The organism is Rathayibacter sp. AY1F9 (assembly GCF_002932155.1).
In the GTDB taxonomy this organism is placed as follows: Bacteria; Actinomycetota; Actinomycetes; order Actinomycetales; family Microbacteriaceae; genus Rathayibacter.
In genome coordinates this window covers 112,038-159,897 of the sequence record NZ_PSVA01000005.1, presented here as the reverse complement: position 1 = coordinate 159,897, position 47,860 = coordinate 112,038, and the positions used below count along the sequence as shown (strand labels likewise).

Below are 47,860 nucleotides of genomic sequence, written 5' to 3'. Positions count from 1 at the left end.
GGTTGAGTCTGAGTGCGCGGTCAGGGATGGAGTGATCCGGGCTGCGGGCGCCCGCAGCCCGGATCACTCCATCCCTGACCGCGCACTCAGACTCAACCGACACCTGTGGCGTATCGTGGAGTCAATTGCATGCAGACGCATGGATACGGACTCGCCGACCGCACGGCCTCCGAGCCCATCCCTCTTCGAGCAGGAGTCGTCATGACCACCACCAGCACCCGCTTCACCGACCGCGTCGTCCTCATCACCGGAGGTGGATCCGGCCTGGGCCGCGCCGCAGCCGTCCGCCTCGCCCAGGAGGGCGCGAAGCTCGCCCTCGTCGACATCTCCGAGCAGGGCCTCGCCGCCACGGTCGACGTCCTGCCCGAGGGCACCGAGTCGATCACCGTCCTCGCCGACGTGTCGAAGGAGGCGGACGTGGACGCCTATGTCGCGCGCACCCTCGAGGCCTTCGGCCGGATCGACGGCTTCTTCAACAACGCCGGCATCGAGGGCCGCCAGAACCTCACCGAGAACTTCACGGCCGACGAGTTCGACAAGGTCGTCGCGATCAACCTCCGCGGCGTGTTCCTCGGCCTCGAGAAGGTGCTGAAGGTGATGCGCGAGCAGGGCTCGGGCATGGTCGTCAACACCGCGAGCGTCGGCGGCATCACCGCGATCGGCAACCAGTCCGGCTACGCGGCCGCCAAGCACGGCGTCGTCGGCCTCACCCGCAACTCCGCGATCGAGTACGGCGACTTCGGCATCCGCATCAACGCGATCGCGCCCGGGGCCATCTGGACCCCGATGGTCGAGAACTCGATGAAGCAGCTCGACCCGCAGAACCCGCGCAAGGCGGCCGAGGAGTTCATCCAGGTCAACCCGACCAAGCGCTACGGCGAGGCCGACGAGATCGCCTCGGTCGTCGCCTTCCTCCTCTCGGACGACGCCTCGTACGTGAACGCGACCGTCCTCCCGATCGACGGCGGTCAGTCCATCAAGTACTGAGGTCCCGCGGAGGGAGCGGAGGGAGCGGAGGGAGCGGAGGGAGCGCCTGCTGCGGCGGGCGAGCCCTCCGCTCTCCCGCTGACGCCGCGTCCTTCGTGAAACGGACTCGGCCGCTCCTCCACAGGTGCTCCCTCCGACGGACATCCCCACCGGGCCTCCCCCACGCAGCACCCGGCACCGCAGCGGGAGCAGAATGGGGGTCGGTCCCGCCAGCGGCCGGACCTCGACCGCTACGGAGACATGCATGAACCCCACCGGGAGCTTCCGCGCCGCCCGCGACACCCTCCTGCAGCACCGCACCGATGCGGTCGCCGCGAACGAGGCCTTCCAGTGGCCGGACGTCGGGCCCCGCTTCAACTGGGCGGTGGACTGGTTCGACGCGATCGCCATCGGCAACGAGCGCCCCGCCCTCTGGATCGTGGAGGAGGACGGCTCCGAGGAGAAGTACTCCTTCGACCGGATGCGCTGGCGCTCCGACGAGGTCGCCGCCTGGCTCCACTCGGTCGGCGTCGAGCAGGGCGATCACGTGATGCTCATGCTCGGCAACCGCCTCGAGCTGTGGGAGTCGATGCTCGCGATCATGAAGCTCGGCGCGGTCATCCTCCCCACGACGACCCTGCTCTCACCCGCCGACCTGGCCGACCGCCTCGAGCGCGGCGAGGTCGCGCACGTCATCGCGGACGCCTCCGAGACCGCCAAGTTCGACGAGATGGAGGGCGGCTTCGGCCGCATCGCGGTCGGCGGCGCCGTCGAGGGCTGGCTCGACTACGCCGACTCGCTCGAGCCCTTCGGCATCAGCCCGACCGTGGTCGTCCAGAGCTCCGATCCGTGCCTGATCTACTTCACCTCCGGCACCACCTCGAAGCCCAAGATGGTCGTGCACACGCACGAGTCGTACCCCGTGGGGCACCTCAGCACGATGTACTGGCTCGGCGTCCAGCCGGGCGATGTGCACATGGCGATCAGCTCGCCGGGCTGGGGCAAGCACGCGTGGAGCTGCTTCTTCGCGCCGTGGAACGCCGAGGCGACGGTGTTCGTCTACAACTACAGCCGCTTCTCCCCCACCGCACTGCACGAGCAGCTCGACCGGGCCGAGGTCACCACGTTCTGCGCGCCGCCGACCGTGTGGCGGATGCTGATCCAGTCGGCGCTCGGAGCGAAGCCGCGCGCGCTGACCGAGATCCTCTCGGCGGGCGAGCCGCTCAACCCCGAGGTCATCGCGACCGTCGAGCGGGAGTGGGGACTCACCATCCGCGACGGCTACGGCCAGACCGAGACCACCGCGATCATCGCGAACCCGCCCGGCGCCCCCGTGGTCCCCGGAGCGATGGGCCGCGCGCTGCCCGGCGTCGCCATCGCCCTCGTCGATCCGCTGACCGGCGAGCCCGCCTCCACCGGTGAGATCTGCCTCGACCTCTCCGTCGAGCCCGTCAACCTGATGTCCGGCTACCTCGGCGACGAGGACCGCACCGAGCGCGCCCGCGCCGACGGCTACTTCCACACCGGCGACGTGGCGGTCCGCGCAGTCGACGGCACGATCACCTTCGTCGGCCGCACCGACGACATCTTCAAGTCCTCCGACTTCAAGATCTCGCCGTTCGAGGTCGAGAGCGTGCTGCTGCAGCACCCCGCCGTCGCCGAGTCCGCAGTGGTCCCGGCTCCGGACGAGGTGCGCCACAGCGTGGTGAAGGCCTACGTCACCCTCGCCGACGGCTGGGAGCCGACCGCCGAGACGGCGAGCGCGATCTTCGCCCACACCCGCGAGCTGCTGTCCTCCTTCGAGCGGGTGCGGCGCCTCGAGTTCCACCCCCTGCCCAAGACGATCTCGGGCAAGATCCGCCGCGTCGAGCTGCGCGAGCGCGAGGAGGAGGCGTTCCGCCGCGGCGAGGAGATCCCCACGGAGTGGCGCGCCGACCGCCTCTAGGCGCGGCGGCCCTCGTCCGCCGAGACACCGCCGGGACCGCCGCAGCACTGCTGAGACGGCGGCGCCTCGGCGGGGCGGTGGTGTCTCGAGGGGATGCGGTGGGCCGGGACGCCGGCCGCCGGTGACCAGCGGGAGCGGGAGCCGTCAGCGCGGAACCAGCGCGGCGTCGGCGGCGTCCGGATCAGAGGCCGGCGATCAGCTCGGCGTCAGCGCGGGAGTACAGCGATCAGCTCGCCGTGGTCGCGGACGCCGGGGGCGCTGCGGCGGAGCGAGTGGGTCACCTCGAGGCAGGCCTGCTCGGCGAGGGCGCGCATCTCGGCGAGCGGATGGAACCACGCCGGTGCGACGGCGTGCGCGAACGCCTCCGTGCGCGGCCCTTCGAAGAAGCCGATCAGCAGGCTTCCGCCCGGTCGGAGGTGCGCGGCGAGCGCCGCGACCGCGCCGGGCAGCTCCGCCGGCGGCAGGTGGATGAGCGAGTACCACGCGAGAACGCCCCCGAGGCCGTCGACGTCGAGCTCGAGCGCCGAGCCGAGCCGGAACGGGACGTCCGGGAACCGCGCTCGAGCCAGCGCGACGAACTCCGGCACCGGGTCGACGCCGATAGCGGCGGCTCCGCGGCGCTGGAGGAACTCCGTCCAGTGCCCGGGCCCGCAGCCCACATCGGCGACCGTGCCCTCCAGCCCGTCGGCCCACGACCCGATCAGCTCGCGATCGGCCGCGGGCCCCGCGTCGACCGATCCGAGCAGCGCCGCGTACTCCTCCGCCCGCGCGCCGTACGCGTCCCGCACCTCGTCCATCCGGTGAGCGTAGGCCGTCTCGAAACGGCGCGCAGCGGGCACGCGGAGGCGCGTGGCACGTTCCGCGGTGCCGTTGGCACGGCTCGACGGCACGGTCCTCTGGCGCGTTCTGACGTTCTGGCGCGCCTGCCTCGTGAGCGTTCGCGCCCGGCCTCCCGAGGCGCTCCGCGAGGACGGATCATCGAGGTGCCGCGCCCCGTCCCCGCCCCGAAGGAGACCCGATGACCCCTGCCGACGCCGCCCCCGTCCTGCCCGCCGCCGCCCTCGTCTTCCCCCTGCTCGTCGGCGTCGCGCTGCTCGCCTCGGGCGCGACCGCCCTGCTCCGCGCCGCTGGTCCTCATGGCGTCCGGAGGCGCCTCGAGGAGTCCCGCGCCCTCACCGCGGCCCTCGGCGGAGGCCCGGGCGCGCGCGGATGCAGCGCTCCCGGCGTCCTCCCGGCCTGCCTGCGGGTCGTCGTCGGCGCCCTCCTCCTGCTGGCCGCCGGCCCGGCCTACACCGCGGCCGCCCTCGTCGCCGCAGCCCTCTGCGCACTCGCCCTCGCGCACGCCGTCCGCCGCTTCGCCCAGGACTCGGAGGGCGACCCGCCCGCCCCGGCCGCGGTCGCCGCCACGGCCGCGCTGCTCGCCTTCGCCACCGTCGCCGCGGCCCAGGGGATCCTCGGATTCACGGGCGTCCTGGCGCACCTCCGGGAGTTCGACCAGCAGGACCTGAGCTGGGCGGCCGCCCTCGTCGGAGTGGTCGCCGCGTGCGGCCTCCTGCAGCTGGCGGGACGCGCAGCGGAACCGGTGGCCGCACCGGCGGCGGGCGTCAGGCGGCGCGGCTGATGCTCGGAGCTCCGACGCTCGATGCGCCTCCGCACCTCGTCCTCGACGGCAGCGCGGTGCGGCTCGCGCCCGCGTGCGGCTCCGTCGCCGTGATCACCTTCTGGATGCAGTTCCACAACTCCGGCACCTCCGCCCTGCAGGACCTCGCCCTGTTCTGCGGCTCCTTCACCGACGGCTCGGGCGCCGAGCTCGACTACGACGAGGCCCCGGTCACCGTGGTCGGCCGGCCCGAGCGGGTCGCCCCGGGAGCGGGATTCGTGGCCGTCGCGCACTACACGATCGCGCCGCTGAGGGCGCCCCGGACGCTCCGCCACTCCATCGTGCTGCGGGGCCGCACGAGCGACGACCGGCCGTTCACCGACGTCGCCGCGCTCGAGATCCACGTCGATCCGAGGCGCACCCCGGAGGTCAGGTTCCGCCCCCCGATGGCGGGATCCGACACCTTGCGGTGGAGGTGAGCGACGACGCGATCGCATGAAGACTTCTCACCACCGGCCCGGATCGGCCAGGGTAGAGGGATCGCGTCGTACGGAGGACGCGCCAGAGGAAAGGACTCCGCCGTGAGGGGAATCGCAGAAGGCAGCCGACCGATCGTCGATCGCGGGGTGTCCCGCCGGGACACCGCGGCGGCCGCGTGGCTGGCACAGAGCGGCGTCGACGTCCGCGCGAACGGTGCGTTCCGCATCGTGGCCGACACCCTCTGCAGCGACGGCGTCGACGTGCTCCGGATCTGGCACTCGCCGGCCCGCCTGCACCGCACCTCCGCCATCGGCCCGGGCGTCCGCCTGATCATCCCGCTCGAGGGCGCGATCGTGATCCAGCCGGACGATCCGGCGGCACTCGAGGTCCGCGTCGCGCCGGGCGACATCGCCTTCCTCCACTGCGACTCCCCGTTCACGATCGTGACCGACACCCCGAGCGCCCGCACCGAGATCGCCCTCGACCGCCCGCTGCTGGGCCTGGTCGACTCGGCCGACCGTGGCGCCGTCGTCACCGAGGCCGACGCGGCCAGCCGCGGAATCCTGCTCTCGACCGTCAACGCGACCTTCGGCTCCACCCTCGACGCCGACTCCCCCGCCTTCCCCCTGGTGCGGGCCGCCGTCGAGCAGCTGGCGGGCGCTGTGCTGGCGACCTCGCTGCCGCGCGAGAGCAGCGAGGACGTCTACACGCGCGCCCTCGCCCTGATCGCCGCGATGTCCACCGACCCCCGCCTCTCGGTCCAGGAGATCTGCGAGCGCCTCGGCGTCCCGAAGCGGACGCTGCAGCGCACCTTCGCGCGGAACGGCACCACCGTGTTCGACGAGATCCGCCGCGCACGCCTCACGACCGCGCGCGCCCTCCTCGGCGGGAGCGACTCCCCGCCCTCGCCCGAGCACGTGCTGAGCAGCTACGTCCGCTCGCAGCGCCTGCGCCGCGACCTGCTCCACCTCGAGACGGTGCCCGCCTCGAAGCTGGGCTGACGCCGGGGGCGCAGCGCTCGCAGGGTCGGTGGGCACGGTCGGCGACGGAGGTCACCTCGTTTGCGCGCCTCCGGTCCGGACGCTCCGGCTCGGAGGCACCGTCTCCGCAGCCGCGGTCAACCCGGGTACGGCACCGACGCCGCCGGCCACCCCGAGGCCGCGAGCTCCGCGCGCAGACGATGGTGGTGCTGCACCGCGCCGAGGGAGTCGGTGCGGAAGGCGATGGCGAGGGCCGCGTCGGCCCAGTAGGCGTCCCAGCCGGAGTAGCGCTCGAAGACGCGGTCGCCGACCGCGGCCAGCAGCTCCCAGGCGCGCGCCGCCGGGAGGTAGCCGGCGACGTAGGCGTAGCGGATCGCGCCGATCGTGCGCTCGGCGTCGCCCGCGAGCAGGAGCAGCGGCGGACGCCCGTCGACCGCCTGGGCGAGCTCGAGGAGGTGGAACTCGCTGCCGCCCGTGAGCGCGGCGACCCGGGAGCGCATCCGCTCGGCGTCGGCGGAGGCCGAGACCTCGGCGAAGCGGGTCGAGAGCGGCCCGCGGGTGAGCACGTCGGCGACCAGCAGCTCCACGTCGTCGGCCGAGGCGATGCGGAAGTCGCGGTCGAGCGCGACCCGGTGCTCGACGAGCGGATGCAGCGGCAGCTGCTGCCAGGGCGCTCCTTTCGCTCCGTCGGCGTAGCGGCGCCGCAGCTCCTCCGGGAGCTCGGCCCAGGAGGGCTGGAACGCGAGGGAGGAGTTCCAGCCGGCGAACGAGAAGTCGCTGACCGCGTCGAGCGCGAGCAGCTGCTGCTGGCGGAGGGACGGGGTCGGCGAGTCGGCCGCGCCGAGGTAGGCGAGCTGCTCGCGGCGCGGCGCGCGCGCATCCCACTGCTGGAAGCCGACCGTGGCGGCGAGCAGCCCGAAGGCCAGAGCGAACGCGAACGCCGTGAACGCGACGACGCTCTCGCCGCCGCCGAGCGCGAGCCCCCATGCGAAGCCGACCAGGCCCACCGGAGCCGCGAAGGCCGTCACCAGGAGGGCGCGGCGTCCGGCGCCCTGCCCGCGCCGGTGCGCATCGGCCGCCCGCGCGTAGCGCAGCCGGGGTCGGACGGGGAACTCGACGTCTCCGGGATGGTTCTGCAGCGGCACGGTCGCAGCCTAGGGGCGCGGGTCCCGTCGATGTGTGCTTGCCTGGTCGCATGACTCTCGCCGAAGCACTCCTCGAGCGGGCCGACCTGCAGAAGCGGATCGAGGCCCTCCAGTCGCGGATCGTCGCGAACGCCTCCTACCAGGAGGGAGAGGAGCCGACCGAGGACCCGGCCGAGCTGCTCGCCGACTGCACGCGCGCACTGGGCGAGCTCGAGCGGCTGGTCACGGCGATCAACCTCACCAACGCGACGGCCACCACTCCCACCGGAGAGGTGCTGACCGCGGCGCTCGCCCGGCGCGAGGCCCTGCGCGCCCGGCACAGCCTCCTGACCCGCGCGGCCGACGCGGCCGCCGGCGAGCGCGGCTACCGCCAGCTCCGGAGCGAGCTGCGCCGCCTGCCCGCGCTGCCGGTGCGGGAGCTGCGCGAGCAGGCCGACGCCGTGGCGCGCGAGCTGCGCGGGCTCGACGCCGACGTCCAGAGGACGAACTGGGGGGTCGAGCTGCAGAGCTGACACGAGACGCGGTGAGTCGGTAGGCGCACCGGAGCGAGCACGCACCGTCGGGCCGGCGGTTCATCCGGCCCTCTGTCACGCGGTGGGCAGCGTCCCGGCTCCGGCCGTCACTCACAGCCCAGCACCGAGGACCGGTGACCGCGCAGACAGGACACCTCATCACCATGTGCTGGCCGGTGCGCCGAGGGCGGGTTCGGGGACCTCACCGCGTCTCGGGCGTGCGCGGACGCACGTAGGGTCGGGGCGGGATCTGCTCGAACGCGCACGTGGACGCACGCCGCGCTCGGGGCAGCGGCTCCTCGAACGGGCACGTGGACGCCTGCCGGGTCCGGGCCGGTGTCCGGCCGGTCGCGCCCGCCCTCCCCGCCGCTCAGTACTCGATGCGCCCGCGCCGGTCGTGGAACTCGCCCGTCGGCCCGTCGGAGCCGAGCAGGGCGAGCGCGACGGTCGCGTCCGTGCCCTCGGTGACGGTCTGGTGCCCGCCGTGTCCGTTGAAGTCGGTCGCGGTGTAGCCGGGGTCGCTCGCGTTGATCCGCATCGCCGGCAGGTTCTTCGCGTACTGCACGGTGAGCGCGACGACCGCCGCCTTCGATGCCGCGTAGGGGATCGCGGTGACGGGGAACTCGTCGTGGCCCTCGGTGCTCAGCCAGCGCGGCCAGCCGACTCCGGACGCCACGTTCACGACGACCGGGGCCGCGGAGGCCTGCAGCAGCGGGAGCGCGGCCTGTGTGACGCGGACGATGCCGACGACGTTCGTCTCGAGGACGCCCGCCATCGCCTCCGGGGTGAGGTCGTCGACGCCGAACGAGGTGCCCAGCACTCCGGCGTTGTTGACGAGCACGTCGAGCCCGGGCAGGGAGGCGATCGCGGAGTCGACGCTCGCCTGATCGGTGACGTCGAGGCGGACGGGGTGGGCGCCGAGCGCGCGGGCGGCGTCGCCGTCGGCGGTGTCGCGCGTGCCGGCGTAGACGGTGTGGCCCGCCTCGAGGAGTCGGCGGGCGGTCTCGAGGCCGAGGGAGCGGTTCGCTCCGGTGATGAGTGTCGTGGTCATGCGCCCATCCTGCGCGGGTGGTCGGGCCTCGACCAGGCCGCGCTCGACGGGGGGACCGGCAGTACCTGGCTCGGCGACGGCGGGCGGAGGAGGATGGGCGGCATGGAGGAGTTCGCCACGGTGCTGCGCTCGTGGCGCGACCGCATCCGTCCCGCCGACGTCGGCCTGCCCGCGGGCTCGGGCCGCCGCGCCACGGGCCTGCGCCGCGAGGAGCTGGCGGCGCTCTCGGGCGTGAGCGTCGACTACCTCGTGCGGCTCGAGCAGGGACGCGCACGGAACCCGTCGCCGTCGATGCTCCGCTCTCTCGCGGTGGCGCTCCGGCTCACGGACAGCGAGCGCGACCACCTCTACCGGGTCGCCGGCGCCGCCGTCCCCTCGCCGGGCGTCGTGCCGCAGCACGTGAGCCCGGGCGTGCAGCGGATCGTCGACCGCCTGGGCGACGTGCCGCTCGCGGTGTTCACGGCGGCCCACGACATCCTGCTGTGGAACCCGCTCTGGGCCGCCCTCAACGGCGACCCCTCGGTGTTCACCGGGCTGGAGCGGAACCTCGTCTGGCGGCACTTCACCTCGGGCCACGCGGGCACCGAGTTCGACGCGCAGCACGAGGAGGACTTCGCGAGCGACCTCGCGGCCGACCTGCGCGCAGCGACCGGGCGCTACCCGCGCGATCCGGCGCTCGCCGCCCTCGTCGCCCGGCTGCGCGAGGAGTCGCCCGAGTTCGAGCGGCGCTGGGCGGAGGCGCGCATCGCCGAGCACCGCGCGAGCCGGAAGACGGTGACGCGGACGCCCGTCGGACCGGTCACGATCGACTGCGACGTGCTCACGGCTCCGGGCACCGACCTGCGGATCGTCGTCTACACGGTGGCGCCGGGCAGCGAGGACGAGGCGCGGCTCGACCTGCTGCGGGTGACGGGGCTGCAGGCGCTGAGCACGGCGCCGGCGTGAAGCGGGCAGGCGCGGCTGGGGCGCGCACAGCGGAGCGGGGCGCTGGCTGAACCGGGCTGAGCTGAGTCGAGCGGGCCGGGCTGAGCCGAGCCGCCGGGCGGGGTAGGCCGGGCTCGTCCCACGACGGGCGGGACTCGGCGCGGCCGACGGCGCAACCTGCCGATGCGAGCGAGCGGCGGCGAGCGACGGCCGAGGTGCACGGCGAGGCGCGTCTGCGGGGACGTCCGCACCCCCGGCCCCCCGCCACCCCTGCTCAGGACGAGCAGTACGCGGTGATGAACGCGTAGAGCTCGCCCTTCTGCTCGGGGGTCGCGGCGACGACGACGGTGCCCTGCCGGCCCGCGGTCTCGACGGTCATCGGCAGGCGGGTGCCGACCTTGTCCTCGGCGAGCGCGTGGGTGTCGCAGCGGGTGGGGACGGCGTCCAGGACCACGGAGTCGAGGGTCCCGGCGGGCACGGAGCGGTCGAGGGTCCAGGCGTCGGCGGCGTCGGGCGGCTGCAGGAGGATCGTGGCGTCGACGCTGCGGAGCACGATCGGGGCGCCGCGGACGTCGGCGGTGATGGTGAGGCGCGCCGGCTCGTGCGCGGCGCCTCCGGACGTGTCGATCCGCAGGGCGAGGTCGGCGTCGACGGTGCGGGCGAAGCATCCGGACCGGGCGAGAGCGTCGACGAACGAGAACGGGTCGTCGGCGGGGTACGCGTGCTCGCCGTGGCCGTCGATGGCGAGGACGACCTCGAGCGCAGTGGGCGCCTCCGCGACCGGGCAGGCGGGCTCGGGCACGTCGACGCGGAGGTCGCGCGAGGTCCCGTCGGGGACGCCCGTGCCGCCGGTCCAGGTGAGCGGGACGGCGAGGCGCGGGTCCACGAGGCGGGCCGCGGTGACCTCGATCGGGGCGCCGCTGCCGTTGTGGACCTCGAAGGCCATGGTGCCGCCGGCGATGTCGGAGCGTTTCTGCTGGACGGAGACGGTGACCCCGGGAGCCGGGGCGGCCGCGGCGGAGGAGCGGGCCGGGTCGGGGGTGGCCTGAGCCGGGGTGGCGGTGGTCGGAGCCACGGCGGCCTCGGTGCCGCTCGGGGCGCCTGTCGCGCCTCCCGGCGCGCAGGCCGCGAGGGCGGGCAGGAGGAGCAGCGCGGCGGCGAGGGCGCGGAGGCGTCGCATCGTGCCTCCCTCCGCTCGCCGTCAGTCTGGCGCCCCGGCCCCCTCTCCGCGAGCGGGCGCTCCGCCTCCCCAGCTCGATCGATGCGTCACGAACGGTCGCCACGGCGGGCGGATGACGACCGTTCGTGACGCATCGCCGGAGCGACAGGGGTGAGGACGCGGGGACGCGCACCCATCCGGGTGTGCGCCCGCTCCGAAGAGAGGCGGGGATTTCAGGAGGAGACAGATGGCACGCGGCAGATGGCACGTCGGCACGATCGTCGCGCGAGTGCGCGCATCCGCAGCGATCGGGGCCTCCGGGCTCGACGCGGTGGAGCGGGCGGAGCGCCGGGCCGAGGTCCTGCGCATCGCCGGAGGAGTCGACTCCGGCCGTCTCGGCGACGACCAGGCGATCGCGGCGTTCGGCCGGATCGTCGACGGCCTGCAGAGCGACCTGCCCGGCTCGGCGCTCGGCGTCTAGCCCGCGAGGCCGGCGTCCCGGTACCCGCCCGGAGCGGACACCCGCCGGGCCGACATCCCGAGCCTCCGCGGCGCTGAGACCCGCCGGGCGAGCGTGCCGACGGCCCACTGGGCGCGGGGACCCGCGAGCCCGGCACCCCGAGCGCCAGCCCGGCACCCCGAGCGCCCGCGCGCCGCAGAGCCCCGCTACCCCAGCGTCCCGAGCGCGATCCGCGGCAGCAGCCGCTGGATCGCGACGGCCGCCGCGCCGCGCGCCCACTCCACGAGCCCGCCGTCGTCGACGAGCAGCGCCAGGGGCGGAGCGTCCGGGTCGCGCGTGGCCGCGATCGCGGCGTCCACCACCGCGGCCTGCTCCGTGTAGAGGGCGACACCCTCCCCGGCCAGGATCACCGTGCCGGACATCGAGAGGTTGCCGATCGCGGCGATCATCGTCCCGAGCGCGCGGGCGGAGTCGGCGAGGATGCGCTCGGCACCGGGGTCGCCCGCGCGAGCGGCGGCGAAGCCCTCGGCCAGGGTCAGCTCGCGGCCGGTGGCGACGAAGAGCTGGCGGAGGAGCGAGGGCAGGCTGAGCATCGCGGTCGAGCAGCCGCGGTGGCCGGCCTCGCAGACGGGCCCGGTGGGATCCAGCGGGTAGTGGCCGCCCAGGCCGAGCCCCGCCTCCGGGGGCGCGACCACCCGGTCGTGCACCACCAGTCCGTAGCCCACGCCCGCGCCGACGGTGAGCACCGCGAAGTGCGGGATGCCGCGGCCTCGCCCGAACCAGTGCTCGGCTCCCGTGAGCGCGACCACGTCGTTCTCGAGGGCGACCGGCAGCCCGAGGGCAGCGGAGAGCGGAGCGGCGAGGTCGACGTCGCGCCAGCCGAGGAACGGCGCGCGGCTCACCCGGCCGTCGGCGGCGATGCTCCCGCCGAGCGTCACGCCCAGACCGGCGAAGGCGGAGGGGCCGCCGAGCTCGTCGACGACCGAGACGATCGCGGCGATCACGTCGGCGGGCTCCGTGCCCGGCAGCGGGCGGACCAGCTCCCGCTCGGTGCGCGCGCGCAGGTCGGTGCGGACGGCGAGGACCTCGGTGCCGGTGATCTTCACGCCCGCGAAGCTCAGCGCGTCGGCGCGGATGTCGAGCGGCCGGGCGGGGCGGCCGACTCCGGTGCTCTGCTCGGGGCCCTCGACGACCAGGCCGCCGTCGAGGAACGGGCGCGCGAGCCGGGTCAGGCTGGCGGGCGAGAGGCCGAGGCGGCGGCCGAGCTCGGCCCGCGAGACGGGACCGTGGATCAGGACCTCGCGCGCCAGGAGCTCGGAGGAGCTCCCGGAGGCGTCCTCGGCGACGATGGTGTCGGTCACGGGGCTCCTTCTTTCCGGCCTGGTAGAAAGCTACCGGCACTGCGCCGCACCAGGAACGGATCCGGCCACTCGCGCCGCTCTTGACACCCCTATTACTTCTGCTCTAGAAATAAGCCATGCACCGCAGCATCGCCCCCACGAACGACTCCGTGACCCTCTCCGGCCGGGAATCGCGCCTCTTCCACCTGCAGGACGGGGGCACCAGCGTCATCGTCGACGCCCGCCTCGTCACCTTCCCCACGATCGTGCACTGGGGCGCCGCACTCGGAGATCTTTCCGCCGCCGAACTATCCGCCCTCGCCGACGCCGCCCTCCCCCAGCGCGTCTCGGGCGGACTCGACGCCTTCGCACCGTTCGGCCTGGTCGCCGTCGAGGCCGACGGCTGGCAGCACGCCCCCACCTTCGAGGGCACCCACGAGCGCGCGGCCGCGTCGGAGCGGTTCGAGGTCGAGAGCATCGAGGCGCTCGGCTCCGCCCTCCGGACCGTCGCCACCGGCGCGGGCGTGCGCCTGACCGTGGACCTCGAGGTCGACGCGGCCGGCCTGCTCACCCAGCGCGCCCGGGTCGAGAACCTCGACGCCCGCCCGTTCCGCCTCGAGCGCTTCGAGCTCGGCTTCCCGCTCCCCGCGACCGCGCGCGAGATCCTCGACACCACCGGGCACCACCTCCGCGAGCGCCACCCCCAGCGCCGCCCGCTGACCATCGGCGAGCACACCCGCCGCACCCGCCGCGGCCGCCCCGGCGCTGACGCGACCCTCCTCCTCGCCGTGGGCACGCCCGGCTTCGGCTGGGAGCGCGGGCTCGTGCACGGCGTCCACCTCGGCTGGAGCGGCGACAGCTCGCTCCGCGCCGAGCGCACCGTCGAGGGCGTCTCGCTCCTCGCGGCCGGCGAGCTGCTGCGGCCCGCCGAGATCGAGCTCGCGCAGGGCGAGAGCTACGAGACCCCGGTCGCCTACGGCTCCTGGGGCGACGGGCTCAGCGCTCTGCAGGCCCGGTTCCACGCGTCGCTCCGCGCCCGCCCGCAGCACCCCGTCGCTCCGCGGCCCGTCACCCTCAACACCTGGGAGGCCGTCTACTTCGACCACGACCTCGCTCGCCTCACCGCCCTCGCCGAGCGGGCCGCGCGGATCGGGGTCGAGCGCTTCGTGCTCGACGACGGCTGGTTCCTCGGCCGCCGCGACGACACCGCCGCGCTCGGCGACTGGACCGTCGATCCCGCGGTCTGGCCGGAGGGCCTCACCCCGCTGACGGACGTCGTCACCGGCCTGGGCATGCAGTTCGGACTCTGGGTGGAGCCCGAGATGATCAGCCCCGACTCCGACCTGGCCCGCGCGCACCCGGAGTGGATCCTCGGCCCGGCCGGCCACCTCCCGGCCTCGGGGCGGCAGCAGCAGGTGCTCGACCTCTCGCAGCGCGGCGCGTTCGAGCACGTGCTCGGCGCCCTCGACGTGCTGCTGACCGAGTACCCGATCGCGTACCTCAAGTGGGACCACAACCGCGACGTGATCGAGGCGGTCTCGCCCGCCACCGGCCGCTCCGCCGTCCACGAGAACGTGCTCGCGCTCTACCGCCTGCTCGACGAGCTGCGCTCCCGGCATCCCGGCGTCGAGATCGAGTCGTGCGCCTCCGGGGGCGCCCGCGTCGACCTCGGGATCCTCGCCCGCACCGATCGCATCTGGACGAGCGACTGCATCGACCCGCTCGAGCGGCAGACCATCCAGCCCTTCACCCAGCTGGTGGTGCCGCCCGAGCTGATGGGGCAGCACATCGGAGGGCCGCGGTCGCACTCGACGCAGCGCACCCACTCGCTCGCCTTCCGCGCCGGCACCGCGCTGCCCGGCCACCTCGGCATCGAGTGGGACGTCTCGGATCTCGCCCCCGCCGTCGAGGAGGAGCTGACCGCCTGGGTCGCCTTCCACCGCGAGCACCGGGCGCTGCTGCACACCGGGACGGTCGTGCGCGCCGACCTCGCCGACGACGCCGCCTCGCTCTCCGGAGTCGTCGCCGCCGACCGCTCCGCCGCCCTCTTCACCTTCGCCCAGCTCCGCACCGGCGAGACCTACCCGCCCGGCCGGATCACGCTCCCGGGCCTGGACCCGGAGCGCACCTACTCCGTGGCGCTCGCCCCGGTCACGTCGCCGCTCGGCGGCCCCGGGCAGTCGCCGCTCGGCTGGGCCGAGCACGGGACCGCGCTCCGCGGCCGCGTGCTGGGCACCGTCGGGCTCCAGGCCCCCGTCCTCGATCCGGAGCAGCTCGTCGTGCTCGTGCTCACCGCCCTCTGACCCGCCCTCCCGGCTCCGGAGCCGACCCGCTCCCCCGCCGCCGCACCTGCTCTCGCACCGCCCTCCGCGGTCGAGCGCGCCCTGAGACCTGTCCCCACGCGCAAGGAGGCGCCGCATGTCCGCTCATCCGCATCCCCCCGGGTTCTCCCGGCGGCTGTTCCTCTCGGTGCCGCTCGCCGCGGCGTCCGCCGCCGCCCTCGCCTCCTGCGCCTCCTCCGGCGCCGGCGACGGAGTGACCACGCTCGACTTCTTCCAGTTCAAGGCGGAGGCGGTGGAGGACTTCGCGCGGATCATCCGCGAGTTCGAGGCGGCCAACCCGGACATCCGGGTCATCGCCAACAACGTGCCCGACCCCGACACGGCCATCCGCACTCTGCTCGTCAAGGACAAGGTGCCGGACGTGCTGACCCTGAACGGCAGCGGCTACTACGCCGACCTCGCGAAGGCCGGCGTGTTCCACGACTTCACCGGCGACGAGCTGGTCGAGCGGGTGAACCCGGCGGCCCTCGACATCCTCGCCGCCCTCGGCAGCTTCGAGGGGAAGGAGGTGAACGCGCTCGCCTTCGCGAACAACGCGGACGGGATCCTCTACAACCGCACGATCTTCGCCGAGAACGGGATCGAGGTGCCGACCACCTGGGACGAGCTGATCGCCGTCTGCGAGACGCTCACCGCCGCCGGGATCACTCCCTTCTACGGCGCCCTGCTCGACAACTGGACCGGCGCCCCCGCCTTCAACGCGCTCGGTGGGCAGCTGCAGCCGGACGGCTTCTTCGACGCGATGCGCGAGGAGGGAGCGGCGCTCGGCCCCGACTCCCCCGTCTCGTTCTCGAAGGACTACGCGACGACGATGGAGCGGCTCGGGCAGCTCTTCTCGTACACGCAGGAGGGCTCGTTCGGCCGCGGCTACGACGACGGCAACCAGGCCTTCGCCGCGGGTGAGGCGGCCATGTACCCGCAGGGCATCTGGGCGATCAACCCGGTGCGCACGAACAACCCGGACATCGACCTCGGCGTCTTCCCCTACCCGGTGCTCGACGACCCGGCGGACACGCGGGTCACCTCGGGCGTCGACGTGGCCGTCGCCATCGGCCGCGGCACTCCGAAGCTCGACGCGGCCCGCCGCTTCGTCGACTTCCTGCTGACCCCCGGAGTCGTCGAGCCCTACGTCGCGAGCCAGGCCGCCTTCTCACCGCTGGTCGGCGCCGCACCCAACTCGGACCCCACGCTGGCCGAGCTGCAGCCCTACTTCGAGCAGGGACGGCTGATCGGCTTCGTCGACCACCAGATCCCCGCGAGCATCCCGCTCAACCCCACGCTCCAGGCGTTCCTCGCCAGCGGGGACGCCGACGCGGCGCTCCGGACCCTCGACAGTGAGTGGCGCAAAGTCGCGGCACGCACGACCAGGAAGTGACCCCATGACCACGACCACGACGGCCGCCGCGCAGGCGGTGGCGACCACTCCTCCGCCGCCCGCGCGCCGCAAGCGCACCATCGGCCGCACCTCGAAGACCTTCTACTGGATGACGGTCCCCGCCGTCCTGCTCTTCTTCGTGCTCCACACGGTCCCGGTCCTCACCGGAATCTTCTTCAGCTTCACGGACTACGCGGGCTACGGCTCGTGGGACCTGATCGGCGCCTCGAACTACCTCGCGCTCCTCCAGGACGACCGTGTCTGGAAGGCCTACGGGTTCACCTTCGGCTTCGCGATCGTGGCGACCGTGCTGGTGAACGTGATCTCGCTCGCCATCGCCGTCGCCCTCAACGCGCGGATCAAGTTCCAGACGGCGTTCCGCGGGATCTACTTCATCCCCTACGTGCTCTCGACCCTGGTCATCGGCTACGTGTTCCAGTACCTCTTCGCGAACTCGCTGCCGCAGATCCTCGGCGCGATCCCGGTGATCGGCGAGAACATCCTCGCGAACGCCGACTGGGCGTGGGTGGCGATCGTGGTGCTGGCGGTCTGGCAGGCCTCGGCCTTCTCGATCATCATCTACCTCGCCGGACTCCAGACGATCCCGGGCGAGCTCTACGAGGCGACCTCGCTCGACGGAGCGGGGAGGTGGCGGCAGTTCACCTCGATCACGTTCCCGCTGATCGCCTCCTTCTTCACGATCAACATGGTCATCTCGATGAAGAACTTCCTCCAGGTGTTCGACCACATCATCGCCCTCACCAACGGCGGTCCCGGCACCTCGACGGAGTCGATCACGCTGCTGATCTACCGCGGCGGCTTCCAGGGCGGCGAGTACGCCTATCAGACGGCCAACGCCGTCCTCTACTTCCTCATCATCATCGTGGTCTCGCTGATCCAGTTCCGAGTCCTCAGCCGCAGAGAGGCGTCGTTCTGATGACATCGACCATCACCCCCACGACCGCCATCGCCCTCGGCGAGCCCGAGGGGCGGCGCCGGCCCTCCCGCGACACCTACCGGATCAACTGGTGGGCGACCGCGCTCATCGCGGTCTGCTCGCTGACGATCCTCCTGCCGCTCTACTTCGCCGTCGTGACCGCGCTGAAGACGCCCGACCAGCTCGGCGGCACCGGGTTCGAGCTGCCGACCTCGATCTCGTGGGGCAACTTCGCCGAGGCGTGGACGGCGACCCGCTTCCCGCAGGCCTTCGTGAACACCGCGCTGATCACGGTCGGAGCCGTCGTGCTGACGCTGTTCTCGAACTCGATGGTCGCCTACGCGGTCGCCCGGAACATGCACAGGCCGTTCTTCAAGGGCGTCTACTTCTACCTGCTCGCCGCGGTCTTCGTGCCGTTCCCGATCATCATGCTGCCGGTGGTGAAGGAGACGGCCCTGCTGGGCCTGGACAACCAGGCCGGGCTGATCCTGCTCTACGCCGTGTTCGGGCTCTCGATCAACACGTTCATCTACACGGCCTTCATCCGCTCGATCCCCATCGAGCTCGAGGAGGCGGCGCGCACCGACGGCGCCTCGACCTGGCGGACCTACTGGCAGGTGATCTTCCCGCTGCTCGGCCCGATGAACGCGACCGTCGGGATCCTGACCTGCGTGTGGGCGTGGAACGACTTCATCCTGCCGCTCGTGGTGCTCTCGGACCCGTCCGCCCGCACCCTGCCGCTGGCCGAGTACGTCTTCCAGGGGCAGTTCAACACGAACTACACCGTCGCCTTCGCGTCCTACCTGATGGCGATGGCGCCGCTGCTGATCGTGTACCTCTTCGCGCAGCGCTGGGTGGTCAGCGGAGTGATGCGCGGGTCGATCAAGTAGCGGTCGCGGCGAGCGCCGCCTCGAGCAGGTCCGTGAGCACGGTGCCTCGCGAGCCCGCGTCCTCCGGGTGCCACTGCACGCACCAGAGCGGCGCGGACTCGTGCTCGAGGGCCTCGACGGTGCCGTCGTCGGCGCGGCCGACCACGACGAGGCCCTCGCCGGGACGGTCGACGGCCTGGTGGTGGGAGCTGCGGACGTCGAGCTCCGCGGCGCCGAGGATGCCGGCGAGGGCGCTGCCCGGCTCGAGCGCCACGCGGTGGTCGACCATCCCCGACAGGTGCTCGCCGGGGACCGACCGGCCCACGTGGCCGGCGCCGGGCAGGTGCTGCACGAGGTCGCCGCCGAGGGCGACGTTGACCAGCTGCATCCCGCGGCAGATCCCGACCAGCGGGGTCCGCGTCTCGACGGCCCGGCGGACGAGCGCGATCTGCGCGCGGTCGGCGGCGGGGAAGGACTGGCCGCGGTGCGGGTCGTCGGGTCGGCCGCCGTAGAGGGACGGGTCGACGTCCTCCCCTCCGGTGACCACGACGGCGTCGGCGGCGGCGAGCCGGCGCTCGAGCTCGGCGGCGCCGGCCTGCTCGGCAGGGACGCGGTCGACCACGAAGCCCGCGGCGGTGGCGGCCGAGACGACGCTCGCGGTCAGCAGCTGGAGCTCGATCTCGAACTCGGGGTCCTCGCGGCCGCCGTCGGCGACGTCGACGACGAGCAGGACGGGGCGGTCGGAGGCCATGCGGACATCGTGCCACCCGGCCGGCTCCGGCAGAACGTCGGCGGAGAGGAGGGCCTCTGCGTCGGCGGGCGAGGGACCGCGCTCTCGGCGTGCGTTCTGCAGGAGCCCGCAGACCTCTCCCGGGGACTGGTCAGGATCCGGCACCGCGATTTAGGATGTTCACGTTCACATACCGTGCGAAGACGCACACCTCCGCGGCCCTGCGGATCGTGCCTCGACGCCGCATCCGATCACGAGGGCCTATCTGCATGAGACGATCACGATCGGCGGTGAGGACCGCTCTGGCGGTCGCGACCGTCGCCGCCACGGCGCTGCTCGGCGCCACGGTCCCCAGCTCCGCCTTCGGAGCCACCGAGACCCCGCTCCTCCACTACACGTTCGACACCGCCCCCACCGGCACCACGGTCGCCGACACCAGCGGCAACGGCTACAGCGCGACGCTGCGCGGCTCCGGGGCCCAGTTCCGCAACGGGCTCATCAGCCTCCCCGGCGGATCCGCCGCGGCCGCCCCCTACCTCGAGATCCCCACCGCCGGCCTCGTCGGCAAGAAGGACCTGACCTTCTCGACCTGGCTCGCCCACAAGGGCGGGACCGGCAACGTCGCCGCCGCGTTCGTCGGAGCGCCCGTCGCCTCCGGCGCCTCGTTCTCCTCCGGCTACTGGCTGCTCAACCCGAGCAACCTCTCCGGCTACACGAAGTCGGTCGTCACCAACTCGGTCAACGCGGGCGCTCCCTACAACACCGAGGTCGGAGCCGGAGCGACGGGCACCCCGACCGTCGGCGCGCGCACCCCCTCGGGCCTCTCGCTCTACACGACCGTCATCGACGGCTCGACCGGCAAGCTCACCGTGTACGTCAACGGCGCGCAGATCTCGCAGAGCACGATCGCCCGCGACGTCTCCTCGTTCGGCCCGTCGCTCGTCGCGTACATCGCGCGCTCGACCTACAACGACCCGGGCTGGAACGGCGAGATGGACGACTTCGCCGTCTACGACAGCGCCCTCAGCAGCAGCTCCGTGCAGGCGCTCTACTCCTCGCAGGCCCTCGACCGCGCCGTCGCGTCGGTCACGGTGCCCACGGAGGCGACCGCCGGCTTCACGGTGCCCACCACCGCCAGCGGCGTCGGCATCACCTGGACGTCGAACAGCGCGGCCGTGGCCATCACCGGCGGCACCGCGACCGTCACGCGCCCCGCCGCGGGGCAGCCGGACGCCACCGCCACCCTCACCGCCACCTACAGGGTCGGCACCGAGACCCGCTCGGTCGACTACGCGGTGCGCGTCGCCGCGCAGCTGGACGACGCGACGAAGGTCCAGCGCGACCTCGCCGCGATCGCCATCCCGAACGTCGGCGACATCCGGACGAACGTCTCGGTGCCCACCACCGGCACGCTCGGCTCGAGCATCGCCTGGAGCGTCGTCAGCCCGAGCGGAGCGACCGTCCGCGACGGCAGCGCCGCCGGCACCCGCACCATCGACGTCGACCGCCCCGCGACCGGGAGCCCCGCGATCGACGTGGTCGTCCGCGCGACCGCGACCAGCGGATCCACCACCCGGACCCGCGACTTCACCCTCCGGGTGCAGCCGCTCCCCGCCGGCACCGACGACACCGAGGCGTACGTCTGGGCGTTCTTCACCGGAGAGGGCGACGGCGCCGAGCGCATCAGCCTCGCCGCCTCGAAGGGCAACGACGCGCTGAGCTGGAACACGCTGAACGGCGGCAAGCCGGTCTTCACCTCGAACCTGGGGACGATGGGCCTGCGCGACCCGTTCATCATCCGCTCGCACGAGGGCGACAAGTTCTTCATGCTCGCCACCGACCTGAAGATCGACGGGCTCCCCGGCGGCTTCGACACCGCGCAGAAGTCGGGCTCGAAGTACATCGAGGTCTGGGAGTCGACCGACCTGGTGAACTGGTCCGCCCAGCGCCACGTCAAGGTCTCCACCGACTTCGCCGGCAACACCTGGGCCCCCGAGGCGTACTGGGACGACGAGCTCCAGACCTACGTCGTCTTCTGGGCCTCGAACATGTACCCGACCACGAACACGGCCGATCGCGCCTCCGTCACCTACAACCAGATGATGTACGCGACGACCGAGGACTTCACCTCCTTCTCGGAGGCGAAGCCGTGGATCGACGTCAAGCGCGGCGCCGGCAAGGGCACCATCGACTCGACGGTCGCGAAGGACGGCGACACCTACTACCGCTTCACCAAGGACGAGGCGTCGATGACCCTCCGCGAGGAGAAGAGCACCGACCTGCTGGCCACCGTCTCGGGCTCGCTGCCCGGCACCGGCGGACCGGCGGACGAGTGGTCGCTGGTCAAGGAGAAGGTGGCCTCGGGCCTGCCCAACGGCGAGCCCGGCAAGACCTTCACCAGCGGTGAGGGCCCCAACGTCTTCCCCGCCAACGAGGGCGACGTGAACGGCCTCGACTGGTTCCTCTTCATCGACCAGCCGAACTACCACGACGGGCCGAACCACTACATCCCGTTCGGCACCGACGACCTCGCGAACGGCGACTCCTGGCAGCCGCTCGGAGCGAAGCTCCGCACGGGCCTGCCGCAGAACGCCGACGGCGGCAAGCCGCGCCACGGCACGGTCATCCCGGTGACGCGCTCCGAGTACCAGAAGGTGCTCGAGGGCTACGCCCCCGGCCTGGCCGTCGCCTCGGTCGCTCCGCTGACCGCGACGACCACGGTCGGCGCCGCGCCGGTCCTGCCCCGCGCCACGATCACGACCGCCGCCGGCACCACCAGCACGGTCGACGTGGCCTGGGACGCCGTCGCGCCCGCCGCCTACGCCACGGCCGGGACCTTCACGGTCTCGGGCGTCGCGCAGGACGCGTCGCGCATGCCGGTGCAGGTCACGGTCACCGTGCAGTCCTCGCTGAAGGTGAGCGCGACCGCCACGTCGCGCTGCGTCGCCGGCAAGGTCGTGCTGACGGTCGTCGGCAAGAACGGAGACACGGTGCCGATGGACGTCTCGATCAGCACCCCGGAGGGCGTGAAGACGATCGCCGGCGTGAAGCCGGGCGCCTCCGGCTCCGCCGCGTTCACGGTGCGCTCGACGCAGCTCGCCGCGGGCGAGGCGACGGTCACCGGCACGGCCACGGTCGGCGGCAAGACCGTCACGGCCACGGCCACCGCGCCCTACAGCGCGCGCAGCTGCGGCTGACGCACGGCACTCCTCGGGAGCCCGTCGCACCTCACCGGTGCGGCGGGCTCCCGTCGTCGTGCGGGGGGAGCCGGGAAACCGCCCTGACGCCGAGACGCCGCCGCCTCGGCCGCGCTTCGACGGACGGCGCGGCGCCTCGTCACGCGGGCGGGCCCGGGGCGGCCCGCCCGGCGTCATCCGGTGACGGCTGCCGGTCCGGCTTCGAGCAGGTCGCGGACGCTGCGCGGCTCGCGTCCGAGGAGGCGCCCGAGCTCGGGGCCGGTGCCCGCGAAGAAGCCGCGCTCGGCCGCCCGGTGCATCCCGAGGGTGAAGCGCACGAGGAACTCGGGCTGACCCGCCGCGACGCGCGCGGCGACCCACTCGTCATCGCCGAGGACGCGCAGCTCGACGGGCCGCCCGCCGACCTCGGCCGCGATCCCGGCGATCTCCTCGAACGTCGGAGCCTCGGCCGCGGTCAGCATGATCGGCCCGTCCTGCGGGCTCCCCGAGAGGAGAAGCCGGGCGGCCGCCTCCGACTCGTCCTCGCGGGCCGTCCACGAGACGCGACCGTCCGAGGGGACCTCGATCACGCCGGTCTCCCGCCACGGTCCGAGGAACAGACCCAGGCTGTGCGCGTAGAAGCCGTTGCGGAGCGACGTCCAGGCGAGTCCGGACTCGGCGAGCAGGCGCTCGGTCGCCGCGTGGTCCCGGCCCGGGCCGAAGGGGGTGTCGGCGGCGGCGCCCTGGTGGCTCGTGTAGAGGACCCGTCCGACTCCGGCCGCGACGGCCGCCTCGACGGCGGTGCGGTGCAGGGCGACGGCGTCGGCCCGCGGGTCGCTCGAGGAGACGAGGAGCAGCTGATCCGCTCCGTCGAAGGCGGCCGGGAGGGAGGCGGGGTCGGCGTAGTCGCCGACGCGCACCTCCACTCCGCGCTCCGCGAAGCGGGCGGCCTTCGAGGCGTCGCGGGCGACGACGGCGATCCCGGAGGCGGGGACGGAGTCGAGGAGGTGGTCGACGGTGGCGCCGTTCAGAGCGCCGGTGGCACCGGTCACGATGATCATGGGGAGAGCCTTCCGATGAGGGGTATCAGCGATACCACGAGGAAGATAACCACGGAATTCCCTTGATAGCAACAGTGCGCTACCGTCGATACGTGACCAGCCCCACTCCTCCGACCGACACGCGCCTGCGCATCGTCGAGGCGGCCGCCGGCCTCCTCCGCGATGAGGGCCCCGCCGCCGTCACCACGCGAGCGGTCGCCCAGGCGGCCGGGCTGCAGGCCCCGGCGATCTACCGCCTCTTCGGCGACAAGGACGGCCTGCTCGAGGCGGTCGCGGAGCACGTGCTGGCCACCTGGGTCGACTCCAAGGCGCGGACGGTCGAAGCGGCCGTCGCCGGGGGCGTCGACCCGGTCGAGGACCTGCGCTCGGGCTGGGCCGCGCAGGTGGAGTTCGGCCTGGCCAACCCCGCGCTCTTCCGCCTCCTCAGCGATCCGGGCCGCGCCTCCGGATCGCCGGCCGCCCTCTCCGGGCGGCGGGTCCTCGCCGCGCGCGTGCAGCGAGTGGCCGCCGAGGGCCGCCTCCGCGTGCCGGAGGAGCGCGCCGTCGGCCTCATCCAGGCGGCGGGCACCGGCGTGGTCACCACCCTGCTCTCCACCCCCGCCGCCGACCGCGACCCCGGTCTCGCCGACGCCGCGCTCGACAGCGTGCTCGCGGGGATCCTCACCGACCCGCCCTCCCCCGGCGACGGCGGGCGGCTCACCGCCCTCGTCGGCGTCCGGGCCCTCGCACCGGAGCTCGCCGGCCTCACGCCCGCGGAGCGCCTGCTGCTCGCGGACTGGCTCGACCGTGCCCTCGCGGCGGCCGCGCAGGAGTGACGGGCGCGCAGGAGTGACGGGCACGCAGGAGTGACGGGCACGCAGGAGTGACGGCCGCGCTTCCACCACAGGAGTGACGGGCGCCGTCCCGCCGCGGGGACGACTGCGCCTCCGTCCCGCAGAGGCGCGGGCTTCGCGGCTAGGCGCGCCTGCCGTCGGGCGGGAGGATCGACGCCTGGATGAGCGGCACGGGGAAAGGAGGGCATGTTGAAGCTGTGGAGCGCATCGAACGCGTTCCTCTACCTCGGCAGCGTCAAGGAGAACGACTTCCTCCAGAACGTCTCCGAGCTCGTCGGTGACTACGACCGCGAAACGACCTCCGCCAGCTATAACAAGGGCGTCCGCTCGACCTCGACCGCCTTGAAGCGCGAACGGATCCTGACCGTGGACGAGCTCGGAGCGATGCCCCGCGGCCGCGCCGTGATGCTCTCTACTGGCTCCCGCGCCGCGCTGCTGCGCACCGTGCCCTGGTACGAGGGCACGAAGGAGAAGGTCGCAGCGATCAAAGCCAGACGTGTTCTCGGGCGCGGACCGGCTCGTCGCTGACGAATGTGCTTGTGCTACGCGCTGCGGCGGGAGATGAGCGAGTGCTCGACGACGATCTCGCTCGGGTGCGCCGGAGGGCCGTTCCGGATGCGCTGAGCGAGGAGGTCGACGGCCGTCTTGGCGATCTGGCGGCTGCCGGGATCGATCGTGGTGAGGGCGGGTATCGCGTAGGCGGCGGCGGTGACGTTGTCGAAGCCGACGACGGCGATGTCCTCCGGTACGCGGATGCCGCGAACGTGCAGTGCGTGCAGTGCCCCGAAGGCCAGGGTGTCGTTGAAGCAGAAGACGGCGTCCAGAGGGACGCGGGAGTCGAGCAGCTGCGTCATCGCGACGGCGCCGTCGGCGTGGTGCCACTCGGTGGCGACCGCGACGAGGGCGGGGTCGAACGGGATCGCGTTCGCCTCGAGGGCACCGCGGTATCCGTCCAAGCGGAGTGCTGCGGCGCTGACGGATCCGCCGGCGGGGTTGCTGCCGATCGCGGCGATGCGCCGGTGTTGGCGGTCGATCAGGTACTGCGTGGCGGTGGCCGCGGCGGCTGTGTTCGCCATGGTCACGTGATCGACCGGGCCGTCGAAGATCCTGTCGCCCAGGAGAACGAGTGGGCGGTCCCCGACGAGTACTTTCTCGTCTCCGGGGCCGAGTGCGTGAGGCTGGAAGATCAGTCCGTCCGACAGCTGGCGGCTGGAGCCGGAGAGGACGGCGATCTCGGCGTCTCGGCGCGCTCCGGTCTGCTGGATGATCACGGTCCAGCCATGCCGCTCGGCCTCCGACATGATGACCGTCGCGAGCTGGCCGAAGTACTCGATCGCGAGATCCGGGATCGCGAGGGTGATGAGCCCGGTCTGGCCGGTGCGCAGTCCGCGCGCGGAGACGTTGAGTTGGTATCCGAGATCGCGGACTGCCTTGAGGACGAGATCGCGGGTCTCGGGTCTGACGTTGGCGTTGCCGCTGAGCACGTTGGAGACCGTGCGAGCGGTGACGCCTGCAGCAGCGCCGACATCGGCCATGGTCACCGGGCGGGTTCGCGATCGCGGCATCGGCATCATCCCTCCCATGAGCGTTCCCCGATCATCCCAGGTCGACGGTCGGCGAGAGGCGCACGGTCACCCAGGCGATGGCGGGGATCCGGAGTGAGAGGACGCCGTCGGTCAGCGCTACGGCGAGGGGCCGCGGAGTGACGGTGTCGGGGAGCTCCGCCGAGTTCGTCGCGAAGGGGTCCTCGTGTCGGAGGATCAGTGCCTCCGTCACGGTGAGGGCGGGGAACGCGGTGAGGTCGACCGTGGTCTCCGTGACGCCGTCGGTCGCGCGGTTGACGATCATCAGGTCGAGGGAGCCGTCGGCGTGTGCCGCTGCGGCGAAGGCGAGGACGGGAGCGGAGTCCTCGCCCCCTCCCGTGCTGTCCGCCTCGACGACGGCCCGGAGCGCGGTCGCGCCGGCGGAGCGCCGCGCCTGGGCGAACGGCCAGAAGGTGCTCTGCCGCCAGGCGGGGCCGTCCGGTTCGGTCATGATCGGACCGATGACGTTCACCAGCTGAGCCATGCTCGCTGCACGGACGATGTCGGCTCTGTTGATCATGCTGATGAGCATGTCGCCTACGACGACGGCGTCCGCTGCCGTGTAGCGGTCCTCGAGGAGTCGGGGCGCCTCCTCCCATTCGAGCCCTCCGGCGACTCGTTCATCGTGTGCGACGAAGTCCCACACGTTCCACTCGTCGAAGGAGATGGCGATCGGACGCTCTGATCGCCTCTGTGCTCGGACCTGTCCGATCGTGTCGGCGATGGCGGTGATGAAGCGGTCCATGGCGACGCCGGAGGCGAGGAACGCGGAGAGGTCGCCGTCGTAGCGGAAGTACTGGTGGCACGAGACGAAGTCGACGTGCTCGACCGTGTGCAGCAGCACCTCCTGCTCCCAGGCTCCGAAGGTGGCCATCCGGTCGTTCGAGCTGCCGCAGACGATCAGTTCGAGGTCGGGGTCGAGTGCGCGCATGGCGGCGGCGGTGCGGGCGGCGAGGCGCCCGTACTCGCCGGCGCTGAGATGGCCGATCTGCCACGGCCCGTCCATCTCGTTGCCGATGCACCAGAGCCGGATGTCGTGCGCCTCGTCGGCGCCGTTCGCGCGCCGCTCGTCCGAGAGAGTGGTGCCGCCGGGGTGGTTCGCGTACTCCAGCAGGTGCAGGGCCGAGCGGATTCCGTCGGTCCCGAGATTCAGCGCCATCATCGGCTCGACGCGCGCCGCCCGGCACCAGCGGACGAACTCGTCGATCCCGAAGCGATTCGGCTCGACGGTGTGCCAGGCCGGATCGAGCCGGACGGGACGATTCTCGACCGGACCGATGCCGTCGCGCCAGTCGTACGCCGAGACGAAGTTGCCGCCCGGGTAGCGGACGGTCGTGACTCCGAGCTCCTCGACGAGCGCGAGGACGTCGGTGCGGAATCCGTCGGCGTCGGCACTCTCGTGCGAAGGATCGAGCAGGCCGCCGTACACGCCTCGGCCCAGGTGCTCCACGAACGATCCGAAGAGCCGCGGATCGATCGTCCCGACCGTGAAGGCGGGGTGCACGATGCCGTGCGCTCGGTGGACGGGGTGCGAGGTCATGGCCATTCCGTTTCATCGATGAACTGGTGCGCACAGTATGCACGCCTCGACCAGCACACCGCGATCCGAAAGGGATGGTGTCGAATGTTGACGGGGTCGGCCCGGCGGCTCTACTATCGCCGACAGCGGTCCTCGATTTCATCGATGAAATGCCTGCACCAGGTGGCCGAGTCAATGAAGACAGTGAAAGCGAGGCACGTCGTGAGGCGTCACAGCACCCGGATCAGCATCGTCGCAGCGGTCACAGCCGCGACTGCGGCCCTTCTTCTCAGCGGCTGCACGCCGTCGTCCGCGGGAGGCGCCTCGGCCGGGAACGGCGGCGACACCTTGACCGTCTGGCACTACTACTCCGTCGACGGACAGACGGCCGGCCTCGACGACCTCGCGTCGGACTTCGAGTCGACTCACGACGGCGTGCAGGTCGAGAACGTCTACGTCCCGTTCGATCAGCTGACGAACAAGCTCGTGCAGGCTGCCGGAACCGGGACGGGTCCGGACGTGGTCGTCTACAACGCGGCCGACACCTACACGCTCACCGAGGCGAAGGCGATCGAGCCGATGAACGACTGGTGGAACGAGTACGCCGACGCCGGCCAGTTCCCCGACGCCGTCGTCCAGAAGGTCGGCGACGACGTCATGGGCGTGCAGGGCTTCGTGAACCTGATCGGCCTCTGGTACAACCAGGACATCCTCACTGAGCTCGGCGTGCAGCCCCCGACCACCTTCGACGAGCTCGAGGCCGACCTGGCCCTCGCGAAGGCAGCCGGCAAGGACGGGATCACCCTGACCGGCAAGGCGAACTCCGAGGGCGAGTGGCAGGCGTTCCCGTGGCTCTCGCGGGCAGGCTGGGACTACACGACCCCCGAGCAGGAGCCCCTCGAGGACGCCTTCGGGATGGTCCAGGACTGGACCGCGAAGGGGTACCTCACCAAGGAAGCGGCGACCTGGGACCAGACGGTCCCCTTCCAGCAGTTCGAGGCCGGCAACACGGCCTTCGCGGTGAACGGCAACTGGCAGATCGCCTCCGCGAAGAAGGACGCATCCTTCGAGTACGGCGTCGTCCCGATCCCGGTCGGCGACAAGGGCTCCGTGTATCTCGGCGGCGAGGTGCAGAACGTCGGCGCGTTCTCCAAGAACAAGGAGCTCGCGCAGGAGTACCTCGAGCAGGAGTTCTTCTCGAAGAAGGGCCAGCTGACGCTGCTCGACGCATTCGGATCCATTCCGTCGCGAGCGGACGCCGCCGCGGACGAGAAGGTCGGGAGCGATCCGGTCCTCTCGCAGTTCGCGACGATCCTGCAGGACAACGGTCACACCTCCCCCGACCCCGCGATCCCCTCGGAGAACGTCGCGAAGGTCCTGCAGACGGTCGGTGAATCGTGGAGTGCCGCCGTGGCGGGCAACGGGTCACCCGAACAGCTCTCGAGCGATCTGATGACCACCCTCACCCCGCTGCTCGCGCAGTAGTCCCTCACCACCGACGAACGGAGCGACCGTGAGCAGCACCTCGACCACGACCCGGAGGCGGCCAGGGGCCCGACGCGGCCGCCTCGGCTTCGCCGCCCCGGGAGGGGTGCTGCTCGCGGCGCTGTCGCTCTACCCCATCTACCTGCTGCTGAGGATGAGCGTCAGCGAAGTCAGCTCCGGGACGCTCAACGGCGCCTGGCCGTTCATCGGCGCGAGCAACTTCCTTGCGCTGCTCGAGGGGTCCGAGCTCGGAGGAGCCACGCTGAGGACGGCCGCCTTCGTGGTCCTCGTGACCGTCGTCGGTGTCATCGGAGGCCTCGGCGCGGCGATCGCTCTGCGCTCGTCCCGCCTGGGTAGCTCGTTCCTCCTCGGGATGATGGTGTTCATCTGGGCCATGCCGCCCGTGGTGAACGGCAGCATCTGGAAGTTCCTCCTCGCCGATCAGGGTCTGGTCAACACGCTCGTGCGGGCGACCGGCCTCTCGGCGGAGGGCGTCCCCTTCCTCTACGACGCGAGGTTCGCGCTGCTCTCGGTCGCGATTGTGAACGCCTGGGCCGTCATCCCCTTCAATGCGCTGGTCTTCCGGTCGGCTCTGCTGGGCATCGACCCCGAGATCCTCGAGGCGGCCTCGGTCGACGGCGCGAGCCGCTGGCAGGAGATCCGGAGCATCCTCATCCCCGCGGCGCGGCCGACCGCCGTCATCCTGGCGATCCTGACCGTCGTCTACGCCTTCCGCAGCTTCGACTTCATCTACGTGATGACCGCCGGCGGCCCCGGAGACGCGACGTCCACGCTGCCCTACCTCAGCTACTCCCAGGCCTTCGTCCAGCACGACTACGGACTTGGTTCCGCGACGGGCATCATCGCCCTCGCCATCGTGGCGGTCCTCGCCGTCGTCTACGTCCGATCGACCAGGAGCGAGTCCTGATGAGCACCCTCACCGCCCCCCTGACCCGCCTGCGAGGCGGCGCTGCGACCCGCGTCGCGCGACCGTCCCGCACCCGGGAGCCGGTCGCCTTCACCGTACGCGTGGTGCTCTACGTCCTGTACGGGCTGCCCCTTGTCTGGATCGTGCTCACCTCCCTCAAGCGCCAGGGCGACGTGGTCGGCGGAGCGATCCTCTCGGCGCCCTCCTTCGACGCCTATGCGGAGGCGCTCGCGAACCCCGCCCTCGCGACGGCGCTCGCCCAGTCGGCGCAGATCGCCCTCGGGACCACTGCACTGGTGCTCGCGCTCGGCGTCCCGTTCGCCTACGCGCTGCGCCGCGTCGACGGCGTCGTCGCCGGTCTCGTCCTCGGGCTGCTGATCTTCCTGCAGATGGTGCCGCAGACGGCGAGCATCATCCCTCTGTTCGCGATCTTCAGCAGGCTCGGTCTTCTGGACACCACCGCCGGTCTCGTCCTCGCCGATACGGCGATGTTGCTGCCGTGGGCCGTGCTGCTGCTGCGACCGTTCTTCGCCGCGGTGCCCGACGCCATCGAAGAGGCCGCCTCCATCGACGGGGCCGGTCGGCTGCGCACCTTCTTCGCCGTCGTCGTCCCGATCGTTCGAAACGGCATGGCGACGGTCGGCTCGCTGATCTTCCTCGTCGCCTGGGGCGAGTTCCTCTTCGCGATCAACCTCTTCCTCTCTCCGGTCAACTACCCGATCAGCGCTCTCATCGCGCAGCAGACGTCGGGGTACGGGATCGACTGGCCCGGGCTGATGGCTCTCGCGGTCATCTCCTCGCTGCCGCTGCTGGCCGTCTACGTGCTGTCGTTCCGGCTGCTGCGTGAGGGCCTCGCCGTCGGCAGCGTCAAGTAGCAGTCGTCCTTCCTCTCGTCCCGCGCCACTCGTGAAAGATCCCGTCATGACCTTCTCCCCAGCCCTGCCCGTTGACCCGGCCGCCGGGACCCTGACACCCCTCGCCATCGACCGGGTCCAGCTGGACCCGGAGGGGTTCTGGGGACGTCGGGTCGCCGTCAACGCGACCGCCACCTTCGAGCACAACCTCGGCTGGCTGGAGCGCGCCGGATGGCTGCGCAATTTCGAGCTCGCCGTCGGGGGCGGACTCGCCGAAGGCCGTCGCGGACGCGAGTTCGCCGACTCCGAGGTCTACAAGACCCTCGAAGGGCTCTGCTGGCACACCGCCGGACGTGAGGACCCGGAGACCGAATCGATCATCCGCGCTCTCACCGCCCGCATCGTCAGTGCGCAGGAGAGCGACGGCTATCTCGGCACCCGCTTCGGCCGGCACGGTCAGGCTGAGCGTTACAGCGACCTCGAGTGGGGCCATGAGCTGTACAACGCCGGACACCTCCTCCAGGCCGCGGTCGCGCGACTGCGCACCCACGGTGAGGACGGGTTCACGCAGGCCGCGCGCCGTCTCGCCGACCACATCTGCTCGGAGTTCGGGGCGGACGGCCGCCAGACGGTCTGCGGACATCCGGAGATCGAGGTCGCGCTCACGGAGTTCGCCCGCGCCACGGGGGAGGAGCGCTACCTCGAGCAAGCCCGCGTGTTCTTGGACCGCCGCGGTCACCAGAGCCTGGAAGACGTCGAGTTCGGTCGCGCCTACTTCCAGGACGACGTCCCGATCCGCGAGGCCAAGGTCCTCCGCGGACACGCGGTGCGCGCCCTCTACCTCACGTCCGCGGTGGTCGACGTCGCCGTGGACACTGATGACGCCGAGCTGCTCGCGATCGTCGAGCGGCAGTGGGAGGCCACAGTCGCACGCCGGACCTACATCACCGGTGGAATGGGCTCGCATCACCAGGACGAGGCGTTCGGCGCCGACTTCGAGCTACCCAACGACCGCGCGTACTGCGAGACCTGCGCCGGCGTGGGCTCGATCATGCTCTCGTGGAGGTTGCTGCTCGCCACCGGCCGCCCGCGCTACGCGGACCTGATCGAACGCACTCTGCACAACATCATCGCCACCGCCGTGTCCGAGGACGGCCGCTCCTTCTTCTACGCGAACACCCTCCACCGGCGCGAGCCGGGCGTCGCGTCCTCCCCGGAGGAGCAGTCCAAGCGCGCGGACTCCAGTCAGCGGGCGGCGTGGTTCGACGTCGCCTGCTGCCCCAACAACCTCGCCCGCACCTTCTCCTCGCTGTCCGGCTACCTCGCCACCACCGATGCGAAGGGTGTGCAGCTGCACCAGTACGCGTCCGCCACGATCTCCGCCGCTCTCCTCCAGGGAGACGTCTCGATGGAGGTCTCCAGCGACCTGCCGGAGCGGGGGCGAGTCGCCGTGACCATCACGCGCACACCCGTCGAGCCGTGGACTCTGACACTGCGGATCCCGACCTGGGCGACGAACGCGGACGTCGTCGTCGTCTCCGCCGACGGGGATGCTGCCGAGACGCCGACCGGACCGTTCCACGGCACGCTCCACCTCGAACGGCGTTTCCGCGTCGGCGACCGGATCGAACTCGACCTCCCCTTCGAACCCGTCCTCGTGCAGCCCGACGAGAGGATCGATGCCACCCGCGGCACCGTCGCCGTCCAGCACGGACCGGACATCCTCTGCCTCGAGTCCGTCGACCTCCCCACCGGCGCCCACGTCGACGACATCGCCCTGGACGCCGGAGCGGTCCCGATCGCACGAGAGGGGCGTGTGACGCTCGCCGGCAGCGTCGCCGAACGCGACGAGCACGAATGGCCCTTCTCCAGAATCCCTCGAACCCCGCACCGACGGCCGTTGACCGTGGCGCTCACCCCGTACCGGTCGTGGGGATCCCGAGGTCCCGTGTCGATGCGCATCTGGCTTCCCGTGAACCACTCCTGATTCCCGGGCGAGCTCCCACCGCCGGGCGGATCCTCGCTCCTCTGCGGCGGCCGCCGGTCACCGCATCCGCACTTCGACGAAGAAGGCAGGACATGTCCCTCCTCTCACGCAGAGCCTCTCGGCTGCTCGCGGCGCTCACGATCGGCGTCATCGCCGCAGCAGGATCGGTGGTGGTCGGCCAGACCGCCGACGCCGCCACCAGCTACCCCTACACGCTCGCCTCCGACAAGATCCGCGCGAGCTTCGCCGCGGACGGGTCGATGCAGTCGCTCAAGATCGTCGGCGACCTACACGACACCGAATACCTGATGAACCCGGACAGCGCTCCGGAGCAGGCCCGCGAGACGAACAGCAAGTACCGCCAGTGGTTCGGGAACCTGATGTTCTCCTACGCGAACGGCACGGGAGCAGTGTCGACCACCGGTGTCGGCGCGAACCCCTGGAAGACCGCGTGGACCTCCCAGTCGGCCGACGGCCGCACCGTCTCGGCGACGTCGAGCAGTGTGACGGTCACCCACCAGAACTCCACCAACGCGGAAGGCGTGAAGGGCTTCACCGTCACCGAGACGTACTCTCTCGCCTCCGACGGCTCCCTGGTCTGGAAGCAGGACGTCAAGAACACCGCGGCCACGCAGCTCGTCATCGGCGACTGGGGTGTCCCCGTTCCCGGCAACGAGCTATGGAGGCAGGGCGACTCGATCTACGAGACCCGGGTCCTCACACACTCCTACGTGGGTAAGAACGGCTCCTACGTCACTCTCGAGCGTCCCAGCGGCCAGGGCCCGTTCATCGCCATGACCGCCGACACCGCATCCGGCTCCGGCTTCGAGTACCAGGACCGCTGGCGCACCGAGGAAGTCGGCAACACCTCCTGGGCCTGGAACTCGGCGAACGAGAGCTCGAACATCAAGGGCCTCAACATCTACTACCCGCACTCCACCGCGATCCAGAAGACCAACCGCGGCTACCTCAGCTCCACCAGTGTCGCCATCGCGCCGGGCGCGACGAAGAGCTACACCTATCGCATCGGCAAGGTCGATGACGACGCAGCACTCAAGCAGACGATGTTCGATCGAGGGCTGCTCGACACCACGGTCGTCCCCGGACTCATCGTGCCCATCGACCGGCGCGCAGAGATGGCGTTCCGGATCAAGGGCACCATCACGTCAGTCACCGCGCGCAACCGCAACGACCTCAAGGGGTCAGCGCCCACGAACCCCGTCGTGACGTTCTCCCGGAGCAACGGCGACTACCGGATCTACGGGATGACCTTCGACCGCACGCAGCTGGGCGCCAACGACGTCACCGTCTCGTACACGGACCAGACCGGCGCCGCGCGGCAGTCCGTCCTCCAGTTCTCCGTGATCGACAGTGTCGCGGGACTCCTCGACACGCATGCGAAGTTCATGGTCGAGAAGACCCAGTGGAAGCCGTCCGACGGACTCTCCGCGAGCGACATCCGCAACTACACCTTCGACGACTGGATGATGAACGCCCCCGACGGCAGCCTCGCCACCACGACGAACGCCCCTCAGGGCCGCCGCAACGAGTACGCCGGCTACTACGGGCTCGGCGACGACTGGGGACTCCCGCACGGCCAGTTCCTCGCGGAGAAGCTCGTCGCCCTGCCCGACGCCACCCAGATCAAGGCCCTCGACGACTACCTCCAGAAGGCCGTCTGGGAGAACCTGATGGGGAACACGTCGCCCAGCGCCGCGCCGAAGTACACCGTCTACGACTTCTGGGAGCAGGGGAAGCCCGGCAGCCTGAACACCACGCCCGGCTACCGCGGCTACGCCTACCCGCACGTCTACAACACGTTCTTCGGCATGTACAACATCGCCAAGCAGAACCCCTCCGCGATCGCCTACGCCCACCCCGCTCAGTGGTACCTGACGACGGCCTACGGGATCTTCAAGGAGCTCTACGAGGGACCCGTCGCCTACAACTGGGAGACCGGACTCATGGGTGAGCTCTCGACACCCGATCTCATCGCCGCATTGCGCGCCGAGGGACTGGACACGCAGGCCAACGACATCGAAGCGAAGATGGCGATCAAGTACGCCAACTTCTCCTCCAACGCCTACCCCTACGGCTCCGAGTACAGCTACGACAACACGGGGGAGGAGGCGGTCTACACCCTCGCCAAGCTCAACGTGAACGACGACAAGACGAACGCCCTGCGCGTCATGCGCGACATCGTCGCCAAGACGGAGGCCGCCCGCGGACGCATGCCCGTCTGGTACTGGTACTCCGACCCCACCACCATCACGGGCGAGAACTGGTGGCAGTTCCAGTACAGCGCCTCCCTCGCCGGCTACACGATGGACGACTACATCAACCACACCGCAGCACTCGAGACCGGAACCACGGCCATCACCGCCGCGCGCCGCGCCGAGCTGCAGCGCCTGAACTACGCCGGCAAGGTCGCAGGACTCGCGACCATCAACTCCGGCCAGATCAGCAACGCGCCGGCCAACGTCGGAGCCGCATCGTGGTCGTACCAGGCCGAGCGCGGCAACCTCGGCACCCTCGGGGTCGGCGGAGGCGCGAACGTCAAGCTGAACAACGGCTGGCGGGGCATGACCGGCGAGAGCGATCTCGGACTGTGGGGCACCCTGCAGACCCTCAGCGCCGACGTCGTCACCGATGACCCGATCTTCGGAGTCGTCGGATACGGAGCGGACGTCTCGCGGGACGCCTACTCCACCACCGTCATCCCGAAGGACGGCCTGCAGCGCCGCCTCAACCTGGTGACCCAGCAGCTGTCGGTCGACCTCGAGAACGACGCCTACTCGCAGGCGATCGTCGGCTCGAACAGCGCCGACCTGCGCCTGGACATGCTCAACCGCACCGGCACCGCACACTCCGGCATCGCGGAGGTCAGCGGCCTCGCGCAGGGCAGCTACGCGGTCATCGTGAACGGCGTGCGCCAGCGCACCGTCAACGTCTACCGGCCCGCCTCTCTCGCGGGAACGCTTCCCGCGCCGGTCCGCGTCCCGTTCGATGCGCCCGCCGGCAGCACGTACATCGTCCACCTGGTCTCGACCGCCCCGGGCGCGAATGCGGCGCCGACCGTCAACGCCGGACCCGACCAGGCCGGGCTGTCCCTCGGACTCGATCCGATCCAGCTCAGCGGATCCGCCTCCGACGACGGACTCGGCTCGCCGAACGGAACCCTGACGACGCAGTGGAGCGTGCAGTCTGCTCCTGCCGGTGCCACCGCGACCTTCGCGTCGCCGACTGCTCGCCGCACGTCTGCGTCGGTGAGTACCGCCGGCAGCTACGTGTTCGCACTCCGGGCAAGCGACGGCGTCCTTGCGACCACCGACACGGTGTCCGTGACCGTTCAAGCCCTGCAGCCGCTCCCGGCCGACTGGGTGACCTACACCTTCGACTCATCGTCGAACGGCACCGTCCCCGACGCCTCCGGCAACGGCAACGCGCTCGCGCTCAAGGGGACGGCGGCAACCGCCACCGACGGCACGGCGAGCGTGCTGCGGCTGAACGGAAGCGACGGGGCCTTCGCCCAGCTGCCGTCGGACATCCTGTCACGCTCGAAGGACCTGACCATCTCGATGAGGGTGAAGGTCGATTCGATCTCCACCTTCAGCCGGCTGTTCGACTTCGGCAGCAGCACCCAGAAGTACGTGTTCCTCACGCCGAAGTCGACTGACGGGAAGCTAGGGCTCGCCCTCACGACCTCCGGTAATGGAGCGGAGACACGGATCTCGACGAACTTCACGATGCCCGCTGGGCAGTGGACCGACATCAAGGTGACCTTCAAGGCGAATACGAACGGCACGACGACGGGAACGATCTTCGCCAACGGAGTGCAGGTCGGGCAGAACACCGCCATGCCGCTCGCTCCGAAGGACCTAGGCCGCACCAGCGGCAACTTCCTCGGCAAGTCACAGTTCCCCGACCCGTACCTCGCCGGCAGCTTCGACAGCTTCGAGATCGACGGAGTCGTGCGCTGACGACACCCGAAAGACCAGCGCTGAACCGCTCGTCGCCCCCTCCTCACGCGGCGACGAGCGGTTCAGCACCTCTTCCCGCGCACAACTTCTGCGCATCAGCCCTCGCCCGCTGGCGCCACCGAGGGGCGAGCTGGTTGAGGTTGCTCGAGACGTACCCGATCGTGCTGCGGATGTTCATCAGATCCGCGGCAACTGACTTGAACTCCGCGTCCGTGATGACCGCGTCCTCGGCCGTCGCGGACTCGAACGGGGAAGTGCGACGCCCGCAGCGGGTCGAGCAGGCTGTCGCCGGCGACTACTCGCCGTCCTTCGCCCTCGCGCTGATGCAGAAGGACGCGGGGCTGATCCAGGCCTACGCGGACAGCGTCGGCGCACCCGTCCCCGGCGTCGCGACGGCCCGCCACTACATCGACGAGGCGATGGCCGCCGGCTTCGGCGGGGAGAACGCCTCGGCGCTGATCAAGGCGATCGCCGCGGAGGCCGACGTCGACCTGACCCGGCGCTGACCCTCCGTGCCGGGGTGCCCCTGCCCGGCCGTGACGGCCGCCGCAGGGGCTCCCCCGGCACCCTCCCCGTCCCGGCCGCGCCGCGTGCTTCACTGGAGGGATGACCACGCGTGACGACCACATCGCCGACTTCGCCGAGTTCCTGACCGCCTCCCCCTCCTCCTACCACGCGGCCGCCGCGGCGGCACGTCGCCTCGAGGGAGCCGGATTCACGGGGCTGGACGAGACGCAGGCGTGGCCCGCGGGGCCCGGCCGGTACTACGTCGTCCGCGACGGCGCGATCATCGCCTGGCACCTGCCCGAGGGCTCCGGGGCGACCACGCCCTTCCGCATCCTGGGCGCCCACACCGACTCCCCCGGCTTCATGCTCAAGCCCCGGCCGACGATCGGCTCGAAGGGCTGGCTGCAGGCCGGCGTCGAGATCTACGGCGGCCCGCTGCTCAACTCCTGGCTCGACCGCGAGCTCGAGCTGGCCGGGCGCGTGGTCACCCGCGACGGCTCGACGCGCCTGCTCCGGACCGGCCCGCTGCTGCGGATCCCGCAGCTCGCGATCCACCTCGACCGCACGGCGAACGAGGGACTCACCCTCGACCGCCAGAAGCACACCGTCCCCGTGTTCGGCATCGGTGACGCCTCCGAGGTCGACCTGCTCCAGCTGCTCGCCGCGCACGCCGGGCTCGACGACGCCTCCGACATCGCCGGCTACGACCTGCTCACCGCCGACACGCAGGCGCCGCGCCGCTTCGGCCTCGACGAGATGTTCCTCGCCGCCGGGCGGATGGACGACCTCAGCTCCGTGCACGCCGGCCTCGTCGCACTCCTCGCGGCGAGCGCCGATCCCGCGGCGCCGCCCGCGCACATCAGCGTGCTCGCCGCCTTCGACCACGAGGAGCTCGGCTCAGCGAGCCGGTCCGGAGCGAGCGGGCCGTTCCTCGAGGACGTCCTCTCGCGCATCGGCAGGGCCCTCGGCGCCGGCGTCGACGAGCGCGCCCGGGCGATCGCCGCCTCCTGGTGCCTCTCGGCCGACGCCGGCCACTCCGTGCACCCCAACTACTCCGAGAAGCACGACCCGTCGAACCAGCCGGTCGCCGGGAAGGGGCCGCTGCTCAAGATCAACGCGACGCAGCGCTACGCGACGGATGCGCGCGGCGCGGCGCTGTGGGCGGGCGTCTGCGAGCGCGCCGGGGTCGGGTACCAGGAGTTCGTCTCGAACAACTCGGTGCCGTGCGGATCCACGATCGGCCCGCTGACCGCGACCCGGCTCGGCATCTCCACGGTCGACGTGGGAGTGCCGCTGCTCTCGATGCACTCGGCGCGCGAGCTCGCCCACGTGGACGACCTGGTCGCCCTGACCGCGGCGATCGAGGCGTTCTTCACTCCCTGAGCCGGGTCCGGCGCGACCGGGATACCGCGGCCTGGAGCACCCACCGGGCGGACCCTGCGACTCCGCTCAGTCGCCGGGCGGCCGGCGGCGCTGCCGCTTCGTCTCGGAGCGCTGCTGCTTCGCGGCGAGCCGCCGGCGGGTGGAGCCGCGCGTGGGCCGGGTCGGGCGCCGCGGGGCGGAGGGAGGCGCGAGGGCCGCGGTGATGATCCCGCGGAGCAGCTCGAGGGCCGTCTCGCGGTTGCGCAGCTGCGAGCGCTCCTGCGCCACCGTGACGGTGACCGCCCCGGAGACGAGCCGCCGCCCGAGGCGCTCGAGCAGGCGCGAGCGCTGCTCGTCCGAGAGGGCCGTCGACTCCTCGACGCTCCAGGTGAGCTGCACGCGGCTGTCGGAGGTGTTCACGTGCTGCCCGCCGGGCCCGGAGGAGCGCGAGAACCGCCACTGCAGCTCCGATGCGGGGACGACGAGCCCCGGCCGCACCTCGAGATCCATGCGGCAAGCCTGGCACGCGCCCACCCCGGAGCGGCAGCGCCGACGATCCGCTCCCGGGTGCGGTGTCCTCTTGCGGACGTGTCCGCTACAGGCTCTTGTCCCCGCCGTGGTCACGTCCCGACACTGGAGAGGTGCCCGGGCGGGCGCATCGGCCGACTCCTCAGTGCCACCCGAAGGCGTCGAGGGGTCGGCCGCACGGCTCGGTCCCGCGGGAGCTCAATCGCGCGGCACCGTCTCGGCGAGGTCGATCTCGCCGTCGTCCAGCGCTCCCGGCTCGAGCGCCTCCGGATCATCGAGCACCGGCTCTCCGGCACCGGCGTCGCCGTCGCGGGTGCGCGAGTCCGCCGCCCACGCCGTGCCGAGCGCGAAGAGCGTCGCCACTCCGTAGTGCTCCATCGCTGCGGCCACGCGGCGGCGGCCGGTCCGAGGATTCATGCCGAGCCGGTGCGACGCGGTCTCGAGCGTGACGCCCTGGCGCATCAGCCGGAGCAGCGGCAGCCAGCTCTGGTCGACGGCTCCGATCGGAGCGGCCTGCCGCCACAGCACCTCGAAGTACGACTCGACCAGCCCCGCCAGCGCCGCATGGCGCACGCCGAGCACGCTGGTCGGCTTCGTCTCGCCCCACTCGAACGGGACGGCGAGGTGGTCGCCGTCGACCCAGAACCAGCTCGGTGGACTCTCGAGGAGCCGGTACTCGACGCCCGCCGCCTGGTACGCCTCCACCCGCGCGAGCACCCGCGGGTCGCGCGCGCCGGCGGCCGGCATGATGACCCGTACCCGGTCCTTCGCCGCGAGCGCGTGCCCGAAGCGGATCGCCCGCTCCGTCGGCGGGTCGAGGAACCGCTCCACGTTCGGGAGCACCGCCACGAGCGAGCCGGAGTCGCGGCGCACCAGGTCGAACCAGAGGTCCTCGGACGCGTGCGGCCCGTGGCGGAGGAGGGTCGGCACGGGATCCGACGTGTCCTCGCCGACCCGCCAGGCGCCGAGCAGCATCGGCAGGCCCGCGACGACGCGCTCGATCCCGTCCAGGGACTCCCTGCCCGCCCGCCGCGCCGACTCCGTGTGCCGGGCGATGGCCGCGGCCGCCCACTCCATCGGCGCCGGGAAGTCGAGCTGCTCGCCCTCGCCGCCCATGAGCCCCCGGCCGCGGAGCCGCTCGATCGCCGCAGCGACCTCGGCCTCGTCGATGTGGGTCAGCTCCGCCGCGTCGGCCAGCGTCGCCGGCCGTCCCCGCAGCAGCGCAGCCAGGAGTCCGTCGTCGTCCATGCGTCTCCTTCGCCGTGGGCCGTCACCCGAGGGTGCCGTCTCCGCGGTCGAGGAGCAAGGGACGCGCGGCGGACGGCGGGGAGCGGCCAGGCGGGGGCGGCGGATGAACTCGTGACGAGCACGGACCTCGGCTCACCTGAGGAGACCAGCCGGAAGATCAGGGCCGTCCCTGGTTCTCCGTCTTGATGCCTCCCCAGGCCTACTGTTCTGCGACGTCCCGTACGCGACCGGACTCCGAGCCCTTGAGAGAGGAGACGTCTGTTCGACTTCAGACGCTCGGGCTCCCGTCGTCGAGGTCCTCGTGGTGGCGGTCGACGTATCCAGCCATGCCGGGGACCGTGAAGGCGATCTGGCCGTGCTCGGGTGAGTAGACCAGTCCTTTGCTGATGAGCGCGGCACGGTAGGGCCCGAGGCTGGTTGTCGGGATACCCATTCGCTGCGTGACGAGAGCGGTGGAGGAGGGTCCCTCACCGTCGGCTGCCATGGCGCGGAGCATTCGTCGCTCTGAGCGCGTGGCTCGCTGCCATCGTGAGCGGAAGAATCCGGCATCGAGCTGTTCGGTCCCGTACTGCACTGCTGCCGTGGCGTCGGCCAGAGTGACAAGACGACTGGAGAGGTTCCATGCGGCCTGCCCGTACTCCTGAATGAAGTACGGGTAGCCGCCTGCGGCTTCGAGGAGAATCTCGAGCGCATCGGGAGCGAACTCAGCGCCGAGCCGCTCCGCGGGCTCTCGGAGAGCGTGCGCCGCATCATCGCGAGAGAAGGTGCCTATCTGTCGATAGTTGAAGAGGCGCTCGGCGTACGAACGCGTCTCCGTGAGGACACGGGGGAGATTCGGGAGGCCGGCGGCGATGATGTAGAACGGCCACTCCCGCTGGTTCGCCGCATGCTGAGCGGCGATGAGCGCACCCATCGTCTCCGCATCGAGGTCCTGCATCTCATCGACGAACACACCGAAGGCACGACGACGCTCCCCCAGAGCGGTGGAAACGTCTTCGACGAGCTCGAGGAGGTCGACTTCAGCGTCGCCGGAGTCGGCACGTCCGTCGTTGAGTGCGACTCCGAGTTCGATCCCCGTTGCACCGACCTTCGCATTGAACGAGGAGATCGTGCCGAGCGCTTCTCGCATCAGCGCCGTCGGCTTCGAGCGGGTGAGCTTGCGAGCGGACACGACGAGCTCTCGAGCCAGGGCACGCCGTACGGCCCGCGCGCCGCCTTCATCCCGACGCGCCTCGAGGCGCACCGTGAGCCACTCGAACGACTCCGCCATGCGGTGCATCTCGTTCAACAGCACCGTCTTGCCGACGCCGCGGAGGCCCGTGAGGACGATGCCGCGATCGCTCATTCCATGCGTGACACGAGCGCGGATCGTGTCGAACGCTTCGAGCTCGCCAGTCCGACCAACGAGCTCGGGCGGCCGCCGACCGGATCCAGGGCTGTAGGGGTTCTGCTCAGGCAACATCTAGCCGATGATAGTCACCTCTAGCCGAAACCTAATTCATCGCTATCGACTGCAATCGTCCGCGCCGGCGCCACGTGGTGGCGACCATGCGATGCTGCGAACCCCCGTTCCAGCTTCCCTTCGAGTCGCCGCCGGGCAGCGCATCGGACCCTGCACGCTGAAGGGCGAGCGCGAGCCATGTCCGCTCCGACCGAGGATCGGCTCGCGCCGTCGATCCGGGTTCGGCCGGGCGCATGCTGCTGCGGTCACTCGGACAGCAGCGGGATCGAGCGGCCCACGCGCCTGCCGTACTCGGCGATAGCGCGGCCGACGGGGAGCCGCTCGGCCTCGTAGCGCTGGAGCGCCTCGTCGACCGGGTGCCGCGCGAGGGAGGCGGCGAGGGCCAGCGCGTCGCCCGCCGCCTTGGCCGCGCCCATGGCCGTGTGCGGCCGCACCGTCACGGCGGCGTCACCGAGGAGGGCGACCCGGCCGCGGACCGTCCGCGGCGGGACGTAGTCGACGATCGCCTGCAGGAAGGGCTGCGACTCGGCCAGGACGGCAGCCGCGAAGGGCGGCGGCAGGCGGTCGACCGCGTCCTCCTCGAGCCGGCGGCGGAGATCGGGAGCGAGGTCGCCGGGCGCGAGGGACACGCTCTCCGGTGGACGGCCGGACGCCGTCATCACTCCGCGGAGGGCGTCCTCGGAGAGGGGCCGGTACCAGACCCAGTTGTAGCGCCGTCGGCCGGGCTCCACCTCGCCGGCGGGTCCGGGGACGAGGTATCCGAGCATGTGCTCGCCGGGCGCGGTGTAGAAGGCGAAGCGTCCGAGCAGAGTCGCCGCGGCCTCGGCGGGGAGCGCCGACTCCGGGATCAGCCCGCGCCAGGTCGAGTAGCCGACATAGCGGTTCCCCGGCGCCTCGGGCGCGACCGCCGCGCGCACGACGGATCCGAGGCCGTCGGCTCCGATGACGACGTCGAACTCCAGGCCGCTCCCGTCGCGCAGCTCGACGACGACCGGGTCCGTCCCGGTCGAGGGGCGCACCTCGGCGACGGCGTGGCCGAGGAGGTAGCGGTCGGCGGGGAGCCGCGAGCGGAGCGTGTCGTAGAGGTGGTCCCACGACACCTGCGTCTGCGGGGAGGGGTCGCGGCCGATCACGCGCCCGGAGCGGTCGAGGGTGATCCGCTCGTGCGCGACGACGCCGACCCGCGCCTCGTCGTCGCGGCCTATCGCGTGCAGGAGGTCGATCAGGTCCTGCTGGGCCACCAACCCAGCTCCCCGCCGCGACAGCCCCGTCGCCGACCGCTCGAGCACCGTCACGCGGTGCCCGTCGCGGACGAGCAGGGCCGCGGCGAACAGTCCGCCGATCGAGCCGCCGACGATCCCGACGTCGAGCGGGCGCACCGCTCCTCCTGCTGCCATGAGCGCGACCGTACCGGCGAGCGCGCGGCGCCCGTTCCTACAGACGGCGGAACAGCGCGGCCTCAGGACGCATCAGCCCGGAGATCCGGAGAACCTTGGATAGCCGTGCCTCGCGAACTCAGCGACCATCACTGCACAGCTCTCTCACCTAGACGGATCAGAAGGGTCTTCGCATGGGCATTCATCGGTTCGGGTGAATCCGGCTCGTAGCGGAAGAGTGCGGTTCCCGACCGATCTGCAAACGCGAAAGCAGACCTGGTGAAGCCGGACTTGGAAACAATGACTGGTTTTTTCTGATCGATCATCGATGCACCGCACAGATCTCGCACCGCGGGTTCGGAAATCGGTCGCGTCTGATACTTCACCTGCACGATGAGATCGACGGACTCGATATCGATCCCTCCGTCCCTGGATCCGCGTCCCAACCGGGCACGTGCAACGCCTTGGCGGATCAGCCAGCGCCAGACCTCCCGCTCAGCCTCTCTCCAAGGCCGGTCCTGGTTCGTGGATGCTGCCAGACTCCGCGGATAGCCGTAGTTGCCGCCGGGTCCTGAGTCCGGACCGCGGTGCCAGACCGGTCCATCCGACCTCGGCGGGGTCGTGGGTTCGACCAACGAGCCGAAGGCCAGTTTCTCCCCAGCGGACATGATCAAGAGCTTGGGCGGTCGCGGAACAACCTCGGCAGATCGCTCCTTCTCGCGGTGACGCTCCCCGAGGTGACTCCTCGCCTCGGAATCCGACATCCCCACGAAACTGAGCGGAGGCGGACCTTGACGCACCGGTTGCCGGAGCAACGACAGCGCCACGAGTCGACTGTTCGTCTTCCAGGACGCGACCGCCGCTTCTACCAGTTCCCTCGCGCCGAGTTTCCGATGCGCGGCACGATCGCGAGGGGCGAGCTGTGACCAGAGTTCTTGAGCGGTCGACTGGATCTCAGCCCTGACGGCCTGCTCACTGGTGAGCCGCACCAGCGACGATCCGAGAGCCTCCACCCGCGCAAGAGCCTCACCCAGCTGCAGCTCGCGTCCCACGCCACGACTCTAGTGAGAGCAGCCGTCCCCAGGCGATCAGTATCGAACAAGCGGTCGAAGACGCCCGTGCGCCCACCGCATCCTTCGCGGGCAGGAAGCAGCGAGCGCGAGAGTGTCGGCGGACGGCTCGTTCGAGACGGTGACGAAGAGGGAGAGACCTCGGCGGTTCTCGCGTGCGCCGTTCAAGCGTTCTCCGCACTCAAGGGGGTGCTCCGAATGTCTCTGCTGACACCTGTGTCCTGGCTGATCATCGCCGCGAACGATCGGGAACACCAGAGCGCCCGCGAACACGCCGACAAAGATCCCGTACGCCGTATCGCCGGCCCCCTCAAGTGCGGTCGTCCACCCGCAGCGACCGGATCATCCCGCGGAGCAGGCGCGCCGCCGCCTGCCGCTCCTCCTCCGCGAGCCCCTCCAGCATCCGCAGCTCCACCCCGCGGACGGCGGCGGACGCCTCGGCGAGGCTGCGGCGTCCGCGCTCGGTGAGCCGGGCGGGGAGCACCTTTCCGACCGGAGCCGCGTCGGGGCGGGTGACGACGCCGTCGCGCTCCAGAGTCTGCAGCAGGACGTTCATCGACTGCCGGGTGACGAAGGCGCCCCGCGCGAGCTCCGAGTTCGAGAGGCCCGGCCGCTGGGCGAGGAGCTCGAGGCAGGAGTAGTGGGTGACCGTCATCCCGAGCGGGCGGAGCACGGCCTCCATCGCCGCGCGCAGGGCGCTCGACGCCTCCTTGAGGAGGTAGCCGAGCGAGGTCTCGAGGTCGATGCCGTCTTGACTCATGTCAGTATCCTGACATACGCTCCGGTGTGTCAGAAAGCTGACACAACCGAGGAGGAACCCCATGCCCGTCACCGGCCCCGACTTCGTCTCGCTCCAGGTCCGCGACCTCGCGGCGTCCCAGGCGTTCTACGAGCAGTACCTCGGCCTGGTCCGCTCGCCCGCCGGCCCGCCGCACGCCGTCGTCTTCGCGACGACTCCGATCGCCTTCGCCCTGCGCGACCTCGCGCCCGGCACCGACCTCGACTCCGCCTCCCGCCCCGGTGTGGGCGCCGCGATCTGGCTGCACGCGACCGGCGTGCAGGAGATCCACGACGCGCTCGTCGCCGACGGGCTCGCCGTCGTCGCGGCTCCGATCGACGGCCCGTTCGGGCGCACCTTCACCTTCGCCGACCCGGACGGGTACCACGTCACCCTGCACGACCGCGCCTGAGCGGGACGGTGCGGACCGCGCCTGAGCTGAGCGGGGCAGAGCGGGACGGGACGGGGCAGAGCGCCTCAGCCCATCGCGCGCAGCTGGGCGGCGAAGAGGTGCAGCGAGCGGTCGACCTCGGGCAGCGCCGGCGTCCGGTTGAGGTGCCCGTGGGGCATGCCGGCGGCCAGGTGCCCGGTCACGGCGACGCCCGCCTCCGCGAGCTGGCGCAGGAGCAGCTCCGCTGACCCCCGCAGCTCGTCGTACTCGTTCACGAGGACCGTGACCGGAGGCAGACCCGCCAGCGGCGCGGAGCCGGGCAGCGCCTCGACGGGGAGGTCGGAGATCCGCCCGAGGTAGGTGCGCACCATGCCCTCGATGCTCGACGGAGGGAAGCGGAGGACCGGCGGCAGCTCGCGCAGCTCGGCCGCGATCGCGTCGTCGACGGCGGGGTTGGGGAAGTGGGCGAAGGGGTAGGCCAGGAGCACGTGCTCCGGCAGCCGCGCACCGGCGTCGCGCTCGCGGAGGACCGCGCCGAGGGCCAGGGCCGCTCCCGCGCTCGCGCCGCCGATCGCGACGGGCGTGGATCCGGACTCCGTGCTGCGGAGGTGCCGCCAGGCGGCGTGCACGTCGTCGAGCGGGACGGGGTAGCGGACGTCGGGGCCGGCGAGCCGGTAGTCGACGGAGACGACCCGGGCCCGCGCCCGGTGCGCGAGCTCCGCCGCGACGACGTGCGACTCGCGCATGTCGACGCTCCCGGCGGCGAACCCTCCTCCGTGCACCCAGAGCAGAGCGCGCTCGGGCGCGGCGGGCGAGTACACGCGCAGCGGGACCGGTCCGTGCGGGCCGGACGCGGTCTCCGTGACGACGTCGATCCCCTCGGGCAGCCACCAGGGCCCCGGATCCTCCTCGAACGCGGCCATGCGGGCGGCCTGCTCGGCGTCGAGCGGATACGCGAGGCCGGCCAGGAGGGGCAGCCGGGCGGCGAGATACGGATCGAGCGGCATCGGCGCCTCCTGCGGGGTCGGGGTCGCGGACCACGCTAGCCCGGCCGCGGGTCCTCGAGCGGCGCCTGCTCAGCCGCGTCGCTGCAGGAGCATCACGCCGTCCAGGAGCACGGCTGCCGTGCCGTCGGGAGCGGTCACGGCGCGCTCCCTCGTCTCGACGAGCTCCGCGGTCCATTCGGCGGGGTCGAGGGCCAGCTCGGCGAGCTCCTCCTCGGGGCCGACGAGGTGCATCGCTCGGTGGCGGTGGTCGTCGCCGCTCGCCCACGGCGGGGGTGCGGCGTGCGAGACGACGGCGAGGCGGCCGCCGGGAGCGACGACGGAGGCCGCCCGCCGCAGCACGTCGATCCGCGGGAACTCGGCCATCGAGTGCAGGAAGCTCGCCGTCACCAGATCGAACTCCCCCACGACCGGCCAGTCCTCGGCGAGGTCGGCCTGCACGAAGTCCACGTCGGCGCCCCGCTCGGCCGCGGCCGCGCGCGCCCGGCCCAGCGCCGTCTCGGAGAGGTCGAGCCCGGTCACGCTCCAGCCGAGCGACGCCAGCCACAGCGCGTCCGCCCCCTCGCCGGCGCCGAGGTCGAGGGCGCGGCCCGGCGGCAGCGAGCCGACCAGCCCGACCAGCGTCGCGTTCGGCCGGCCCGACCAGATCCGATCGGAGTCGGCGTAGCGCGCCTCCCACTGCTCGCGTGCGGTGCTCATGCTGCTCCTCGTCCCCGGGCGCAGGGGCACCCGCGTCGAGGATGCCGCGCCGCCGCTCCGGCCGCCAGCCGTCGTGCCGAACCGGCACGGGCACCCGTCCCGCGGACGACACGGCCGGACGGAGCCGCGGCGCCGCGCGGACCCGCCGGACGCACTTCCCCGACACGCCCCGCGCCGATTAGCGTCGGTGCATGGCCCTCCGACTCGAAGAGATCATCGTCGACTGCACCGACTTCCGGACCCTCGGGCACTGGTGGCAGGAGGCGCTCGGCTGGGACGTCGTGGACGAGGACGAGGACGGTATCGAGCTGCTCGCCCCGTCGGGCCGCGGGCCGAGCCTCCTCTTCCTCGACGTACCCGAGCGCAAGACCGTGAAGAACCGCCTGCACCTGGATTTCGTGCCGGACGACCAGGAGGCGGAGGTCGCGCGGCTGGTCGGCCTGGGGGCGACGCGGTCCGACGTCGGGCAGGGCGAGCAGTCCTGGGTCGTGCTCGCCGACCCGGAGGGCAACGAGTTCTGCATCCTCTCGGCGCGGGAGTGAGAGCGCTTCCACTTTCCAGGACGGTTGTCGGGAAAGCGCTTCCATGCGCATGTATAGAAAAAGATTCTGAAATGTCAAGGGTAGAACGATCGTTCTCGACTCCCTAGCATCGCCTCCGACGCGTTTCCCGACCGGGAGCGCGCGGAGCCGAGGAGTCACCGTGACCACCTACGACAGACCCGTCGCCGCCGTCGGCATGACGCAGTCGCAGCAGCAGGGCGAGCTGCTCGCCGGCCGCGCCCTCGAGAACCGCGCCTTCGGCCTCTACGCGTACGCCTACCGCCTCACGCTGTCGGACTCCGCGGCGAGCGCCGCCCTCCGCCACGCGGCGGTCACCGTCCGCAGCGGACGGCCGCAGGGACTCGACGACACGGGCGCCCTCGACCTGATGCGCTCCGAGGTCGGACGCGCGAGCGTGCAGCGCGGCGGCTCCGCGATGGAGCGCGCCGAGCAGGCCCCGCCGGCGATCCGCGAGGACGACCTGCTGCGCTCGGGCTTCCACCGCCGCCTGCACGCCCTGCCGACGCTCGAGCGCCAGGCCTGGCTGCTCCGGCACACCGGCGGCCACGACGTCGACGCGATCGCGGCGATGCTGCAGGAGCCGGCGGAGCGCATCCGCTCGGCCCTCGCCTCGGCCGCCCGCACGCTGGTCGAGGGCGAGCTGGCCGAGAG

42 protein-coding genes (1 of these 42 running past the window's edge) are annotated in these 47,860 nt (G+C 71.8%); 25 read left to right on the top strand and 17 right to left on the bottom strand.

Features of this window, described 5'->3' with window-relative positions:
- Positions 1 to 201 precede the first annotated feature (201 nt).
- Together C5C37_RS05665 and C5C37_RS05660 are read left to right on the top strand one after the other, a co-directional pair.
- The gene (locus C5C37_RS05665) at positions 202 to 987 is read left to right on the top strand and encodes a glucose 1-dehydrogenase (protein WP_258074050.1); all 786 of its coding nucleotides are present in this window, start codon (positions 202 to 204) and stop codon (positions 985 to 987) included.
- 244 nt (positions 988 to 1,231) lie between these two features.
- A complete protein-coding gene (locus C5C37_RS05660; RefSeq protein ID WP_104248164.1) occupies positions 1,232 to 2,911 on the top strand; it encodes an AMP-binding protein in 1,680 nt (559 codons plus the stop codon).
- A gap of 206 nt (positions 2,912 to 3,117) precedes the next feature.
- Here C5C37_RS05660 and C5C37_RS05655 read toward each other — a convergent pair whose 3' ends face one another.
- A complete protein-coding gene (locus C5C37_RS05655; RefSeq protein WP_104338610.1) occupies positions 3,118 to 3,708 on the bottom strand; it encodes a trans-aconitate 2-methyltransferase in 591 nt (196 codons plus the stop codon).
- A 221-nt stretch (positions 3,709 to 3,929) separates the two neighbouring features.
- Between C5C37_RS05655 and C5C37_RS05650 the strand changes: the two genes are divergently transcribed.
- The 3 genes from C5C37_RS05650 to C5C37_RS05640 all read left to right on the top strand — a co-directional run bounded on the left by C5C37_RS05650 (position 3,930) and on the right by C5C37_RS05640 (position 5,992).
- On the top strand, positions 3,930 to 4,532 hold the full coding sequence (locus C5C37_RS05650) for a hypothetical protein (RefSeq protein ID WP_104338609.1): 603 nt from the start codon (positions 3,930 to 3,932) through the stop codon (positions 4,530 to 4,532).
- Positions 4,532 to 4,990, top strand: a complete 459-nt coding sequence (locus tag C5C37_RS05645; RefSeq protein ID WP_104338608.1) for a hypothetical protein — start codon at positions 4,532 to 4,534, stop codon at positions 4,988 to 4,990. The genes C5C37_RS05650 and C5C37_RS05645 overlap by 1 nt, the downstream gene beginning before the upstream one ends.
- Positions 4,991 to 5,137: 147 nt before the next feature.
- Positions 5,138 to 5,992 carry a helix-turn-helix domain-containing protein gene (locus C5C37_RS05640; RefSeq protein ID WP_146085188.1) on the top strand — a complete coding sequence of 285 codons (855 nt, stop codon included), beginning with the start codon at positions 5,138 to 5,140 and terminating at the stop codon, positions 5,990 to 5,992.
- Positions 5,993 to 6,108: 116 nt separating this feature from the next.
- Here the strand turns inward: C5C37_RS05640 and C5C37_RS05635 are convergent, their stop codons facing one another.
- The gene (locus tag C5C37_RS05635) at positions 6,109 to 7,116 is read right to left on the bottom strand and encodes a DUF1266 domain-containing protein (RefSeq protein ID WP_104224022.1); all 1,008 of its coding nucleotides are present in this window, start codon (positions 7,114 to 7,116) and stop codon (positions 6,109 to 6,111) included.
- 50 nt (positions 7,117 to 7,166) lie between these two features.
- Between C5C37_RS05635 and C5C37_RS05630 the strand changes: the two genes are divergently transcribed.
- Positions 7,167 to 7,628 carry a DIP1984 family protein gene (locus tag C5C37_RS05630; RefSeq protein ID WP_104224023.1) on the top strand — a complete coding sequence of 154 codons (462 nt, stop codon included), beginning with the start codon at positions 7,167 to 7,169 and terminating at the stop codon, positions 7,626 to 7,628.
- 370 nt (positions 7,629 to 7,998) lie between these two features.
- Here the strand turns inward: C5C37_RS05630 and C5C37_RS05625 are convergent, their stop codons facing one another.
- Positions 7,999 to 8,679, bottom strand: a complete 681-nt coding sequence (locus C5C37_RS05625; RefSeq protein WP_104338606.1) for an SDR family NAD(P)-dependent oxidoreductase — start codon at positions 8,677 to 8,679, stop codon at positions 7,999 to 8,001.
- A gap of 102 nt (positions 8,680 to 8,781) precedes the next feature.
- Between C5C37_RS05625 and C5C37_RS05620 the strand changes: the two genes are divergently transcribed.
- On the top strand, positions 8,782 to 9,624 hold the full coding sequence (locus C5C37_RS05620) for a helix-turn-helix transcriptional regulator (RefSeq protein ID WP_104338605.1): 843 nt from the start codon (positions 8,782 to 8,784) through the stop codon (positions 9,622 to 9,624).
- A gap of 253 nt (positions 9,625 to 9,877) precedes the next feature.
- On the opposite strand, the gene C5C37_RS05615 is transcribed toward C5C37_RS05620, so the two are convergent.
- The gene (locus C5C37_RS05615; protein WP_104338604.1) at positions 9,878 to 10,783 is read right to left on the bottom strand and encodes a hypothetical protein; all 906 of its coding nucleotides are present in this window, start codon (positions 10,781 to 10,783) and stop codon (positions 9,878 to 9,880) included.
- A gap of 226 nt (positions 10,784 to 11,009) precedes the next feature.
- On the opposite strand from C5C37_RS05615, the gene C5C37_RS05610 reads away from it, so the two are divergent.
- The gene (locus C5C37_RS05610) at positions 11,010 to 11,243 is read left to right on the top strand and encodes a hypothetical protein (protein ID WP_104232900.1); all 234 of its coding nucleotides are present in this window, start codon (positions 11,010 to 11,012) and stop codon (positions 11,241 to 11,243) included.
- 185 nt (positions 11,244 to 11,428) lie between these two features.
- Here the strand turns inward: C5C37_RS05610 and C5C37_RS05605 are convergent, their stop codons facing one another.
- Complete coding sequence (locus tag C5C37_RS05605) at positions 11,429 to 12,583, bottom strand: ROK family transcriptional regulator (RefSeq protein ID WP_104227467.1); 1,155 nt, start codon at positions 12,581 to 12,583, stop codon at positions 11,429 to 11,431.
- Positions 12,584 to 12,699: 116 nt separating this feature from the next.
- On the opposite strand from C5C37_RS05605, the gene C5C37_RS05600 reads away from it, so the two are divergent.
- From C5C37_RS05600 to C5C37_RS05585, 4 genes are all read left to right on the top strand, one after another.
- Positions 12,700 to 14,865, top strand: coding sequence for an alpha-galactosidase (locus C5C37_RS05600; RefSeq protein ID WP_104338603.1), 2,166 nt, complete (start codon positions 12,700 to 12,702; stop codon positions 14,863 to 14,865).
- A gap of 115 nt (positions 14,866 to 14,980) precedes the next feature.
- Positions 14,981 to 16,279 (top strand): ABC transporter substrate-binding protein, encoded by a 1,299-nt coding sequence (locus tag C5C37_RS05595; RefSeq protein WP_104257458.1) that lies wholly within the window; start codon positions 14,981 to 14,983, stop codon positions 16,277 to 16,279.
- A 4-nt stretch (positions 16,280 to 16,283) separates the two neighbouring features.
- The gene (locus tag C5C37_RS05590; protein ID WP_104225874.1) at positions 16,284 to 17,216 is read left to right on the top strand and encodes a carbohydrate ABC transporter permease; all 933 of its coding nucleotides are present in this window, start codon (positions 16,284 to 16,286) and stop codon (positions 17,214 to 17,216) included.
- Positions 17,216 to 18,106, top strand: a complete 891-nt coding sequence (locus C5C37_RS05585; RefSeq protein ID WP_347877594.1) for a carbohydrate ABC transporter permease — start codon at positions 17,216 to 17,218, stop codon at positions 18,104 to 18,106. Before C5C37_RS05590 ends, C5C37_RS05585 begins: the two co-directional genes overlap by 1 nt.
- Here the strand turns inward: C5C37_RS05585 and C5C37_RS05580 are convergent.
- The gene (locus C5C37_RS05580; protein ID WP_104287996.1) at positions 18,099 to 18,836 is read right to left on the bottom strand and encodes a gamma-glutamyl-gamma-aminobutyrate hydrolase family protein; all 738 of its coding nucleotides are present in this window, start codon (positions 18,834 to 18,836) and stop codon (positions 18,099 to 18,101) included. The genes C5C37_RS05585 and C5C37_RS05580 overlap by 8 nt on opposite strands.
- Before the next feature lie 269 nt (positions 18,837 to 19,105).
- Between C5C37_RS05580 and C5C37_RS05575 the strand changes: the two genes are divergently transcribed.
- Positions 19,106 to 22,012, top strand: a complete 2,907-nt coding sequence (locus C5C37_RS05575; protein ID WP_181065478.1) for an immunoglobulin-like domain-containing protein — start codon at positions 19,106 to 19,108, stop codon at positions 22,010 to 22,012.
- A 173-nt stretch (positions 22,013 to 22,185) separates the two neighbouring features.
- Here C5C37_RS05575 and C5C37_RS05570 read toward each other — a convergent pair whose 3' ends face one another.
- Positions 22,186 to 23,052, bottom strand: a complete 867-nt coding sequence (locus tag C5C37_RS05570; RefSeq protein ID WP_104338602.1) for an NAD(P)H-binding protein — start codon at positions 23,050 to 23,052, stop codon at positions 22,186 to 22,188.
- 92 nt (positions 23,053 to 23,144) lie between these two features.
- On the opposite strand from C5C37_RS05570, the gene C5C37_RS05565 reads away from it, so the two are divergent.
- Together C5C37_RS05565 and C5C37_RS05560 are read left to right on the top strand one after the other, a co-directional pair.
- Positions 23,145 to 23,867: a TetR/AcrR family transcriptional regulator gene (locus C5C37_RS05565; RefSeq protein ID WP_104260519.1), complete on the top strand. Its 723-nt coding sequence runs from the start codon at positions 23,145 to 23,147 to the stop codon at positions 23,865 to 23,867.
- A gap of 204 nt (positions 23,868 to 24,071) precedes the next feature.
- On the top strand, positions 24,072 to 24,413 hold the full coding sequence (locus tag C5C37_RS05560; protein ID WP_104287999.1) for a TraM recognition domain-containing protein: 342 nt from the start codon (positions 24,072 to 24,074) through the stop codon (positions 24,411 to 24,413).
- A 14-nt stretch (positions 24,414 to 24,427) separates the two neighbouring features.
- Here C5C37_RS05560 and C5C37_RS05555 read toward each other — a convergent pair whose 3' ends face one another.
- Both C5C37_RS05555 and C5C37_RS05550 read right to left on the bottom strand, forming a co-directional pair.
- A complete protein-coding gene (locus C5C37_RS05555) occupies positions 24,428 to 25,450 on the bottom strand; it encodes a LacI family DNA-binding transcriptional regulator (protein WP_104224058.1) in 1,023 nt (340 codons plus the stop codon).
- A 31-nt stretch (positions 25,451 to 25,481) separates the two neighbouring features.
- Complete coding sequence (locus C5C37_RS05550) at positions 25,482 to 27,008, bottom strand: alpha-N-arabinofuranosidase (protein ID WP_104224059.1); 1,527 nt, start codon at positions 27,006 to 27,008, stop codon at positions 25,482 to 25,484.
- A 201-nt stretch (positions 27,009 to 27,209) separates the two neighbouring features.
- Between C5C37_RS05550 and C5C37_RS05545 the strand changes: the two genes are divergently transcribed.
- The 7 genes from C5C37_RS05545 (at position 27,210) to C5C37_RS05515 (ending at position 38,111) form a co-directional block, all read left to right on the top strand.
- On the top strand, positions 27,210 to 28,472 hold the full coding sequence (locus C5C37_RS05545; protein WP_181074959.1) for an extracellular solute-binding protein: 1,263 nt from the start codon (positions 27,210 to 27,212) through the stop codon (positions 28,470 to 28,472).
- 28 nt (positions 28,473 to 28,500) lie between these two features.
- Positions 28,501 to 29,400, top strand: a complete 900-nt coding sequence (locus C5C37_RS05540; protein ID WP_146082254.1) for a carbohydrate ABC transporter permease — start codon at positions 28,501 to 28,503, stop codon at positions 29,398 to 29,400.
- Entirely contained in the window at positions 29,400 to 30,275 is an 876-nt protein-coding gene (locus tag C5C37_RS05535; protein ID WP_104224039.1) for a carbohydrate ABC transporter permease, read from the top strand. The genes C5C37_RS05540 and C5C37_RS05535 overlap by 1 nt, the downstream gene beginning before the upstream one ends.
- Before the next feature lie 46 nt (positions 30,276 to 30,321).
- Positions 30,322 to 32,241: a glycoside hydrolase family 127 protein gene (locus tag C5C37_RS05530; protein WP_104338601.1), complete on the top strand. Its 1,920-nt coding sequence runs from the start codon at positions 30,322 to 30,324 to the stop codon at positions 32,239 to 32,241.
- Between the two features lie 92 nt (positions 32,242 to 32,333).
- Positions 32,334 to 36,221: a DUF5695 domain-containing protein gene (locus C5C37_RS05525; RefSeq protein WP_104338600.1), complete on the top strand. Its 3,888-nt coding sequence runs from the start codon at positions 32,334 to 32,336 to the stop codon at positions 36,219 to 36,221.
- A 254-nt stretch (positions 36,222 to 36,475) separates the two neighbouring features.
- The gene (locus tag C5C37_RS05520; protein ID WP_181027148.1) at positions 36,476 to 36,727 is read left to right on the top strand and encodes an NAD-binding protein; all 252 of its coding nucleotides are present in this window, start codon (positions 36,476 to 36,478) and stop codon (positions 36,725 to 36,727) included.
- Between the two features lie 100 nt (positions 36,728 to 36,827).
- The gene (locus C5C37_RS05515; protein ID WP_104338599.1) at positions 36,828 to 38,111 is read left to right on the top strand and encodes a M18 family aminopeptidase; all 1,284 of its coding nucleotides are present in this window, start codon (positions 36,828 to 36,830) and stop codon (positions 38,109 to 38,111) included.
- Positions 38,112 to 38,177: 66 nt separating this feature from the next.
- Here the strand turns inward: C5C37_RS05515 and arfB are convergent, their stop codons facing one another.
- From arfB to C5C37_RS05485, 6 genes are all read right to left on the bottom strand, one after another.
- Positions 38,178 to 38,600 (bottom strand): alternative ribosome rescue aminoacyl-tRNA hydrolase ArfB, encoded by a 423-nt coding sequence (arfB, locus tag C5C37_RS05510; protein WP_104309199.1) that lies wholly within the window; start codon positions 38,598 to 38,600, stop codon positions 38,178 to 38,180.
- A 216-nt stretch (positions 38,601 to 38,816) separates the two neighbouring features.
- The gene (locus C5C37_RS05505) at positions 38,817 to 39,866 is read right to left on the bottom strand and encodes a hypothetical protein (RefSeq protein WP_104225861.1); all 1,050 of its coding nucleotides are present in this window, start codon (positions 39,864 to 39,866) and stop codon (positions 38,817 to 38,819) included.
- A 268-nt stretch (positions 39,867 to 40,134) separates the two neighbouring features.
- Positions 40,135 to 41,328, bottom strand: a complete 1,194-nt coding sequence (locus tag C5C37_RS05500) for an ATP-binding protein (RefSeq protein ID WP_104225860.1) — start codon at positions 41,326 to 41,328, stop codon at positions 40,135 to 40,137.
- A 245-nt stretch (positions 41,329 to 41,573) separates the two neighbouring features.
- Complete coding sequence (locus C5C37_RS05495) at positions 41,574 to 42,725, bottom strand: FAD-dependent monooxygenase (protein WP_219814465.1); 1,152 nt, start codon at positions 42,723 to 42,725, stop codon at positions 41,574 to 41,576.
- 128 nt (positions 42,726 to 42,853) lie between these two features.
- Entirely contained in the window at positions 42,854 to 43,756 is a 903-nt protein-coding gene (locus C5C37_RS05490) for a restriction endonuclease (RefSeq protein WP_104338597.1), read from the bottom strand.
- Positions 43,757 to 44,084: 328 nt separating this feature from the next.
- On the bottom strand, positions 44,085 to 44,534 hold the full coding sequence (locus C5C37_RS05485) for a MarR family winged helix-turn-helix transcriptional regulator (RefSeq protein ID WP_104338596.1): 450 nt from the start codon (positions 44,532 to 44,534) through the stop codon (positions 44,085 to 44,087).
- A gap of 61 nt (positions 44,535 to 44,595) precedes the next feature.
- Here C5C37_RS05485 and C5C37_RS05480 point away from each other — a divergent pair, with 61 nt between their 5' ends.
- Positions 44,596 to 44,964 carry a VOC family protein gene (locus C5C37_RS05480; protein WP_104338595.1) on the top strand — a complete coding sequence of 123 codons (369 nt, stop codon included), beginning with the start codon at positions 44,596 to 44,598 and terminating at the stop codon, positions 44,962 to 44,964.
- 65 nt (positions 44,965 to 45,029) lie between these two features.
- Here the strand turns inward: C5C37_RS05480 and C5C37_RS05475 are convergent, their stop codons facing one another.
- Both C5C37_RS05475 and C5C37_RS05470 read right to left on the bottom strand, forming a co-directional pair.
- Positions 45,030 to 45,950: an alpha/beta hydrolase fold domain-containing protein gene (locus tag C5C37_RS05475; protein ID WP_104338594.1), complete on the bottom strand. Its 921-nt coding sequence runs from the start codon at positions 45,948 to 45,950 to the stop codon at positions 45,030 to 45,032.
- A 69-nt stretch (positions 45,951 to 46,019) separates the two neighbouring features.
- Entirely contained in the window at positions 46,020 to 46,646 is a 627-nt protein-coding gene (locus C5C37_RS05470) for a class I SAM-dependent methyltransferase (protein WP_104338593.1), read from the bottom strand.
- A gap of 191 nt (positions 46,647 to 46,837) precedes the next feature.
- Between C5C37_RS05470 and C5C37_RS05465 the strand changes: the two genes are divergently transcribed.
- A complete protein-coding gene (locus C5C37_RS05465; protein WP_104224051.1) occupies positions 46,838 to 47,188 on the top strand; it encodes a VOC family protein in 351 nt (116 codons plus the stop codon).
- Positions 47,189 to 47,348: 160 nt separating this feature from the next.
- Positions 47,349 to 47,860: the 5' portion of a hypothetical protein gene (locus C5C37_RS05460; protein WP_104282873.1), read on the top strand. Its footprint extends 16 nt past the window's final position; only the first 512 of its 528 coding nucleotides appear in the window; it begins with the start codon at positions 47,349 to 47,351; its stop codon lies beyond the right edge, outside the window.

Excerpts from the sequence above, each read along its gene's own strand:
- C5C37_RS05665 (WP_258074050.1), top strand. The coding sequence starts at position 202 with ATGACCACCACCAGCACCCGCTTCACCGACCGCGTCGTCCTCATCACC.
- C5C37_RS05660 (WP_104248164.1), top strand. The coding sequence starts at position 1,232 with ATGAACCCCACCGGGAGCTTCCGCGCCGCCCGCGACACCCTCCTGCAG.
- C5C37_RS05655 (WP_104338610.1), bottom strand. The coding sequence starts at position 3,708 with ATGGACGAGGTGCGGGACGCGTACGGCGCGCGGGCGGAGGAGTACGCG.
- C5C37_RS05650 (WP_104338609.1), top strand. The coding sequence starts at position 3,930 with ATGACCCCTGCCGACGCCGCCCCCGTCCTGCCCGCCGCCGCCCTCGTC.
- C5C37_RS05645 (WP_104338608.1), top strand. The coding sequence starts at position 4,532 with ATGCTCGGAGCTCCGACGCTCGATGCGCCTCCGCACCTCGTCCTCGAC.
- C5C37_RS05630 (WP_104224023.1), top strand. The coding sequence starts at position 7,167 with ATGACTCTCGCCGAAGCACTCCTCGAGCGGGCCGACCTGCAGAAGCGG.
- C5C37_RS05625 (WP_104338606.1), bottom strand. The coding sequence starts at position 8,679 with ATGACCACGACACTCATCACCGGAGCGAACCGCTCCCTCGGCCTCGAG.
- C5C37_RS05620 (WP_104338605.1), top strand. The coding sequence starts at position 8,782 with ATGGAGGAGTTCGCCACGGTGCTGCGCTCGTGGCGCGACCGCATCCGT.
- C5C37_RS05615 (WP_104338604.1), bottom strand. The coding sequence starts at position 10,783 with ATGCGACGCCTCCGCGCCCTCGCCGCCGCGCTGCTCCTCCTGCCCGCC.
- C5C37_RS05610 (WP_104232900.1), top strand. The coding sequence starts at position 11,010 with ATGGCACGCGGCAGATGGCACGTCGGCACGATCGTCGCGCGAGTGCGC.
- C5C37_RS05600 (WP_104338603.1), top strand. The coding sequence starts at position 12,700 with ATGCACCGCAGCATCGCCCCCACGAACGACTCCGTGACCCTCTCCGGC.
- C5C37_RS05595 (WP_104257458.1), top strand. The coding sequence starts at position 14,981 with ATGTCCGCTCATCCGCATCCCCCCGGGTTCTCCCGGCGGCTGTTCCTC.
- C5C37_RS05590 (WP_104225874.1), top strand. The coding sequence starts at position 16,284 with ATGACCACGACCACGACGGCCGCCGCGCAGGCGGTGGCGACCACTCCT.
- C5C37_RS05585 (WP_347877594.1), top strand. The coding sequence starts at position 17,216 with ATGACATCGACCATCACCCCCACGACCGCCATCGCCCTCGGCGAGCCC.
- C5C37_RS05580 (WP_104287996.1), bottom strand. The coding sequence starts at position 18,836 with ATGGCCTCCGACCGCCCCGTCCTGCTCGTCGTCGACGTCGCCGACGGC.
- C5C37_RS05570 (WP_104338602.1), bottom strand. The coding sequence starts at position 23,052 with ATGATCATCGTGACCGGTGCCACCGGCGCTCTGAACGGCGCCACCGTC.
- C5C37_RS05560 (WP_104287999.1), top strand. The coding sequence starts at position 24,072 with ATGTTGAAGCTGTGGAGCGCATCGAACGCGTTCCTCTACCTCGGCAGC.
- C5C37_RS05555 (WP_104224058.1), bottom strand. The coding sequence starts at position 25,450 with ATGCCGCGATCGCGAACCCGCCCGGTGACCATGGCCGATGTCGGCGCT.
- C5C37_RS05550 (WP_104224059.1), bottom strand. The coding sequence starts at position 27,008 with ATGACCTCGCACCCCGTCCACCGAGCGCACGGCATCGTGCACCCCGCC.
- C5C37_RS05535 (WP_104224039.1), top strand. The coding sequence starts at position 29,400 with ATGAGCACCCTCACCGCCCCCCTGACCCGCCTGCGAGGCGGCGCTGCG.
- C5C37_RS05530 (WP_104338601.1), top strand. The coding sequence starts at position 30,322 with ATGACCTTCTCCCCAGCCCTGCCCGTTGACCCGGCCGCCGGGACCCTG.
- C5C37_RS05525 (WP_104338600.1), top strand. The coding sequence starts at position 32,334 with ATGTCCCTCCTCTCACGCAGAGCCTCTCGGCTGCTCGCGGCGCTCACG.
- C5C37_RS05515 (WP_104338599.1), top strand. The coding sequence starts at position 36,828 with ATGACCACGCGTGACGACCACATCGCCGACTTCGCCGAGTTCCTGACC.
- arfB (WP_104309199.1), bottom strand. The coding sequence starts at position 38,600 with ATGGATCTCGAGGTGCGGCCGGGGCTCGTCGTCCCCGCATCGGAGCTG.
- C5C37_RS05505 (WP_104225861.1), bottom strand. The coding sequence starts at position 39,866 with ATGGACGACGACGGACTCCTGGCTGCGCTGCTGCGGGGACGGCCGGCG.
- C5C37_RS05500 (WP_104225860.1), bottom strand. The coding sequence starts at position 41,328 with ATGTTGCCTGAGCAGAACCCCTACAGCCCTGGATCCGGTCGGCGGCCG.
- C5C37_RS05495 (WP_219814465.1), bottom strand. The coding sequence starts at position 42,725 with ATGGCAGCAGGAGGAGCGGTGCGCCCGCTCGACGTCGGGATCGTCGGC.
- C5C37_RS05485 (WP_104338596.1), bottom strand. The coding sequence starts at position 44,534 with ATGAGTCAAGACGGCATCGACCTCGAGACCTCGCTCGGCTACCTCCTC.
- C5C37_RS05480 (WP_104338595.1), top strand. The coding sequence starts at position 44,596 with ATGCCCGTCACCGGCCCCGACTTCGTCTCGCTCCAGGTCCGCGACCTC.
- C5C37_RS05475 (WP_104338594.1), bottom strand. The coding sequence starts at position 45,950 with ATGCCGCTCGATCCGTATCTCGCCGCCCGGCTGCCCCTCCTGGCCGGC.
- C5C37_RS05470 (WP_104338593.1), bottom strand. The coding sequence starts at position 46,646 with ATGAGCACCGCACGCGAGCAGTGGGAGGCGCGCTACGCCGACTCCGAT.
- C5C37_RS05465 (WP_104224051.1), top strand. The coding sequence starts at position 46,838 with ATGGCCCTCCGACTCGAAGAGATCATCGTCGACTGCACCGACTTCCGG.